This is a genomic window from Blastococcus aggregatus (assembly GCF_900221005.1).
Classification (GTDB): Bacteria; Actinomycetota; Actinomycetes; order Mycobacteriales; family Geodermatophilaceae; genus Blastococcus; species Blastococcus aggregatus.
The window spans coordinates 282,626-340,296 of sequence record NZ_OBQI01000004.1 but is presented as its reverse complement, the minus strand read 5'-3'; the positions used below and the strand labels follow the sequence as shown (position 1 = coordinate 340,296).

Annotated in this window: 36 protein-coding genes and 1 pseudogene (2 of these 37 running past the window's edge); 22 read left to right on the top strand and 15 right to left on the bottom strand. The window is 70.3% G+C overall.

Annotated elements, in window-relative coordinates:
* From CRP29_RS14900 to CRP29_RS14890, 3 genes are all read right to left on the bottom strand, one after another.
* Positions 1-365, bottom strand: the 5' portion of a protein-coding gene (locus CRP29_RS14900; RefSeq protein ID WP_097195843.1) for an antibiotic biosynthesis monooxygenase family protein. The gene continues 259 nt to the left of window position 1, outside the view; the window shows 365 of its 624 coding nt (coding positions 1-365); the start codon lies at positions 363-365; the stop codon falls past the left edge of the window.
* A gap of 174 nt (positions 366-539) precedes the next feature.
* Positions 540-1,373, bottom strand: a complete 834-nt coding sequence (locus tag CRP29_RS14895) for a hypothetical protein (protein WP_097195842.1) — start codon at positions 1,371-1,373, stop codon at positions 540-542.
* Positions 1,374-1,543: 170 nt separating this feature from the next.
* Positions 1,544-2,638 (bottom strand): hypothetical protein, encoded by a 1,095-nt coding sequence (locus CRP29_RS14890; protein ID WP_097195841.1) that lies wholly within the window; start codon positions 2,636-2,638, stop codon positions 1,544-1,546.
* 129 nt (positions 2,639-2,767) lie between these two features.
* On the opposite strand from CRP29_RS14890, the gene CRP29_RS14885 reads away from it, so the two are divergent.
* The 3 genes from CRP29_RS14885 to CRP29_RS14870 all read left to right on the top strand — a co-directional run bounded on the left by CRP29_RS14885 (position 2,768) and on the right by CRP29_RS14870 (position 5,692).
* Positions 2,768-3,409 carry an endonuclease/exonuclease/phosphatase family protein gene (locus CRP29_RS14885; RefSeq protein WP_097195840.1) on the top strand — a complete coding sequence of 214 codons (642 nt, stop codon included), beginning with the start codon at positions 2,768-2,770 and terminating at the stop codon, positions 3,407-3,409.
* A 193-nt stretch (positions 3,410-3,602) separates the two neighbouring features.
* Positions 3,603-4,133 (top strand): GIY-YIG nuclease family protein, encoded by a 531-nt coding sequence (locus CRP29_RS14875; RefSeq protein ID WP_141437145.1) that lies wholly within the window; start codon positions 3,603-3,605, stop codon positions 4,131-4,133.
* A 131-nt stretch (positions 4,134-4,264) separates the two neighbouring features.
* On the top strand, positions 4,265-5,692 hold the full coding sequence (locus tag CRP29_RS14870) for a hypothetical protein (protein WP_176522984.1): 1,428 nt from the start codon (positions 4,265-4,267) through the stop codon (positions 5,690-5,692).
* 127 nt (positions 5,693-5,819) lie between these two features.
* Here the strand turns inward: CRP29_RS14870 and CRP29_RS14865 are convergent, their stop codons facing one another.
* Both CRP29_RS14865 and CRP29_RS14860 read right to left on the bottom strand, forming a co-directional pair.
* Positions 5,820-7,583: a putative bifunctional diguanylate cyclase/phosphodiesterase gene (locus CRP29_RS14865; RefSeq protein WP_097195837.1), complete on the bottom strand. Its 1,764-nt coding sequence runs from the start codon at positions 7,581-7,583 to the stop codon at positions 5,820-5,822.
* A 94-nt stretch (positions 7,584-7,677) separates the two neighbouring features.
* Positions 7,678-12,192, bottom strand: a complete 4,515-nt coding sequence (locus CRP29_RS14860; RefSeq protein WP_097195836.1) for a cation-translocating P-type ATPase — start codon at positions 12,190-12,192, stop codon at positions 7,678-7,680.
* A gap of 234 nt (positions 12,193-12,426) precedes the next feature.
* On the opposite strand from CRP29_RS14860, the gene CRP29_RS14855 reads away from it, so the two are divergent.
* Positions 12,427-13,170, top strand: coding sequence for a hypothetical protein (locus CRP29_RS14855; RefSeq protein ID WP_097195835.1), 744 nt, complete (start codon positions 12,427-12,429; stop codon positions 13,168-13,170).
* Between the two features lie 85 nt (positions 13,171-13,255).
* The gene (locus CRP29_RS14850; RefSeq protein ID WP_097195834.1) at positions 13,256-14,293 is read left to right on the top strand and encodes a hypothetical protein; all 1,038 of its coding nucleotides are present in this window, start codon (positions 13,256-13,258) and stop codon (positions 14,291-14,293) included.
* Between the two features lie 51 nt (positions 14,294-14,344).
* On the opposite strand, the gene CRP29_RS14845 is transcribed toward CRP29_RS14850, so the two are convergent.
* The gene (locus tag CRP29_RS14845) at positions 14,345-15,586 is read right to left on the bottom strand and encodes an MFS transporter (RefSeq protein WP_097195833.1); all 1,242 of its coding nucleotides are present in this window, start codon (positions 15,584-15,586) and stop codon (positions 14,345-14,347) included.
* A gap of 449 nt (positions 15,587-16,035) precedes the next feature.
* Between CRP29_RS14845 and CRP29_RS14840 the strand changes: the two genes are divergently transcribed.
* The 3 genes from CRP29_RS14840 to CRP29_RS14830 all read left to right on the top strand — a co-directional run bounded on the left by CRP29_RS14840 (position 16,036) and on the right by CRP29_RS14830 (position 20,245).
* On the top strand, positions 16,036-16,947 hold the full coding sequence (locus CRP29_RS14840) for a DUF4190 domain-containing protein (protein ID WP_097195832.1): 912 nt from the start codon (positions 16,036-16,038) through the stop codon (positions 16,945-16,947).
* A 238-nt stretch (positions 16,948-17,185) separates the two neighbouring features.
* Positions 17,186-18,805 (top strand): DUF726 domain-containing protein, encoded by a 1,620-nt coding sequence (locus CRP29_RS14835; protein WP_141437143.1) that lies wholly within the window; start codon positions 17,186-17,188, stop codon positions 18,803-18,805.
* A gap of 693 nt (positions 18,806-19,498) precedes the next feature.
* Positions 19,499-20,245, top strand: coding sequence for an enoyl-CoA hydratase/isomerase family protein (locus CRP29_RS14830; protein ID WP_097195831.1), 747 nt, complete (start codon positions 19,499-19,501; stop codon positions 20,243-20,245).
* Here CRP29_RS14830 and CRP29_RS14825 read toward each other — a convergent pair.
* Both CRP29_RS14825 and CRP29_RS14820 read right to left on the bottom strand, forming a co-directional pair.
* Positions 20,239-20,691, bottom strand: coding sequence for an exonuclease/endonuclease/phosphatase family protein (locus CRP29_RS14825; RefSeq protein WP_097195830.1), 453 nt, complete (start codon positions 20,689-20,691; stop codon positions 20,239-20,241). The genes CRP29_RS14830 and CRP29_RS14825 overlap by 7 nt on opposite strands.
* A 372-nt stretch (positions 20,692-21,063) precedes the next feature.
* Entirely contained in the window at positions 21,064-22,521 is a 1,458-nt protein-coding gene (locus tag CRP29_RS14820; protein ID WP_176522983.1) for a DEAD/DEAH box helicase, read from the bottom strand.
* 510 nt (positions 22,522-23,031) lie between these two features.
* Between CRP29_RS14820 and CRP29_RS14815 the strand changes: the two genes are divergently transcribed.
* The 4 genes from CRP29_RS14815 to CRP29_RS14800 are packed head-to-tail and all read left to right on the top strand — an operon-like array spanning position 23,032 to position 39,193.
* Positions 23,032-25,953, top strand: coding sequence for an SNF2-related protein (locus CRP29_RS14815; protein WP_097195828.1), 2,922 nt, complete (start codon positions 23,032-23,034; stop codon positions 25,951-25,953).
* Complete coding sequence (locus tag CRP29_RS14810; protein ID WP_097195827.1) at positions 25,953-30,584, top strand: restriction endonuclease subunit M; 4,632 nt, start codon at positions 25,953-25,955, stop codon at positions 30,582-30,584. Before CRP29_RS14815 ends, CRP29_RS14810 begins: the two co-directional genes overlap by 1 nt.
* Positions 30,581-36,955 carry a DEAD/DEAH box helicase gene (locus tag CRP29_RS14805; RefSeq protein ID WP_097195826.1) on the top strand — a complete coding sequence of 2,125 codons (6,375 nt, stop codon included), beginning with the start codon at positions 30,581-30,583 and terminating at the stop codon, positions 36,953-36,955. Before CRP29_RS14810 ends, CRP29_RS14805 begins: the two co-directional genes overlap by 4 nt.
* A gap of 3 nt (positions 36,956-36,958) precedes the next feature.
* Positions 36,959-39,193: a 3'-5' exonuclease gene (locus CRP29_RS14800; protein ID WP_217991608.1), complete on the top strand. Its 2,235-nt coding sequence runs from the start codon at positions 36,959-36,961 to the stop codon at positions 39,191-39,193.
* 845 nt (positions 39,194-40,038) lie between these two features.
* Here CRP29_RS14800 and CRP29_RS14790 read toward each other — a convergent pair.
* The 3 genes and pseudogenes from CRP29_RS14790 to CRP29_RS23825 form a co-directional block, all read right to left on the bottom strand.
* The gene (locus CRP29_RS14790; protein ID WP_097195824.1) at positions 40,039-41,829 is read right to left on the bottom strand and encodes a GmrSD restriction endonuclease domain-containing protein; all 1,791 of its coding nucleotides are present in this window, start codon (positions 41,827-41,829) and stop codon (positions 40,039-40,041) included.
* Entirely contained in the window at positions 41,783-42,484 is a 702-nt protein-coding gene (locus CRP29_RS14785; protein ID WP_483861846.1) for an ADP-ribosylglycohydrolase family protein, read from the bottom strand. The genes CRP29_RS14790 and CRP29_RS14785 overlap by 47 nt, the downstream gene beginning before the upstream one ends.
* Positions 42,485-42,515: 31 nt before the next feature.
* Positions 42,516-42,893: pseudogene (locus CRP29_RS23825) on the bottom strand (ARPP-1 family domain-containing protein); the annotation flags it as partial.
* 135 nt (positions 42,894-43,028) lie between these two features.
* On the opposite strand from CRP29_RS23825, the gene CRP29_RS14775 reads away from it, so the two are divergent.
* The 6 genes from CRP29_RS14775 (at position 43,029) to CRP29_RS14750 (ending at position 49,094) form a co-directional block, all read left to right on the top strand.
* Complete coding sequence (locus CRP29_RS14775) at positions 43,029-44,126, top strand: NUDIX hydrolase (RefSeq protein WP_245852831.1); 1,098 nt, start codon at positions 43,029-43,031, stop codon at positions 44,124-44,126.
* A gap of 109 nt (positions 44,127-44,235) precedes the next feature.
* Positions 44,236-44,880 (top strand): hypothetical protein, encoded by a 645-nt coding sequence (locus CRP29_RS14770; RefSeq protein WP_097195822.1) that lies wholly within the window; start codon positions 44,236-44,238, stop codon positions 44,878-44,880.
* A 201-nt stretch (positions 44,881-45,081) separates the two neighbouring features.
* A complete protein-coding gene (locus tag CRP29_RS14765) occupies positions 45,082-46,734 on the top strand; it encodes a nuclease-related domain-containing DEAD/DEAH box helicase (protein ID WP_097195821.1) in 1,653 nt (550 codons plus the stop codon).
* On the top strand, positions 46,731-47,438 hold the full coding sequence (locus tag CRP29_RS14760; protein WP_097195820.1) for a helix-hairpin-helix domain-containing protein: 708 nt from the start codon (positions 46,731-46,733) through the stop codon (positions 47,436-47,438). Before CRP29_RS14765 ends, CRP29_RS14760 begins: the two co-directional genes overlap by 4 nt.
* The gene (locus CRP29_RS23050) at positions 47,438-47,971 is read left to right on the top strand and encodes a PASTA domain-containing protein (RefSeq protein WP_097195819.1); all 534 of its coding nucleotides are present in this window, start codon (positions 47,438-47,440) and stop codon (positions 47,969-47,971) included. The genes CRP29_RS14760 and CRP29_RS23050 overlap by 1 nt, the downstream gene beginning before the upstream one ends.
* A 133-nt stretch (positions 47,972-48,104) precedes the next feature.
* Positions 48,105-49,094 (top strand): GGDEF domain-containing protein, encoded by a 990-nt coding sequence (locus CRP29_RS14750; RefSeq protein ID WP_141437142.1) that lies wholly within the window; start codon positions 48,105-48,107, stop codon positions 49,092-49,094.
* Between the two features lie 6 nt (positions 49,095-49,100).
* Here CRP29_RS14750 and CRP29_RS14745 read toward each other — a convergent pair whose 3' ends face one another.
* A complete protein-coding gene (locus CRP29_RS14745; protein ID WP_097195817.1) occupies positions 49,101-51,806 on the bottom strand; it encodes an ATP-binding protein in 2,706 nt (901 codons plus the stop codon).
* Between the two features lie 55 nt (positions 51,807-51,861).
* On the bottom strand, positions 51,862-53,280 hold the full coding sequence (locus CRP29_RS14740) for an ADP-ribosylglycohydrolase family protein (RefSeq protein ID WP_097195816.1): 1,419 nt from the start codon (positions 53,278-53,280) through the stop codon (positions 51,862-51,864).
* 199 nt (positions 53,281-53,479) lie between these two features.
* Here CRP29_RS14740 and CRP29_RS22805 point away from each other — a divergent pair, with 199 nt between their 5' ends.
* Genes CRP29_RS22805 through CRP29_RS14730 form a run of 3 tightly spaced genes read left to right on the top strand, consistent with a single transcriptional unit; the run spans position 53,480 to position 54,630 of the window.
* Positions 53,480-53,650, top strand: coding sequence for a hypothetical protein (locus tag CRP29_RS22805; RefSeq protein WP_176522982.1), 171 nt, complete (start codon positions 53,480-53,482; stop codon positions 53,648-53,650).
* A 13-nt stretch (positions 53,651-53,663) separates the two neighbouring features.
* A complete protein-coding gene (locus CRP29_RS14735; RefSeq protein ID WP_097195815.1) occupies positions 53,664-54,014 on the top strand; it encodes a hypothetical protein in 351 nt (116 codons plus the stop codon).
* 49 nt (positions 54,015-54,063) lie between these two features.
* Positions 54,064-54,630, top strand: a complete 567-nt coding sequence (locus tag CRP29_RS14730; RefSeq protein ID WP_141437141.1) for a hypothetical protein — start codon at positions 54,064-54,066, stop codon at positions 54,628-54,630.
* A gap of 4 nt (positions 54,631-54,634) precedes the next feature.
* Here CRP29_RS14730 and CRP29_RS14725 read toward each other — a convergent pair whose 3' ends face one another.
* Positions 54,635-55,537: a hypothetical protein gene (locus CRP29_RS14725; RefSeq protein WP_097195813.1), complete on the bottom strand. Its 903-nt coding sequence runs from the start codon at positions 55,535-55,537 to the stop codon at positions 54,635-54,637.
* 115 nt (positions 55,538-55,652) lie between these two features.
* On the bottom strand, positions 55,653-56,681 hold the full coding sequence (locus CRP29_RS14720; protein ID WP_097195812.1) for an NAD(P)-dependent alcohol dehydrogenase: 1,029 nt from the start codon (positions 56,679-56,681) through the stop codon (positions 55,653-55,655).
* Positions 56,682-56,802: 121 nt separating this feature from the next.
* Between CRP29_RS14720 and CRP29_RS14715 the strand changes: the two genes are divergently transcribed.
* Positions 56,803-57,671 carry the 5' portion of a CocE/NonD family hydrolase gene (locus tag CRP29_RS14715; protein ID WP_097195811.1) on the top strand. It continues 814 nt past the right edge of the window, so only the first 869 of its 1,683 coding nucleotides appear in the window; its start codon is at positions 56,803-56,805; the stop codon falls past the right edge of the window.

The following is a 57,671-nucleotide window of genomic DNA, read 5'->3' as shown; positions in this document are numbered from 1 at the left end:
GTCTCCTCGGTCCGGGCCGGGTCGATGCGGCTCCAGAGGACGCGGGCGCAGGACTCGTCGCCCGCGGCGTGCAGCCGGTGCATGACGGCGATCTCCCACTCCTGTACCTCGGTGTCGCGGGCACCGAACCGCTCCGTGGCACGTTCCCGCATCTGCACCACCCGGTCGCGGCTGGCGGAGATCGCCTCCTCGGTCTCCCAGCCGGTCGTGACGATGCAGCGGCCGGAGTCGCGGTCGACGAGCATCGACAGGCCGGTGTAGCCGTCCAGTTCGGCGACGGCGGGCATGACGTTGTCGCGGACGTCGGCGACGCCCTCGTGCATGCGCTTCGGGTCGGCCATGACGGTCGTGGTTCGGGCGTACATGACGCCCCCTTCCTGGGGGACAGGAGCGGCGCCCCTGCGGCGTCGCCGCACCGGCCATGCTGCTCCGTTCCCGGGCGCCGTCAACGGTCGAAGGTCACCGGTCCCCGGACGCGCGCGAGCCCCGCACCACCGTCGGTGGTGCGGGGCTCGCGGGGAGATCAGGAGCGGGTCAGGTCAGGAGCGGGACAGCGCCGGGCGGGTCTTCGCCCAGGCGAGGAACGCGACGGCCTCGTGCAGGTCGGGGATGTCGTTGCCGACGAGCGAGCGCAGCAGGTCGTTGCTCCAGATCGCCACGCGCCCGATCGTCCAGGCGACCTTCTCAGCGGCCGGCAGGTCGAGGTCGAAGACCAGCTTGGCGATCTCCTTCTTGCCGTCGGTCGGCGCCGTGTACTTGAGCACCGGGAGGAACCGCTCCGGCTCGACGACGCAGAGCACCTTGGTGAGCAGGGGCTCCTTGTTGAACGAGGGCAGGCCGATCTTCTTGCCGTCGATCAGCTGGGTGAGCCGGTCCTCGATGCGCAGGGTCGCGGGGCCGTGCAGGAGGTACTCGATCGACTCGCGCACCTTCTGCGCCGCCGTCGCCTCGCCCTGGGTCTTCCACGCGCGGTTGAGGCCGGACATGTTGCCGGCGTTCGCGAGGGTGGGGGAGGTGGCGAAGTGCAGCAGCTGCTCGGGGGTCGCCTCGCCGAGGCCCTCGGCGGTGAAGAGCGCCTGGTAGCGCTCCCGGAAGGCGGCGACGTCGGGGTCGGTCTCCGGCCGGTCGAGCTGGAACTCGGCCTTGAGGAGTTCGACCCGCTCGCGGACGTCGGGCCGGACCGAGGCCGCGGTCGGGAAGGTGGAGTGCAGGGAGTCGATCGTCTGCACGGCCGGCCGGCCGGGGTCGCGGCGGGCCTCGCCGCGCAGCCACTCGTGACCGCAGTCGGCGCAGTGGATCAGCAGCGTGCTGTCCGGCTGAGCGGTGCCGGTGATGTCCTCGCTGTTGCACTTCGGACAGGCGATGAGAGCCAAGGGTTTCCGTTCGTTCGGTGGGTGACGAGTCCCGCGGGGGCCCTCAGCGCTCCTGGTTGGCGGGAGCGCATCGACCGTTCGGCGGGGCGTGGAGGCGTCTCGCCGGCGGTTGACTGACCCCAGTTTCGCACCTTTGGCCGGGACGCACCTCAGCCGTGCGCCGGAAACCCCTACTCCGGGTCGGCGTCGTCCTCCGCGAGCCTGCGCACGGCGGCCACGAATGCGGTCGCGGCTGAGTCGACGGCGGCCAGTGCGATGCGCGTGAGCTCGGGCCGCAGGCCGCGCTCGGCGTGCCCGTAGCGGATCAGATCGCGCAGCAGCTCCGGAGCCCGCTCCAGGGAGGGCGTCTCGGCGTCCAGGAACCAGAGCTCGGGGTCGAGCAGGCGCTGCACGTTGTGCGGGCTCCAGATCAGCGGATCGCCGCGGCCGTTGCCGCTGGCGGAGGCGAGGACGTCGTCCAGCAGGGGCCGGAGGTCGGCTGTGGACCACGCGGTGCCGACGGCGCTGCCCAGGAAGTCCTGGGCGATCCCGGCCAGTTCGTCGTCGGACAGCTCGGAGTCCGGGACCTCGCCGCCCGGGGGCAGCAGGCCCGCCAGCCACGCGATCAGCGCACGCTGCTCGGTCCAGTCCTCCTCGCGCCCGGCCCCGGGGAGGTCGCGCAGCGCGACCTCGATGCGCGCCCGGGCGTCGACGGTCGGGAGGTCGTGAGCGGCGGCGTCCGGGCCGGCGTTCTCGAGGATCTGCGGGACGACGGCGTCCAGTGGTTGCTCGACGAGGAACCCGTCGGTGGCGTAGCCGCCCAGCTCGTTGTCCACGCGGACGACGGCGGTCAGCGGGTGGCTGCCGGGCACGGTGGCGCTCACCAGCAGGTGGTCGACCTCGCCGTACACGCTGCTGATCTGGACCGCCCGGTCGCCCGGCTCGGTGCGGTCCAGGTCGGCGAGCCAGCGGGGGAGCACCTGGCCGGCGGCACCGATCTCGCGCCGCAGCCGGCTGCGCAGCTCGACGTCGCCGGTCAGGGTGGCGATGGCCAGCAGCGCTGCCGCGGTCTCGGGTCGGTCGAAGTCGTCGAGGCCGGCGACCAGTTCGGTCACGGGCGGGGCGACTTCGCCAACGGTGGCGCTGAGCAGCGTCCCGGCGATGGCGAGGAGCGGACCGGGTGTGGGGCTCTCGAGCGCGTCGGCCAGTGCCTCCAGGAGCTCGTCCTCGGGGGTCGGCGGCCGCTGACCGGCGCTGCGGCGCTGCTTCTTCCTGCTCTTCGCCATGATCGGGAAAGGCTAGTGCGCCCTCCCGGCAGCTCCGGAGCTCGCGCGGCGGCCCGACGTCAGCGGGGCTTCCCGCTGTTTGGTAGCGCTCCGTGTGAGTCTCGCTCTGTGCGCATCGGGACGTGGAACATGGCGGGTCGGCTCGCACCGGGCTGGCGAGACCTCTTGCTGGACGGGGACTGCGACGTCTGGCTGCTGACCGAGGTGAACCTGGACGTCGAGCTGCCCGGGTATGCCATGCACCGGGGCAGCGAGTTGATGGCGCCCCGGCGTCACTGGGCGGCCGTGCTCAGCCGGGTGCCGCTGACACCCCTGTCCGACCCGCACGTCGCGAGCGCTGCGGCGGTCGTCGACGGCGTGACGTACTGCTCGACGATCCTGCCGTGGCGCAGCAGCGGGGGAGAGCCGACCTGGCCGGGCGCGGAGCCACCACGGAACCTGCATGCGGGGCGGACCCGGCACGCCCTGGCGATGCTGCTGGCCGCGCTGCCTCGTCGGGAGCTCGTGTGGGGCGGCGACTGGAACCATGCGCTCTCCGGGCGCGAATACGCCGGGACGAAGGGCGGTCGAAAACACCTGCTCGGCGCAGTCGATGAGTTGGGACTCCAGGTGCCGACCGCGTCGCTGCCGCACCGGATCGAGGGACTGCTGAGCATCGACCACGTCGCCGTCCCGGGCTCGTGGGCCGTTGCTCGCACCGAGCGGCTCGACGCCTCAGGACTCAGCGACCACGACGGGTACGTCGTCGACGTCGAGAGGGGCGCGCTGTGAGCGCGGATGCCGGTCCGCTCCTGCCGCCTCCGACCCGACTGCTGACGGGAGACGAGCCGATCACAGGGACGTCGGCGTCCGTGCGGAACTTCTGGGCATGGGCGTTGTCGGACCTGCGCACCAACACGGTGCGGCCGGTGCTCTACGAGGGGCCGGCGGACGCGGTGCGCGCTGCGGCTACGTCGCAGGAGGCGTGACGGTGGTCGAGCTGCGCGTCGACCTCGTCACCGTCGACCGAGCCCGGGAGCTGGTGCCGGCCGAACCGGGCCTCTACGCCTGGTGGTCGCGCCCGGGTGCTCTGCCGGGCGTCGCCGGCCCACGCCACCCGGACGGCGAGCACGAACTCCTGTACGTCGGGCTCGCCAGGAGCGGTCCGTCCTCCGGGGCGACGTTGCGTAGCAGAGTGGTGGGCAACCACATCCGCGGAACGACGGGGCAGTCGACCCTGCGCCGGTCGCTCGCCTCGCTGCTGCACGAGGGGGAGGGCTGGCGCAGCACGTTCACCGACCGTCCGCTGCTCGTCCCCGACGACGAGTTGCGGCTCAACGCCTGGATGCAGGAGCACCTCGCTTTGAGCTGGGTGGTGCACGAACAGCCCTGGACGGTCGAGGCTGAGGTCATCGGGAAGCTGGCGCCGCCGCTGAACCAATCGGCAAATTCGTCGCACCCGTTGTACCAACACGTCCGTGAGGCACGACGACGCTGGCGCGAGGCAGCCCGCTAACAGCTTCCTGTGGGAGGCGAGTTGCGCAGTGGGGGCACAGGGGCCAGATACGGCCGAGATCCCAGCGAAAATGGCTCGACTCGATACCCTGCGCGATCACGGAGTGCGGCGAACGAAGGACTTGTGCGGTAATGGCTGAAGAGACTTGGCACGAGGCGCGACTCATCCCGACCTCGGGGATCAATGGCGCTGACGAGCAGGAGCGGCGCGCCACGTCCGCCCTTCTCGCCGTCGTAACTGCGGTGCGCGAGTTCGGCCGTGGCCTCACCCAGCCGTTGGGGGCGCCGGCGGGCACCATCCAGACCTTCATCGAAGTCCCTTTCATGCTGGGCGACAAGCGCTGCTATCCGGACGGGCTCATCCGGGTGAGTCGCGGCCAGCGGACGTGGACGGCTCTGGTTGAGGTCAAAACAGGCACCAATGAACTCGCGGCTGAACAGTTGGAGAACTACCTCGACATCGCCCGGGACAACGGGTTCGACGCGTTGATCACCATCAGCAACGAGATTCCGCCGTCCGCCGGCCAGCACCCTACGAAGGTCGACAAGCGCAAGCTGCGCAAGGTCGCCATGCATCACCTGCCATGGAGTCAGATTCTCGCTGAAGCGGTCGTCCAGAAGGAGCACCGCGGCGTGGCCGACCCCGACCAAGCCTGGATTCTGGGCGAGCTGATCCGTTACCTGGAGCACCCACGGTCCGGAGCCCTTGAGTTCGAGGACATGGGGCAGTCGTGGGTCGCAGTTCGCGATGCGGTGAGCGCGGGGACACTTCGTGCGGCGGACAAGGGTGTCGCGGATGTGGCTGCCCGATTCGACGCCCTCCTGCGCTACGCCTCATTGCGTCTCGGTCGCACGCTCGGGACCGAGGTCGTGCCCGTCGTGAGTCGCAGGGAATCAGCTGATCCGGGGCTGCGCACCGCGGCCCTGGTCGACGGGCTGGTCAGAGAAGGTCGGCTGAGCGGGGCAATCCGTATTCCTAATGCCGTCGCGCCGCTCACTATCGAGCTCGATCTGCGCGCCGGTCGCGTCGCGCTTCACGTCGACGTGGATGCGCCGCGCGAGGGTCGTTCGACCACTCGGGTCAACTGGCTCCTTCGGCAACTGAAGGCTGCGCCGGAGTCGGTTCGGGTCGAGGCATTCGCCATGCACACCCGCGGACCCGGTGCCGCCGACCTGCTGAAGGTCGTCCGCGAAGATCCCAACCTGCTCATCCAGGATCCGAAGAAGGAACTGCGCGCGTTCCGCATCGCTCTCACCAGCCCGCTGGGGTCCAAGCGGGGTCGAGGGCGCGGCGCGGCGATCGACTCTGTCCTCGACGCTATCGACACGTTCTACGGAGAGGTGCTGCAGCACTTGAAGGCGTGGACTGCCACTCCGCCAAAGATGCGGGAGGTGGCAGAGCTTCCGGAGCCGACACGTCCCGCACTGGCGAGCACGGCGCTGTCCTCCCAGGACGGTGCCGAGCCAGTCGATGACGCGGACGACGCGGACGACTCTCAGGGCGAGGCGGACGACCCCGAGGACGAGTCGGCAGCGGTGTCCGAAACGTCGCTCCCATGAGCTCGGGTCCGGCGAGTGCGCGGGAGATCGTTGTAGGGGCTGAAGACGCGGAAGTCGTTGTGCTGGAGCGCGCCTTCGCGCGGTGAGTGACAGCGATGGCGGGTCGGGCCGACTCGTGCTGCGTCGCTCAGCCGCGCAGGGCGGGGGTGCGCTCCTCGGAGCGGCGCTCGAACAGCGGGGCGACGTCCGCCAGGGGTGCGGGCCGGCCGTAGAGGTAGCCCTGGCCGAACCGGCAGCCGATGCTGCGGAGCAGGGCGTCCTGCTCCGCCGTCTCTACACCCTCGGCGACGACGTCCAGACCGAGGACGTGGGCCATGCCGACGATGCTGCGCAGCATCGTGGCCCGGCGCTCCGAGCTGGCGACGGTCGCGATGAAGGAGGAGTCGAGCTTCAGGATCGCCGAGGGCAGGGTGTCCAGGCGGCTGAGGGAGGAGTAGCCGGTACCGAAGTCGTCGATGGCGACGCCGAAGCCGAGGGCGCGCAGCTCGTGCAGCGCGGCGACCGCGGTGGAGGACTCCGCCTCCACGAGGCTCTCGGTCACCTCGAGGACGGTCTCCTGCGCGCGCCAGCCGGTCTCCGCGAGGACGGTCCGGATCCGCTGCGGGTAGGTGGGGTCGGACAGCTCGCGGCCGGAGACGTTGACCCCGAGCCGCATGCGGCGGCCGGTGGTGGCGTGCAGCTCGGCGAGCTGGCTGCAGGCGGAGCGGAACACCTGCTCGCCGAGGCGGGGCATCAGCCCGTGCTGCTCGGCGACGGCGATGAACTCGTCCGGCCGGATCGGGCCGCGCTCCGGGTGCGTCCAGCGGGCCAGCGCCTCGACGCCGACGACGGCGTCCGCGAGCAGGTCGACGATCGGCTGGAAGTGCACGGTGATGTCACCGGCGTCCAGGGCGGCGGTGAGGTCCGCGACCAGGTCCGAGGCGACGCGACCGGCGCCGAGCTCGCAGCGCCCGCGGCCGGCGGCCTTGGCCGTGTAGAGCGCCAGGTCGGCACGCCGCATCAGCTGCGCGGCGCTCTCGCCCTGCTCGTGCTCGGCGACGCCGCAGGACATCCCGATCTCCGGGTGCATGCCGCGGATCCGCGTGACGATCTCCAGCGCCGCCGGGCCGGGGGTTCCGGGCAGCAGGAGGGCGAACTCGTCGCCGCCGTGGCGGGCGAGCACCGCCGTCGCCGGGAGGGCGCGGCCCCACACCTTGGCGACCTGGCGCAGCACGCGGTCGCCGGCGTCGTGGCCCTGGCTGTCGTTGATGGCCTTGAAGTGGTCGAGGTCCAGCAGCGCCGCGGACATCGGCTCGCCGGTGCGGGCGACGGCGCGCATGAGCTCGTGCAGCGCCTGGTCGAAGCCGCGCCGGTTGGTCAGGCGGGTCAGCGGGTCCCGGTTGGCGCTGGAGGCGCGCAGCACGAGGCCGCGGGTGACGACGCTCAGGCCGATGACCATCGCGTCGAGCGACAGGGCGGTGGGCAGCGCGACGTCGCCCTGCGCCATGAGGCCGCCGGTGAGGCCGACCAGTGCGAAGGACGTGTGGACGACGGCGAGCGGCAGGCTGAAGAAGAAGCACGCGGCGATCGCGAGAAAGCTGGTCAGGGCGCCGATGGCCACGGCCGTCGGCGCATCGGCGGCGAGCACGATCCCGGCGACGACGACGATCGTCGCCTGCAGGACAGCGACGTGGAAGGCGGGCCGCGGCCACCGGGCGCCGAACCGGAAGACGACGGCGCCGGCGATCAGCGCGGACAGCGCGAGCGCGGCCACCGGCGCCCGGTCGGACCAGGTGTTGTCGGCGCCGACGACGGCCAGCAGGGTGGCGCTGCCGCCGAAGACGTACAGGGTGCCGAGCGCCTGCGTCATCACGCGCGCGGTCGCCACCTCGGGGACGCCGGACCACTTCATGGGAACTGCATCGTCTCAGTGGAGCGGCGGATTGAACGCGCCTCCCTCGTCGGGGGGAGGCCGCCCGGCCACGAGAACAGCGGGATCCGGCGCTTCAGGTGGTGGTGCGGCCGCGCGCCACCAGCCGGGGCACCACCTCGGCCCCCGCGGCGCCGACGAGCGCCGAGCCGAGGACCACGGCCCACGACAGCGGGTCGAGCGGCGTGCAGCCGAAGAACCGGCTCAACCCGGGGGTCTGCACGATCGCGACGAGGACGGCGAGCGAGCCGGCGACGGTTCCCAGCACCAGCGGGCTGCGCCGGCCCATCCACGCCGTCTGCGCCAGCTGGGTGGCGATCAGCGCGGCCAGACCCATCGTGCCCGCGCGGCCGGGGAACACCGGGGTGGCCTTGCCGATGGCCCACGCCCCCGTGGCGCCTGCTGCGGTCGCCGCACCGCGGACGACGACCATGCGCCGGACCGCATCGGTGAAGCCGCGGTGCGGGCCGGCGCGCAGCACGGCGGCCAGCGGGTGCCCGGCCAGCGGGCCGTCGTCCTCGTCGTCGGCGACGTGCCGCGGCGCGGCCACGGCGACGGCGAGCGCCGGGAACATGTCGGTGAGCAGGTTGACCAGCAGGAGCTGCCGGGTGCCCAGCGGCGAGCGGCCGCCGACGGCCGTGCCGAGCACGGTGAACGCCACCTCGCCCGCGTTGCCGCCGACCAGGATGGACACCGCGTCCCGGACCCGCGACCACATGGCCCGGCCTTCCGCGATCGCGTCGACCAGGCGGCTGAGGTCGAGGTCGGTGAGCACCAGGTCGGCCGCGGTGCGCGCGGCCGGTGACTCCGCGCCCTCGACCCCGACGCCGACGTCGGCCAGCCGGATCGCCGCGGCGTCGTTCACGCCGTCGCCGGTCATGGCCAGCGTCGCTCCGGCGCGGCGGAGCGCGGCCACCAGGGTGACCTTCTGCTCGGGGGAGAGCCGGGCGAACACGGCGGTCTCGGCGACCAGGCGCGCCCGCTCGGTGTCCGAGGCCCGGGCCAGCTGGGTGCCGGTGACCACGCGGTCGGCGTCGGGGATGCCGGCCTCGGCGGCGATCGCGGCGGCGGTCTCGGGGTGGTCACCCGTGGCCACGACCACCCGGACGCCGGCTGCTCGCAGCTGCTCGACGGCGCGCACCGACGACTCGCGCAGCGTGTCGGCCAGGCCGATCAGCCCGCGGTAGGCCAGCTCCCCGGCCGCCTCGTCCAGGTCGTCGGGCACGGCATCGACCGCGCGGTCGGCGACGGCCAGCACCCGTAGCCCGGTGCCGGCCAGCTCCCGCACCCGGTCGCGCACGTCCGGGGCGTCGGCACAGCGGCGGAGCACCACCTCCGGCGCGCCCTTGACCACCAGGTGCCCGTCGCGGACGGCGACGGAGAAGCCGCGGCCGGCGGCGAAGGCGAGGCTCGCGTCGGGGGCGCCGTCCCACGCGTCCCCGGCCGCCTCCAGGACGGCGCGGTCGGTCTCGTGCGCGCCGTCGCCCCCGTTGCCCATGCCGGCCGCCGCGAGCTTGAGCAGCTCGTCCTCGTCCGTCTCCCCGTCGGGGAGGCGCCGGGTGACCCGCAGCCGGTTCTCGGTGAGGGTGCCGGTCTTGTCGAAGCAGACGGTGTCCACCCGGCCGAGCGCCTCGAGCACGCGTGCGCTGCGCACCACCGCGCCGCGCCGGGACAGCCGGCGAGCCGCGGCCTGCTGGGCGACGGTGGCCACCAGGGGCAGGCCCTCCGGGACGGCGGCGACCGCTATCGCCACCCCGGAGGCCACCGACTCGCGCAGCGGCCGGCCCCACAGCACGCCGAGCAGGGCGACCACCCCGCCGCCGGCGAGGGTGAGCGGCAGGACGGAGCGGGTGAGCTCGCCCAGCCGCGCCTGCACGCCGACCGGTGGGGCGGCGCCTCCGGCGGCCCGTGCGGCGCGACCGGCCTGGGTCGCCGAGCCGACGGCGACCACGACGGCCCGGCCGCGACCGGCGACGACCGTGGTGCCGTCGAAGAGCATGCAGGCGCGGTCGGCGACCTCGGCGCCCGGCGTCGCGGGCAGCGACTTGGCGACCGACAGCGACTCGCCGGTGAGCCCGGACTCGTCGACCTCCAGGTTGTCGACCTCGAGCAGCCGGGCGTCCGCGGTGAGCACGTCGCCGGCCTCGACGAGGACGACGTCCCCGACCCGGACGGCGGACGCGGGCACCTCCTCGGAGCCGCGGTCGGTCTCGCGGCGCACGGGGCTGTCCTGCTCGAGCAGCAGGCTCTCCAGCACGGTCTCGGCGCGCAGTCGCTGCAGGCCGCTGACGAGTGCGTTGATGACCGTGACGCTGCCGACCAGGATCGCGTCGGTGGCATCGCCCAGGACGGCGGTCGCGGCCGCCCCGGTGGCGAGGACCGGGGTGAGCGGGTCGGCGAGCTCGGCGGTGACCGTGCGGGCGAACCGGGTGGGACCGTGCACGACCGGGTGGGCGCGGACGGTGCTGATGACCGCGTCCGTGCGGCTGGTGCGCTGCTCGCCCGCGGCGGGCAGGTCGGCCAGCCGGCGCAGGACGTCGTCGGGCTCCAGTGCGTGCCAGGGGGTGTGCACGGTGGGCGCCGGCACGGGGCGACGGACGGTCCGGGCGGCGGTCCAGGCGCCGGTCGTCATCGTCGTGGCGGTGGCCCACTTGCCCGGTGTCGTGGCGCGGCGCTGGCCGTACAGCGGGCTGCCCACCGCGGCGAGCAGCCCGCCGAGGACGTTGCCGGTGAGCGCGGCACCCGCCGCGCGGCGGCTGAACGTCCTCGCCGCACCGGCCGCGGCGACGATGCGGCAGGCGTCGGCGAGCCCGGACGACGTCACCAGGTCGGCGCCCCAGGCGGGGGCCCGGCCCTCGAGGACCGGCGCCACCGCGACGTCGGCGGCCAGCAGGGCGGGGCCGTCGACCGCGGAGACGAGCAGGACGCCGCGCCCGTCGTCCTGGAGGCGCCGGACCGTGTCGACGAGCGTCTGGTCGGTGGGGGAGACGTCGTCGGCCAGGCCGGCGATGTCGCCGGCGCCCACGTGCGGGGTCAGGACCAGCCGCAGGCCGGCGTCGGTCGCGGTGCTGAGCAGCGCCTCGGCGTACGGGTCGAGCTCGGGGGCGACGGTGACGGTGCCCATCCGCCGGCGGCCCTGGAGCAGCGAGCGGACCTCGCCGCCGGGAGCGACGGCGGTCCTTCGCGGGGGGCCCAGCCGGACGCCGTCCTCGCCGGCGCCGCCCAGGAGCTGGGTGGCCGCCGTCCAGACGCGGGCGTCGTCCCAGCCGTCGGCCTGCGCCGTGGCCTCGACGACGACCGGTGGGCCGGTGCACAGCGCGGCGCCGTCGACCACGAGGGTGTCGACGCGGTCGAGCCGGCGGTAGGCCGAGCCGTCGAGCGGGAGGACGTCGCGGCGGGCGAGCAGCAGCCCCAGCACCGCGGCGAACGACTCGCGGCCGAAGGTGGCGGCCCGCGGAGTGAGCGCCTTGAGGAGGTCGGCGGAGCGGCCGGGACGTCGGGTCAGCGCGAGCAGCCCGAGGGCGGCACCGAGCTCGGTGGGCTCGAGGCGGGCGCGGTAGGTCTCGACGGGGCCGCGCGGCAGCTCGCCGGGGCGCGGTCCGGGCGGCTGCTCGGGCTCGGTCGTTCCGTCGTCGGGTTCGGGGCGGCAGAGCTCGCGCTCGCGACGGCGCCAGACCTGGCGGCGGGCGCGGATCTCCAGGGCCCGCTCGATCGCGGCGGCGGCGTTGAGAGCCGGCACGGTGGGGCTCTGGGTCAGGGAGTGCAGCAGCGCCCCGGTGCCCTCGAAGGCGAGCTCGGTGCCGACCGGGCCGATGCGGTCGGAGACCGCCTCCTTGAGCCAGTGCTGGGTGTCCAGCAGGGCCATGAGCAGGGTGGCGTGCCGGGTGAGCGCGGGGATCGGCAGCAGCTTGCCGAGGGCCGCGACCCCGACGGCGGCGGTGTCGACGGCGGCGGCCGCGACGGCGGCCAGCAGCGGCTCGAGGTCGGCGGGGTGGTCGGGGCGCTGAGGGAAGACGCCGGTGCCGCCGCGGGCCTGCTCGACTTCGGTGACCACGCCGACGACGTCCTCGACGCCGACCCTCCGCGAGTCGACAGCCACCAGCACCCGGCCGAGGACGTCGTTGACCGTCGCCCACTGGACGCCCTCGAGCCGTTCGAGGTGACGGCGGAGTGACTGCTTCGCTCCGGGCGTCTCGTCGTCGGCGGACAGCTCGATCTGCAGGTGGTCGCGGTCGCGGTAGACCCGCCTCGTGTGGCGGGCGCTCGGCGGCTCGACCATGCCCTTCGCGGCGTCGACCAGGTCGTGCAGGTGCCCGCCGGGGATCGGGTCGGCGCCGGTGACCAGGGTGCCGACAGCCCTGGTGGTGTGGACCGCTGCGCCCCGTGCCAGGTGCAGCGAGCCGTGCACCCCGGCGCGGGCGGCGCTCTTCGTGAGGCTCGCCGTCTCCCCGAGCAGGCCGGCGCCGACGACCACCGGGACGGCGGCCGCGAGCACGGCGGTGCCGGCGGCCAGGCGCGCGACGTCGGTGGCCAGCTGCGCCGCCCCGCGCGCGGCGCTGCCGGCCGACGCGATCCGGCGGAGCAGGACCATGGCACCCCCGTTGTGACGACGGTCACTCCGAACAGTACGTCGTCGGCGCCGTCGCGGCAGGGCCGTCGGCGCCGTTGTGGACAGCCGGTTCGGCCGGTCGGGGTGACGGACGGTGAGGGCCGTTTCGGCTCCGCCACTCCATCGAGGGACACGATCCGGCTGGCGACGGCCCATGCCCAGGCGTTCACTCGTCGTAATGCGCTGATCACCGACGGTTGAGGAGGAGCGACGGCCATGCACATGACCTCTGCCCTCCGCCGACCGTGGGGATCGCCTGTCGTCCACCGCGCGCTGCTGCTGTCCGGCCTCGCCGCCGGGCTCTGGCTGGCCGGCTCGGCGACCTCCTCCGCCGCGGCTGACGTGCCTCCGCCGGCCGCTCCGGTGCAGGGCATCGCGGACCTGACCGGCGGCCTGCTGGCTCCGGTCACCACTGCGGTCGCGCCGGTCGTGGAACCCGTCGTCGACGCGGCTGTCGTGCCGATCGCACAGACGCTGGCGCCGGTGCTCTCGCCCGTGGTGGACCCGGTGGTGGCTCCGCTGCGGCCGGCGCTCGCGCCGGTGCTGCGGCCCGTCGCCGTCCTGGCGCCCGTGCCCGCCGAGCCGGCCGCGACCGTCGTCGACAGCCCGTCCGCCCTGGACGCTCTCGTGCTCGTTCCGATCGGCGGCTCCGCCGCCGTCTCCGTTCCCACGGCCGGTTCGGACACCCGTACTGGCGCCGTCGAGCAGATGACCGGCGCTTCCCTCGACGCTCCCGCCCCTGTCCCCGGCGGGCGCAACGTGCCGGTGCCCGGACCGGCTCTGCCGTCCGGCGCACCGGCACCGGCGATGGCCTCCGGGCCGTCGTCCCCTGACCAGCACGCGGCCGATCTGCCGCCTGCTGTAACCGGCGTCGACCTCGTGGCGCTCGGCGCCGCGGCCGACGGCGCACGAGACGCGGCAGCAGACCGCGCGCTCGATCCTTCCTTCGCTCCCGACTGAGGACGCCCTGGTCAGCCCTGCGCTGACCGCGGCCACACAGCCGGTCCGATCGGACCGGTCCCTCAGTCAGAGAAGGACACCCCTCATGAACGTGTGGATGAAGCGCGGGCTGCAGACGGCCCTGATCACCGGCGGTCTGCTGACCGCCGGCACGGGCCTCGCGTCCGCCGACGAGAACGCGGTCGCGGTGACCGTCCCGGTCACCGTCACCGACAACGCACTGGCGGTGCTGGGCACCGCCGGCACCACCCCGGCCGAGATCGACCTGCCGGCGCTCGACGGCACCCTGGGCGTCGACCTCGGCGGCCTGGCGATCACCGTGCCGATCAGCATCGGCGGCAACGCCGCCGACGCTGGCGGGGTCGACGCGGCCCAGCCCGCGGCTGCTCCGGCGGCCGGCGAGGGCTCCGGCTCGGCGGTGGACGTCGACGTGCCGGTGACCGTGACCGGCAACGCGATCGGCGTCCTGGGCGACGCCACCGCCAGTGGGTCGTCCGGTGCTCCGGCTTCTGCCGCTGCTGACGACGCGTCCCTGATCGACGCCGACGTGCCGGTGCTGGTGTGCGGCACCGCCGTCGGCGTCCTGGGCGACGCCGACGCGACCTGCGCCGCCCCTGCTACGGGTGGTGCTTCGGACGGCGCCGCTTCGGTCGTGGGCGTGGACGCACCGGTCACCGTCTGCGGCATCGCCGCGGGTGTTCTGGGCGACGCGAGCGCGACCTGCACCGCTCCGGCGTCCGGCTCGGGCGGTTCGACGGACGGCACGGACCCGGTCGTCGACGTCGATGCGCCGGTCAGCGTCTGCGGGATCGGCGTCGGCGTCCTCGGTGGGGCGAGCACCACGTGCTCCGCGGCACTCGTGCCGCTGACGCCTGCCGTGCCCGGCACGCCGGGAACCCCGGTGTCCGGTCAGCCGGGCGCCTTCTCCGGCGCGGTTCCGGCCATCACTCCGGTGTCGATGAGCGCTGAGGGCGGCGCCGGCACGAAGGGTGCCGGCACCGGCTCGACGCTCGCCTACACCGGCAGCCCGGTCGCCCCGGCGCTGCTCGGCGGGCTGCTGGCGCTCGCGCTGGGCCTCGGCCTGACCGTGCTCGGCCGCCGCCGGGCCGCCGCGATCGGCTGACCCGCTCAACGACGGGCCCGGCCACCTGAGGGTGGCCGGGCCATCGGCGCGTCAGGCGGCTAGGAGCTCGCGCTCCTCGACGTGCTGCGGCGCCGTCGTGTGCGCGAGGCCGGCGGCGACCACGAGGGCCGCCGCGAGGGCGGGGGCAACGAGCCCGGCGTTCGCGCCGGCCTGGTCGACGACCGCACCGGTGACCGCCGACGCCAGCGCCTGACCCACGACGATGGCGGAGCCGAGCATCGTCATGGTGGTCGCCGAGCGGCCGGTCGGGCTCAGCTGCGCGGCGAGACTGTAGAGCGTGACCAGCGTCGGACCGACGCCGAGCCCGAGGATCGCCAGGGCGATGACGAGGTCGGTCTCCGACCGTGCAAAGGCGAGAGCAATCGAGGCGGCGAGCAGCAGCGTGCCGAAGGTCAGCCAGCGCGCCCGCAGGGTGAACCGCTGGGGGAGTGCGGCTGACCCGAGCGCGAGCACGGCCGAGCCGATGCCCATGACGCCGTAGAACAGTCCGGCGCGGTCGCCGTCGCCGTCGGCGGCGAGGAAGCCGGTGAGCGAGGTGAGGGTCGCGCCGAAGAAGATGCCGACACCGAGGGTGCCGACGACGACGGTGACGAGCGGGAGTCGGGCCAGCTCGCGGACCGGGGCCTGTTGTTCCGCTGTCTTGTCGGCGCCCGGCTCGACCCGGCCGGTGGGGTGCAGGGCGAACGCGGTGACGAAGACGAAGGTGATGGCTGCGGCGCCGGTGATGGCCACCCAGGGGGCGATGGCGCTGGCGAGGAGCCCGACGACGAACGGGCCGATGATGAAGACCGTCTCGTCGGCGGCGGACTCGTAGGCCATGGTGCCGCTGAGCGTCTTCTCCTGCCTGTCCTTATCGATGTGGCGCCGGATGAGGGCGACCAGCCGGGTGCGGGACAGTGGCGCGACCTGCGGTGCGGTGGCGCCGATCAGGACCGACAGCGCGAGCACGGCGGCGTCCGCGGCGCTGCTGGCTACCACCAGGGGGAACGAGCCGAGCAGCGCGGCGTTGAGCAGCCCGACCGGGACCAGGACCCGTCGTTGGCCGAACCGGTCGACGGCCGCACCCAGCAGCGGGCCGGCGACGGCGGTGCCTATGCCGGCGGCGGCGGAGTTGAGCCCGCCGAGGGTGACCGAGCCGCGCTCGGCGACCACGAGGGTCAGCACGCCGACGACCATCATCGCGAAGGGCAGCCGCGCGATGAAGGCGAGCGGGAAGTACGTGGGACCGGCGTGCCGGAGAAGCGCGTGGTCGCGCGAGCCTGCGTAGGACATGACCTCTGTGCATCTGCGGATCAGGCGTGCCGCCTTGATCCGCCGGCGGAGCCGACAGCAGGTAGATGCACGGGACGTGCGGAACGCTCGAGAGTCTATCCACCGCAGACTCGACAGGGTGTTCACAGGCCGACTGCTGCGTGGGAAGCGCGCCGGTCAGCGGGGATGCAGCTGGACGCCCGCCGGACCGAATGCGGCTACTGAGCGTGCCGGTCGAGTCGGTGCGATGTGCTCGTTCTACCTGGGCTCCGGCCCCGCTCGGAGAGCCGCGAGGGGGGACTGGGCCGCCGCGTCGTTCAGCACCCGGTGACCCCTCGGTCCTCGTTCGGGCCGATCACCATGCGCCTCTTTGACCTCTCTGTCTTCTTCGGCTCAAGGCGGAACGCGTGCGGTTCGATACTTCCCGTGACGCCGGCGATCCGCTCGGCCCAGCAGCCGTAGGAGCGTGAATGTCCCACCCGCATCAGCCCGCCCAGGACCAGCAACACGGGTACGAGCCTCAGTTTGGCCAGCCGGCGGCGCAGCAGTACTACGGGCAGGGGCAGCCTCCGTACGGCCCGCCGCCCGGCCCCGACTACCAGTACGGCGGGCAGCAGCCCCCCGGTGCCCGCAAGGGCTCTGGTCTGGCCATCTCGGCACTCGTGCTGGCAATCATCGCGGTCCTGCTGTGCTGGGTGCCGATCGTGAACAACTTCGCTGCGGTCCTTGCCGTGGTCGGGCTCGCGCTGGGCATCCCGGCGCTTGTTTCGGCGCGCCGTGGCAAGCGAAGCGGCTCCGGCATGGCGATGGCCAGTGTCATTCTTTCCGTTCTCGCCTTCGCCGGGGTCCTCGCCACCCAGGCCTTCTATGGCTCCGTCATCGACGACGTGGCAGACGAGATCAGGGATTCCGCTTCGGGCCTGCCTTCGTCAGCGGATGCCGCCCAGGATGCTGAGGCGGATGAGGCAGCTGTCCTCTCACTCGGCCAGTCAGGGCAGCTGAGTGAGTACACGGTCACCGTCGACTCCGTCACGGCCAACGGCAACGAGATCGTCGCCGATGCGAACCAGTTCAACGACCCACCGACCGGGCAGTACGTCCTCGTAGATATGACAGTGACCTACAACGGGACGGACGACGGAGACCCCTGGCTCGACCTCACCACCGAGTTCGTGGGCAGTGACGCAAGGAAGTACGACGCAAGCAGCTGCTACGCGTCGATCTCCAACGAGGTCTCCGACGTGCCGACTCTCCTTGCCGGCGGCACCGCGTCCTTCCAGGTATGCATGGACGTCCCACCCACCGCCATCGACGGTGGCCAGGTGCAGGTGTCGGAGAGCTTCTCCTTCGACGACGTCTCGGCCACCTGGGCCATCCAGTAAGTCAGCTCTTGGGAGCGGCCCGTGTCCCGGCCGGGGACACGGGCCGCTCCGGTTCCCGCCGAGGGCATGAGCGGTGCTTCTGGTGGCATGGGTGGGGTGACGAGTGAGGTCCCATGCGGATGCGACTGCTGCACTCGGCTTTGACCGTGACTGATCGGTGGGTCACGAATCTCCGCCAAGCGACCACGACATCTGCTCGGTGGCTGGTGAAAGAGTTCCGTGAGCTGGAGGCTCCGACGTGCATGAATTGAACTACCTGCCCCGTAGCGGCGGCTTCGAGGTCCGACTGGATGTCGGGCACCACGAGCTCGTCGCCCGCGGGACGGGCCCCGACGACGCTCATCCGGAGGTGCTCGGCAGTACAGAGCTAGCGGACAACGTGGCGCTGGTGGCGCTGGTGCTCGGATACGCCGCAAACGAACTCGGCTTCCGGCGGTCACGATCCCCCGAGAAGAGAGCCGGTCATCGGGAGGCGGCCGACGTGGAGCGCAAGGACGCGCTCGCGCTTGCAGACTTCGTGGTGAGGCTGGGTGAGCGGACGGTCAGGGCGTGGTGCTCGGGCTGCTTCAGCGAGACGGCGCATCGCCATGTCCAAGGCTCGGATCGGCCCAAGAGAACGTACCTGTGCCAGGAGTGCGGCACACCGACGGTCGACTGCGGCGTACTTGGGTGCTCGCACCGCGCAGTCATCAGGCCGCGGGCCCGGATCAGGTTCGGGTACTGCGCCGAGCATCGCCACGCAATCCCCTCGTTCGAGAAGCTGCACGCGCCCATCCCGAGCCTCGGCGACTACGGCGACTTCCTGAAGCACGAGGTGCGCAACGCGGAACGCATCGCCAAAGTGACCGGCGGAACGATCGGAGCCGCGGCCGTCGTCGCGCCCCTCGCCTTCTTCGCAGCCCCGGCCATCGGAGCGGCCCTCGGGGGCTCGGTCTTCGGGGGGACGCTCACGGGCGCAGCCGCCACCAGCCACGGACTGGCCATGCTCGGTGGTGGCGCGGTGGCGGCCGGGGGCCTCGGCATGGCAGGAGGCACAGCCGTAGTCACCGCCACAGGGACAGCGCTGGGCGGAGCCCTCGGCGCCGCGACCGTGGCCGCGTACGCCGGAGACGACCGATCGTTCGCGATCGAGCTGGTGCGTCCCGGCTCGGGGACCCCCGTGGTGTTCGCCACGGGCTTCCTCACTGAGGGGCAGTCCGCCTGGTCTGATTGGCGACGCCTCATCGACACGCGCTACCCGGACGCTCCCGTCTACCAGGTGCACTGGGGCGCAAAGGAGTTGAAGGACCTCGCCGGCTTGCTGGTGACCAACGGTGGCAAGGCTGCTGTCCGCGCGGCCCTGCTCCAGGGCGCTCGACGTGGCAGCAAGGTCGCAGCGCTCCCGGGACTCGGGTGGGTGCTCGGAATTCATGGCGCTGCGACCAACCCGTGGACGGTTGCCAAGACACGGGCCGGCATGACCGGTGCCGCCCTGGCCGAGTTGATCGCCCGGACGCAAGAGGGGCCCTACGTGCTCATGGGCCACAGTCTCGGCGCGCGGGTCATGGTGACCACGGCGCTGACTCTCGCTACCCGCCCGGGGACGCCGCGGATCCAGACAATGCACCTGCTCGGCGCCGCCGTCGGACGAAGAGGCCACTGGCACGGCCTCGAGGCAGCCGTGCGAGACAGGGTCTGGAACTACTGGTCAACGAACGACCAGGTGCTGCGCTGGGTCTACAAACTCGCGGAGCTAGGCGAGGTCGCGGTGGGCGAGACCGGCTTCGGGTCAGCGCGACCGCGACTCAAGGACCGGAACGTCAGCGGACAGGTCACAGGGCACTCGGCGTACGTCTCGAAGGTCACGCTGCAGGCCTGACAACGAACATCGGCATCCCGGTGCCTCAGGCTCACGCGAGACTGCCCACATAGGACCTGATGGAGGCTCACATCCGCAGGGCTGTCGGGCGAGGCACTATCGCGGGGATGCCGGGTTCCTAGCGACCGGCGGACCCGGAGAATTGACTCAGTCCTTCCGCTTGCCGAGCTCGACCCGGTATCCCGGCACCAGTACTCGACGGGTGACAGACGAGGCCGACCCGACCGCCCGCATGCGCGCCTTCACCAAGGCGCGCGACGTGGGCCAGTTCCTCGACGTCAAGTCGCGCTGACCCTTGCCCTGGCGGGCCGGGTGAGGGAGGGCTGGTGCAGTCGCTCCACACGACTGCTGTGCGGGAAGTCGTGAACGAGCACTCGCGGGCGCGACTCGGGGAAGAACGTCGCCGACGTCCTGCTCTACTTCGTACGACTCGCCGACGTGGCCGGCGTCGACCGTGGCACTGAGGCGCTGTCAATGCTGGCGAGCAAGAAGACGCGCTCTCCCGCGGACGGACGCCGGGGTGTTGCTCCGGTTCCCGACCGACTCGCGCGCGCGCCCGCGGCGCTTCCGTTCCGTCCTCCTCCAAGGCGGAGGCGCAGCCGCGTCTGCGAGGGAGATGTGGCCGTGGTCTGATGCCTGTCAGGAAGGTGGACCCGGCGTCAGGGCCGGTCCGCTCAGCAGGAAGGTGGGCTCGTGGCCGGATCCGGTGAAGTGCTGCTCGAGGTGGACGGTGGCGTCGCGATCGTGACGCTCAACGCTCCGGACCGGCGCAACGCGCTGACGCCCGTAATGGCCGACGAGCTGATCGCGACCTTCGACGAGGTGGACGCCAAGCCGGAGGTCGGCGCGCTGGTGATCCGCGGTGTCGGCAAGTCGTTCTGCGCAGGCGGGGATGTCGCGACGCTCACCTCGGCCGGCAAGGACCCGGCGGCTTCCGACGCCTACGAGGGCATGGGCAAGATCTACGACTCCTTCTACCGGCTCGGGCAGGTGCGGGTGCCCACTGTGTCCGCGGTGCGCGGCTCGGCTGTCGGAGCCGGCATGAACATGCTGCTGGCGACCGACCTTCGCATCGTCGCGAAGGACGTGCGGCTGCTGGCCGGCTTCCTCAAGCGCGGCATGCACCCGGGCGGCGGCCACTTCGTGATCCTGTCGCGCCTGATCGGCCGAGAGGCAGCCGCGGCGATGGCTCTGTTCGGCGAGGAGATCAACGGCGACAAGGCCGTGGAGCTCGGCCTGGCGTGGGAGTCGCTGGAGGACGCCGCGGTCGAGGACCGGGCGATCGAACTGGCCCAGCGGGTGGCCGCTGACCCCGAGCTGGCACGAGTGGCGGTCGGCAACTTCCGCAAGGAGGTCGTCAACGGCGCTATCCCGTGGGACGTCGCCATGCAGTCCGAGCGTCCGGCGCAGATGTGGTCGATGCGCCGCTCTGCTCAGTAGCCGATGTGGACGTCGGCGACCACCGGAGCGTGGTCGCTGAGTCCAGAAGCTATCCACGTGTCGTGATCGCCAACATGGACCGCGGCGCCGTCCGCCCACTCAACTGGCAACCAGATGTGGTCGATATGGAACCCGCGGACCTCGCCGAGTCGGCTTTGGTAGTACGTCGGCTCGGTCGGCTCCTCGCCCCGTTCGAGTCCCCGCGCGGTCTGGTAGACGTCGCACAGCCCCATGTCTGTGAGCCGCTGCGCGACCTTGTCGTACCGGCGCTGACTGGTACTGATCGGTGAGTTGAAGTCTCCAGCGAGAAGAATCGGCCCTACGTCGGAAAGGTCTTGTATCCAATCAATGGCTTGGTCGATCTCTCCTTCGTAGCCCCCCGATCCTGGGAACGCGGCGGTGTGGATGCCAACTATCGTGAAGCAAGCGGGCCCACTAACGCGCACGGGCAGCGTCCAATCGGGAGCAGTGTCCGCGGCCTCATGGCGTGACAGCGTCCATCGCTCGCTCGCTGGCGACGACGACAAGCTCCCTCCAGCCGGCGCCTGGGATCGGCTTGCTCAATCCCCTCACCGACAGACCGTCTCGTGTCGTGGGCCACGCGGACGGCGACTTGGCTTCGCACAAGACGGCGATGTCGACGCCAAGTTCTAAGAGGGGTGGCAGCTTGGTATCGAGTTTTCCGCGGCAGTTCCAGGTGGCGATTTTCACCGCAGCATGAGATCAGAAGCATCCAACTTCGGACGGTCAACCCCTCCGGACGGGGAGAGGTGTCCTCAGGCGATCAGAACCGAACGCTCCTTCTCGCGGTGCCCCCTTCAGGCCCTGCCCTGTAGATGCCAAGCGAGCAGATCGGCGCCGGTTGCGCGCCGCGGGAAGTGTGTCGTCTCCTCCGCTACCTCCACGAGCTGGCTGAGGAAGGCTTCGTGGGCTCCCATCGCGGGATCCTCGGCAGTCCCTCGTACGTACATGACGATGAACGTGGCCGGGCGCCCGTCGACTTTGGGCCTGATGACGCGGCCCATACGTTGGATCATCTGTCTCTTGCTGCGGCTCGCTGCGAGGATGACCCCGACGTCCGCCTGCGGGACATCGATCCCCTCGTCGAGGACGCGAGGGGCTGCGAGCACGCGGACCTCGCCCTGCTTGAACTGATCCATGCGCTCGCGGCGCTCTGACGGCCGCAAGGAACTGGTGAAGCTCATCGCCGCGACTCCGCGCTGGCTAAGCAATAGAGCCGCCGCGTCGGCATTGTCCTTGGTTTCGCTGAAGACGAGCCCGCGATCAGCTGCCGCCAACACGGGAGCCAGTTCAGCAAGTGCCTCGTGCTTGCGCCGGCACTCGGCTAGAAGCTGCCGACGCTTGCTGAAGGCGTTGAGGTAGGCGCGGGCGTCCTTCGTTGGTCGGAAGGCGCCAAGGCCCCCCTCGCTCAGCATGACGACTGCAGCCATGAAGCTTCCAAATGGCTCGGGGGGGCACCCATGGGTAGCGATGAGTCGCCCGCGAAGAGTCCGGGCTGTCGCGTTGTACTCGCCATACAGCTCACGCTCCTGCGAATCGAAGTCGACACCAAGTAGCCCGACTCGAAAGCGAGCCAGGACTCCGTCGGCCAGGCCGCGCTCATATCCGCAGGTATAGACAACACCGCCGAAGTAGGGGTCGAGGTGTCGAGCGAGGCCCTCGTCATCGCGGGCATAGGTGGCAGTCAGGCCAAGTCGCGCGACGAACTCCGGTTCCAGCGCTCGAGCGAAAGTCTCGGCGCCGTAGCGGTGCACCTCATCGGCGATGAGCAGACCGGGCGTATCTGGTTGCAAGACCTGCCACCGACTCGCCGACTGGACGGTCGCGACGACGACCTCGTGGCGGGCCAGAGCGTCCTCGTTACCGTCCCCGAGACGGCCAATCCGGATGCTCGGCAGATTTCGTTGCAGCACCTCGTACCACTGATCGAGGAGCTCCCGACCGGGGACCAGCACCAGCACCTTTTCCCCAGCGTCGACGGCGGAGGCCGCGGCCAGGACACCGACGGTGGTTTTCCCCGTTCCAGTCACCGCCTCCACGACGCCACGCCGCTCGTGCGACGTCCACGCAGCGAGCGCCTCCGATTGCCATGCTCTCGGGGCATGCCCGGTATAGGAGCGAGGCGTCTCGGGGACCAGCTGGACGCCGGCCTTCGTCCGGGGGCGCATGCCCGGCTGACTCATCACGCGCCAACGAGGCGGTGTTCCGTCGTCTGAGACGAACAGGTCCCGCCGCCCATAGAGCAGGCTGTTCACATCTGTCGTGGTCAAGTCGTGGACGCCTTGCGTACGTAGGCCCGTCAGAAGCTGCCGCTTGTCCTGAGCTGGTCGGCCCAGCAGTAGGTGGCGGAGAGCGTCTGTGGCTACCTCACGCTGCATAGCGTCGCGTTCCCTCAGGCCACTCCGTGGGCGCAGATCTCCACCAGGTCACGCGTCCACTCTCAGGGAGGGAGTCGGGGAGAACTGAGACGCGTCCGGAGGACATGATCCGATCGAGTGAGGAGGTGCGCTGCCCCCTTCGGACGCTCGCTTCGCGCGCCTGCCCGCCGCGTCGGCCGGACGTGGGACACGCCTCGACAGCCCCAATGGCCTCACTGAGCTATGCACGTCGAGACACGGCGGCTTCACGGTGTCCCCGTGTGTAGGGTCCGATCGAGGGACTGAACCACTGGTTCCCGGAAGGGTCGAAGCCTCGGTTCGACGGCGGGAATCCTTCGAGGTGACTCGCCTTCCACGTCCCGAGAGCACTGTGTGGAACGGGGAGATATGACGGCGACGATGCCCAGCTCAGCCGAGGACTTCTTGGGCGCTCCCGGTTCGGTGGTCGAGGTCCGCGACGAGCAGTGGCTCATCACCGGCGTCGAACGGGACGGCGATGGCTGGCTGGTCGACGTTCAGGGCCTCACCGAGCTGGTCCGCGACACCACGGCCACGTTTGCAACGGTCCTCGACGAGGTCAAAGTCGTCGATCCGGCAGACGCGACCGTCGTGGCCGATGACTCGTCGGGCTACCGCCGCACTCGCCTCTGGCTCGAGGCGATGCTGCGAAAGTCGCCGGTGCCGCTCACCGACCCGAACTTGACGGTCGCGACTCAAGGGCTGGCGGACGCACTCGGCTATCAACAGGCCGCGGTCCGAAAGGCCCTCGACCCGGAGAACCTGCGCCCGCGAATCCTGCTCGCCGACGCGGTCGGACTGGGCAAGACGCTCGAGATCGCCATGATCCTCGCCGAGCTCGTTCGCCGGGGCCGCGGCGAACGCATCCTCGTGGTCACCCCGCGCCATGTCCTCGAACAGATGCAGTTCGAGCTGTGGACCCGATTCGCTCTGCCTTTTGTGCGCCTCGACTCGGTCGGCATCCAGCGCATCCGGCAGCAGCTCCCGGCCAACCGCAACCCCTTCATGTTCTACAAGCGAGTCATCATCTCGATCGACACGCTGAAGTCCGATCGCTACCTGGCTCACCTGCAGAAGCAGCGATGGGACGCCGTCGTCATCGACGAGTCGCACAACGTCACCAACTCCACGTCGCAGAACAACCGACTGGCAAAGCTCCTGGCGTCCCGTACCGACGCGCTCGTGCTGGCGTCCGCAACACCGCACAACGGCAAGGCCGCGTCCTTCGCCGAACTCGTCCGGATGCTCGACCCCAGTGCGGTACGCCCGGATGGCAGCCTCATCGAAGACGAGGTGAAGCGTCTGGTGATTCGCCGGCACCGGCACAGCCCCGACGTCGCCAGCGTCGTCGGCGGAGACTGGGCCGAGCGCAAAGAACCTCAGAACCTGCTGGTCTCGCCTTCCCCGGCGGAGAGCGACATCATCCAGGAGCTGGAGGACACCTGGCTGTACCCGGCGACCGGGTCGTCCCCCTACTCCGGTGCCAACGGCGGGCTGTTCCCCTGGACGCTGGCCAAGGCCTTCCTCTCCTCTCCGGCGGCCCTCCGCGAATCCGTGCGGGAGCGGATCCGTCGGCTGGAGCCGCCGCGGAAGGGGGGCCAGCCCGCTCGGCCTGCGCCCACCCCGGAACAGCGACGCGAAATCGAGGCGCTGCAGATCCTGGACGACCTGGCCGCCGCTGCAGGGACGAAGACGTCGGCCAAGTACGCCGCACTCGTGGACTATCTGCAGAAGATCGGCGTCGGCGCGAGGAAGCCGATGCGCGCCGTCGTCTTCGCCGAGCGCGTCGCCACGCTCCGATGGCTGCAAGAGTCGCTCTGCTCCGACCTTGGCCTGTCGAAGGAGCAGGTCGCCGTCCTGCACGGCGGTCTCAGCGACGTCGATCAGCAGGCGGTCGTCGAGTCGTTCAAGCAGGCGTCATCGCACATCCGGGTCCTCGTGACTGGTGACGTTGCGTCGGAGGGCGTCAATCTGCACGCGCAGTGCCACGAGCTCATCCATTTCGACATCCCCTGGTCGCTGATCCGGATCGAGCAGCGCAACGGACGCATCGACCGCTACGGGCAGAAGCAACAGCCGCAGATCACCACCTTGCTGCTGGACCCCGACAGCGGGAAGTTCGCCGGTGACGTACGGGTGCTCAAGAAGCTGGTGGAGAAGGAGTACGAGGCGCACAAGGCGCTCGGTGACTCCGCCTCGCTGATGGGCAAGTACGACGTCGAGGCCGAGGAGGACGCCATCCGCCGAGTGCTGGCGGAAGGGCGGGACCTGGACGACGAGGTGAAGACCGTTGAGGAGGTCAAAGCCTCCCCAGGCGTAGCCGGTCTCTTTGCTCGCCTCACCGCTGCGAAACCCACCGAGGCGGCAACCACGGCACCGACGGCCGGCGGATCCGTCGGAGTGTTCGCGACTGAGTTGGACTTCTTCCGTGAGGCGGTCGAGGAGTTCCTTCCCACCCCTGGCGCTGCGCCGCCCAACGGCGTCTCGTGGAAGGAACACCCGGAGTACTCCATCGTCGAGTTCGTGCCTCCGCCTGACCTGCGGCAGCGTCTGGAGGTGCTACCGCAGTCGTACTTGGCCGCCCGCCGGGTAGCTCAGAAGATGCGCCTCGCGAGCACTCCGCAGCGTGGCAAGGCGGAACTGACGCAGGCGCTCAGCGACGAGTCGAGCTCTCTCTGGCCGGAGGCGCATTACCTGGCGCCCCTGCACCCGGTCGTGGAGTGGGCCAGTGACCGGGCACTGGCCAGTCTCGGCCGCAACCAGGTGTTCGCCGTTCGCGGTGACGTCGAGGAGCTGACCGTGGTGCTGCACGGAAGTCTGACCAACGTCCGTGGCCAGGTGGTGGCGGCATCGTTCCTGCTCGCCACCTTCCCGAACCCGGCCAACCCCTCCTTCGCTCCGGTCACGCCGTTCGCGTCAGCGGCGGCCGCGCTCGCCGAGGCCGGCTTCACCGGGGTGACGGTCAATGCTGGCGGCCTGGTCGGTGCCGACCTGTTGACCCGCTACGTCGGTCCAGCGGTCCGAGCAGCCGATCGGCTCATGGGGGACGTCGTTCAGGCAGCTGAGTCAGCAACCCGGGACCGGGTGCAGCGATGGTCGGAGCGAACCAACAAGTGGGACGACGAGGCGGGCGTACTGGTGCAGCGATCGGAGCTGCGTGATCGGCGGCAACGCGTCGAGGAAGAACGTGAGATGGCGAAGAGCATGCTGCCTGAACGGCGACTGGTGCGCCCCCTCCTAGTGGTCGTCCCGCGCGAGGCCGACGTCCGCGCGATGGTCGGAGGGAACTGATGGCCGGCAGCGACGCCATTCTCATCGGCGAGGACTGGATCTCTGAGCACTTCTTCACCACCGACGCCACCTCGCAGTCGTTCCAGGCGCGGGTGGTCACGCGTCGGAAGGCGTGGGACGAGGCACAGGCCGAGGCCCGCCCCGCCGAGGACGGCGCGGAACGTGTAGCAGCGACCACGCGTGCTCGCTTCACCCAGGCACGCCGTTGGCTGCAGGACCAACTCGCCGGGCTCGGCGAACCTGCGGGGGACACCGACCTGGTCCCAGTACCGGACGGCGTTCTCCCCGACGTGTACGCGCGGCTGCTGGAGATGCTCGGCTACAGCGGCGTGGGTTTGCACACCGAACGCACCGGTCCGGTTCTGCGCGTTAGCGCGCCCGGAATGACAAACGGCGCTCCGCTGGTCATCGTGGAAGGGCAGGCCACCGGGAGCCTGGAGACGTTGCTGCACAAGGACGTCGACACCTTGCTGTCGCCGTACACGCTGGACGACGACAAGACCGAGTTCCGCTCCGTTGCTCGCACACTGTCGACCCTGTTCGTGTCGGATGACGCGCCCGCCTTCGCCCTGGTGCTGGCTGGACGGTTCGCGCTCGTCGCCGAACGCGCGAAGTGGGCGGAGGGCCGCTACCTGGCCGTTGATCTCCAGCTGGTGTGTGAGCGCAACGAAGACCGTCGCGGTGGGGAGGTCGACCGCGCGCTGGCCTGTATCAGCGCGGAGTCCCTGGCGCCGGACGCCGAGGGCGACATCTGGTGGAGCGCGGTCCTCGAAGAGTCCGTCAAGCACACAGTCGGGGTATCGAAGGACCTACGCGAGGGCGTCCGTCTGTCGATCGAGATCATCGCGAACGAGCTGGTCAGCCGCCGCGTCCGCCAGGGCCTACCGCCGCTCCCGGCCGACCAGGCGCAGCCGCTGGCCATCCAGTCCTTGCGGTTCCTCTACCGCATCCTTTTCCTGCTGTACGCCGAGGCGTCGCCGGAGCTGGGAGTGCTGCCGGTCGGCTCACCCGAGTACGAGCGTGGGTACAGCCTCGATCGCTTGCGCGAGCTCACCCTCGTCGAGCTGGCCAGCCCCAGCGCTCAGCACGGATCCCACCTCTACGACTCCCTGGCCGTGCTCTTCCGGTTGGTCGACCGCGACACCCAGACGATCGCCGCGGACGGCGAGCCGCCGGAGGGCCTGAACTTCCGCAGCCTGCGCGCCGACCTCTTCCGACCGGTGGCCACGGCCCACATCGACGACGTCGGGCTCGGGAACGCGGCGCTCCAGCAGGTCCTGCGTCACCTGCTGCTGAGCAAGGAGTCCAAGGGGAAGGATCGCGGCTTCATCTCCTACGCCGAGCTCGGCATTAACCAGCTCGGGGCCGTCTACGAGGGCCTGATGAGCTACACCGGCTTCTTCGCCGAGACGGACCTGTACGAAGTGGCTAAGAGCGGCGACGCCAGCAAGGGCTCATGGGTCGTGCCCGTGGACCGGGCTGACGACATCTCGCCTTCGGACTTTGTTCGGGACGAGGACCCGGTCACGGGCGAGGAGCGGCCGGTACTGCACAGCCAGGGAACGTTCGTCTTCCGCCTTGCTGGTCGGGAACGCCAACAGTCGGCTTCCTACTACACGCCCGAAGTCCTCACCCGCTTCGTGGTGTCGCAGGCCCTCGAAGAGCTGCTGGACCAGGACGGCGAAAAGACGCCGGCCGATCAGATCCTCCAACTAGCCGTGTGTGAGCCGGCCCTGGGGTCCGGCGCGTTCGCGATCGAGGCCGTCCGGCAGCTTGCCGAGCAGTACCTTCGCCGCCGCCAGGACGAGCTCGGACAGCGGATCGAGCCCGACGAGTACCCGCGAACGCTCCAGCAGGTGAAAGCGTTCATCGCGCTGCACAACGTCTACGGCGTGGACTTCAACGCGACGGCGGTGGAGCTCGCCGAGATTTCTCTGTGGCTCGACACCATGGTCGAGGGGCTGGAGGCCCCGTGGTTTGGGCTCCACCTGCGCCGCGGCAACTCCTTGATCGGCGCCCGCCGTGCGACGTTCAGGCGGGATCAGGTGACGAAGAAGACCTGGCTCACCGACGTGCCCGTCGACGCCCCGCTGACCACGTTGGCCCAGGACATCGAGAATGACGCGCTCGGGACGGCGGTCACCGGCCGGGTCCACCATTTCCTCCTGCCCTCCGTGGGGTGGGGCGCAACGGCGGACGCGGACGAAGCCAAGGCACTGGCCCCGGAGGGCATGGCCCGGCTAAAGGCCTGGCGCAAAAGCCTGCAGGTGAAGCCGACTGCCAAACAGGTCGACGCCTTGGTCGATCTTGCTCACCGTGTCGAAGCCTTGTGGCAGATCGCCTATCGACGCCTCCAAATTGCTGAACATGAGATCCGGCGTTCCATCCCGGTCTGGGGTGCCGAGGCACTACCGGAGGGCGGGGCGGTCCAGCGCGCGGAGATCGAAGACGCGCTCGCCGACGCATCCGGGGCCTACCGCCGCCTGCGCCGCGTCATGGACGCGTGGTGCGCGCTGTGGTTCTGGCCGCTCACTGGCACCTTGACGACCCGGGAGGTCGACGGGAGGCCGCAGCGGATCGATCCGCCGACCTTGGACCAGTGGATCGATGCGCTGCAGATGCTGCTCGGCCGACACGCCGGCAAGGGGCGCACCGCGGCCGGTCAGCAGACAATTGCCGGAGGGACGACGTGGGCCGAGCTCGGCGACTTCGAGGTCAACGATCTCGCCTTCGCGAGCGCCTATTCGGTGCCCGCGGTCTTGACGAAGCACCCATGGCTCGTGGTGTGCGAGCAGGTGGCGGCGCAGCAGGGATTCTTTCACTGGGAGCTCGACTTCTCACCCGTCTTCGCCCGAGGCGGTTTTGCACTTCTCGCTGGGAACCCCCCGTGGGTGCAGCCGGAGTTCAGCCTGAAGGCGGCGTTGACGGAACAAGATCCGCGTTACACTTTTAGCAGATCTCAGATGGCAATGAGCGGCTCGGACTGGGCTGAATCGGCATCTGAGAGGCAGCGCATTGCCGTCCTAATCGAGGCGGGCAACGTAGAGTCGCTGACTCAGTACTTGCGGGGCAGGGCTATGTACCCCTACCAGGGGAAGGCCACCGCGGACTTGTATAAGTCCTTTCTCGGGATGGGCTGGAGGTTGCTCAGCCTTACGGGCGTTGCGGCGTTTGTTCACTCAACTTCCGTATTTCAGGAAGAAAGGGCGGACCTGCTTCGTGGAGAGACTTACAGGAGGCTCAGGCAGCTCTGGCACTTCACCAACGAGCGAAAACTGTTCGAGATTGGCAACAGAGTCTCTTTTGTTGTCTCTGTATCAGGCTCGGCGACCGATCGTCCTTCCTTCGTGAATGCGTGCTATCTGCTTGAGCCGCATACAGTCGTCAACTCTAGGCGCCACGACGGGTCGGGGAGTATGCCGAACATCAAGGATGACCTCGGGGCATGGGACGTCCGGCCCCACAGTTCTCGGATAAGGCACATCACTTCGACTCACTTCGACGCTTGGGCGCTTGGGGAGTCTGGCCCCTCGGTCGCTATGACGGGGCCGTTCATGTTCGCCGTCAACTCTGGCGTGGACAAGGTTCTGGAGAAGGTGTCCAAAGCCCCAACGATTGGTGACCGTCTCGACTTCTATCACTGGTATGGAATCGGCGAAACGTCCGGTGTGCGTGAAGGTCTGATCGTTCCCGAATGGAACGTGGTCCACGACCCATCCGCAGTCGTATTGCAGGGCCCTCATTTGAGCGTGCAGAATCCTGTTTTTCAGGAGCGGGGCCCCGAGATGCGTAGTCATCGGGACTGGAACGAGGTGAATCCAGAAGCGCTACCTGAAGCTCCCGAGTGGTCTACGGGATATCAGCTTAAGGATAAAGCCCGGGTGCAGGCGGGGTTGCCGTATTGGGGTAACTTTCGAGCCGATAATCTGTTCCGCGTAGCCTGGCGCCGACGCGTTGGGGCGGCCGGCATTCGAACGATGCAGCCGGCGATTATTCCGCCCGGCGTAAAGCACATCGAAACCGTAGTCAGTGTCGGTCACCCGGAGTGGACGACGGAAGACATCGCCACGCTCTGTGGAGCGCTAGGAAGCGTCTGCGTCGATTTCCAGTTGCGAGTTGCGCAAAAGGCAGACATTCGCACTGGCCTTTTTGCTCGTTTGAGACTCCCAAACATGTCGGTGTTCACTCAGGATATTGCGCTTCGCGTTCTCCGCCTGAACTGCCTAAATTCGTCGTACGCCGAATTGTGGAGCAGCTGGGCGGGTGACGTGAACGCCTCACCGTGGACCGCGTCGCCGCCTCAGTCGATCAGGACCTCCGACGCAGTGTTGGAAGCGGCTGCCAACTCCAGTTGGAGCACCGGAACGCCTCTGAGGACCGACTGGGCTCGGCGTCAGGCGTTGCTAGAGCTTGACGCTCTGGTGGCGCTGAATTTTGATATCTCCTGTGAGGAACTGATCGAGGTGTACCGCGCCCAATTCGGGGTCCTGCGCGGCGCCGAGCGAGGCTTAGGAGCTGACGAGTACGGGCGTTCGGTCGCGGCTGGCAAGCGGGTGCCGGAATATGACCGTGAGACGGACATGCGCCGGGCCTACGGCCATTTCGAGCAGGTGCTTAGGGAACGCTCGTGAGTGAACTGCTGCCCACGGTGCAGGCCGAGGAGATCCGAGACAGCCTTCTCGACTACCTGACGACGACGTTCGCGCTTACGGATGAGGACGCTCGGACCGCTCTCACGGACTTCCTTCAGGACCCGGATACGGGGCTGTTCAAGGGTCCATACGTGCGGCTTCGCCTGCCGTTCCGGCCAGCGGAGCCCGGCTGGCGGTCGTCGCTCGACTGGTACGAGGGGTTCCCGCCGTACGGGCATCAGGCCGCTGCGTTCGCCCGGCTGACGAGTGCTGACCTTAGGCCGGAGAAGCTGCGACCGCTGCCGACGCTCGTCACCACCGGCACCGGGTCGGGCAAGACGGAGGCATTCCTCGTCCCGATCCTCGACCACGTCTTGCGAGCCAAGAAAACCGGTATCACTGGCACCAAAGCGATCGTGCTGTACCCGATGAACGCTCTCGCCAACGACCAGGCCAAGCGGCTCACCCAGTTGCTCTCCGAGCATGACGCTCTCGCCGGTGTGACAGCAGCCCTTTACACCGGACAGGAGGGGCCCAGCCGTACCCGTGTGACCGCGGACGGCCTGATCACCGATCGGGCCGTCATCCGCAGTGACCCGCCGGACATCCTCCTTACCAACTACAAGATGCTCGACCAGCTGCTCCTGCGACACGACGACGCGGGGCTGTGGGCCAAGAGCGCCCGCAGCCTTCAGTACCTGGTGTTGGACGAGTTCCACACTTATGACGGTGCTCAGGGAACTGACGTCTCGATGCTTCTCCGGCGGCTCGGGCTCGCGCTGAAGAGCCACTGGTCGGTGGGTGATCCCGCCTTCACGCCCGAGGACTGGCAACGACCGCTGGGTCGCATCACACCCGTCGCGACGTCGGCGACCCTGGGTGACAAGGGCGATCCAGAGGCCATGCTTCGGTTCGCTCAGACGGTGTTCGGCGAGGAGTTCCCGTCGGACAGCGTTATCACTGAGACGCGGCTGGAACCGTCGGAATGGATTGACGTCGCGCCGAGCCGGGTGGGCGAGCTGGGGTTCGTGCCGGTGCCTCTCGATGACGTCGTCGTGGCAGACATCATCCGAGCGGTCGAGGCCCTCGGGGACGAGGCCGACGGCCGACGTATCAGCGAAACTGTGCTGAGCGGCCTTTTCACCGTAGAGGGCAGCGGTACCGGGGAGCTGCGCCCCGACTTGGCCGACATCACCGAAGACACGCTGCTCGACCTGCTTAAGGGGCACCCGGTCACCCCACTGGTGCTGGACGGGACCGCCGACGCGGTGTCCGCGGCACACCTCGCGGATGCGCTGGCCGCGGATGCGGGCTCAACCGAGCAGCCGGCCGGGGCGCGATGGCTGAGCTTCGTCGTCGCCCTGCTGGCCGCGTTCAGCCACGTCAGGTCGGTCGTCGGCCGCGAAGCCGTGTCCGTCGACTTGCACCTGTGGGTCCGCGAGCTGACGCGCATCGACCGGACAGCCAGCGGGACGCCGCGCTACCACTGGAGCGACGACGGCGACCTCGAATCCGTCCACGCCGGCGAAGCAACTGCCGCCGACCAGGGCCCACCTCTGCCCGCGCTGTTCTGCCGGCACTGCGGCCGCTCCGGCTGGGGGGTGATGCTCGCGCCGACGGGCACGGACCTCGACACCAACGACGAGACGATCCGCGCCCGCCGGTTCCGACGGGACGACCGGTTCCGGCCGCTAATCCACGCCCCGACCGAGGGGGACCGCACTGCGGCCCGGGATGTCGCCCCGGTCGAGGGCCTGATGTGGTTCGCCGTCCGGGAACGCCGACTGCTCGCCGCGCTGCCCGACGATGAACGGGAGATCCGTAGCGGCGGTGTCCTGCCGGTCCTCACACACCAGGGTGTCGACGCGGGCGAGTTGTCGCTCGATGACACCTGTCCCGCCTGTCAGCACAAGGACGGCATCCGCTTCCTCGGATCGGCCATCGCGACCCTGTTGTCGGTGACGCTGTCCACCCTGTTCGGAGCCGAGGGGCTGGACGAGGCGGAGAAGAAGGCTCTGGTCTTCACCGATAGCGTGCAGGACGCCGCGCACCGAGCCGGCTTTGTGCAGAGCCGCTCGTTCAGCCTCACCCTGCGCGCCGTGCTCCGCGAAGCAGTGGGCGAGCAACCGATCAGCCTGGATGGCCTTGTCGAGCAGGTCATCCTCAACGCCGGGGACAACCCGCACCGCCGCTACCGCGTCGTACCGCCCGAGGTGGTCGACCGGGAGGAGTTTGCTCCCTTCTGGCAGAAGCCCCGGCTGCGCGATGTTCCGGCCGGAGTTCGCACCCGGGTGAAGCGCCGGCTCCTCCTGGACGCATCCCTCGAGTTCGGTCTCCAGTCCCGCACCGGTCGGACGCTCGAACGCACGGGTAGCGCCGCTGCCGAGGTAGCCGTCGCACCGGCCGTGCTGGTGCGGGTAGCCGAGCAGGCCATCGAGGAGGCCGGTGGGCTCCCCACGCTGAACGGGCTGGAGCCCGACGACGAAGTCAAGACCGCATGGGTGCGTGGCGTTCTCGAACGTATGCGCGAGCGGGGCGCCATCGAGCACGAGTGGTTCAACCGCTACCAGCAGGACGACGGCAATCGCTATTCGGTGTGGGGCGGCCGCCCCCGGTCGGACGGGATGCCTGCGTTCCCCGCCGGGCGTCCCGCCCCTGGATATCCCCGGATCGGCGGCGACAAGCTCAAGAAGCAGACTGACCTCGACTCCGTCACCAGCTCGCAGAGCTGGTACGCACTGTGGACGGCGAAGAACTTGGGGCTTGCGCCCGGCGATGGCGCCAAGCTCGCTCGCCTGCTGCTGCAGCGTCTCGCGCAACTCAACGTCATCGGCGTGGTGACCAGCAAGACTGCCGCGCAGATCTACGAGCTTCGGCAATCCTCGATCCTGGTGGGACCGGTCGACCTTCCGGACCTGCAGGCCGGCGCTCACCACCTGCTCTGCGACGTCTGTCAGACGCTCGTGCCTGGTAGCAGGACCGTCGTCCAGCAGCTGTCCGGGGCACCGTGCATGGTCGCCCGCTGCGCCGGGCGGCTGCGGCCCGAGGGGCGTGAGGACAACTTCTACCGGCGGATGTACGCCTCGACCGACGTCCGCCGCGTGGTGGCCCGTGAGCACACCAGTCTGCTCGAGGACAAGGACCGTCTGCGTTACGAGGAACAGTTCAAGAGTCAGCAGGCCAACCCGGATGCGCCCAACGTCCTGGTCGCCACGCCCACCTTGGAAATGGGCATCGACATCGGTGACCTGTCGGCGGTCATGCTTGCGTCCCTCCCGCGCACCGTTGCCTCCTACTTGCAGCGCGTGGGTCGCGCCGGCCGACTGACCGGCAACGCCATGAACCTGGCGTTCGTCACCGGGCGGGGTGACCAGCTCCCGCGACTGGGCGATCCGCTGTCGGTCATCAATGGTCAGGTGCGGCCGCCGGCGACATACCTGGACGCAGAGGAGATCCTCCGCCGCCAGTACGTCGCCTCGGTCGCCGACTGCCTGGCCCGCGACCCGCAGGCGCCGCATCCCCGCACGGCTCAAGACGCCATCGGAAGCACGGTTGACGGCTCGTACCTGCACGCGTTGATTACCGAGGCCGAGACGCGTGCCGACAGCTTGCTCACGGCATTTCTCGACGGGTTCGCCAGCCTCGGCGAGACGGCGCGAGCAGCGCTGCGCCGCTGGGCGACGCCCGTCGAGGGAACGCCGGGCACGAGCCAGCTTGCCGGCCGCCTGCACCGCGAGGCGCAGCGATGGACCTACACGGTGGAGACGCTTGAGTTCCGCCGCGCGGCGATCACCACCGCTCTCCCGGACCTGCAGAAGATCGCGGAGGGGCCGGCCGCTACCGATGAGGACAAGCGGGCGTTCCGGACGGCACGCGCCTCCCTCCGGTTGACCCAGAAGCAGCTCGCGGATCTCCGAGGCGACTACTGGATCGGCGTCTTGGAGGAGTACGGCGTCCTGCCGAACTACACCCTCCTCGACGACAGCGTCACCCTCGACGTCACGCTGAGCTGGGTCGACCCGGACACCGGCGAATACCAGACCGACCCCTACTCATATCACCGTGGTGGCAGCCAGGCGCTGCGCGAATTCGCCCCGGGAGCGACCTTCTACGCCGGCGGCCACCGGCTGTTCATCGACGCCATCGACCTCGGGCAAGACGGAGAGGCGGTCCGCACGTGGGCCTTCTGCCCGGCTTGTGGTTTCGCCGCTGATATCGCCGATAGCGGGAAGGTGAACACCTGTCCGCGCTGCGGTAACGCTGAAATCGCGGACACAAAGCAGCGGCTCGACGTCGTCGAACTCAACCGGGTCTACTCGGCCATGCGTCGGGACGACGCCGCAATCACCGACGATCGGGACGAACGAACCAGGGAGGTCTTCTCCCTGGTGACCGCTGCAGATGTCGATCCGGAGCACGTCACCCGGCAGTGGTTCGTCGAGGACTGTGGATTCGGCGCGAAGCACCTGCGCGACCACACGATCCGCTGGGTCAACATCGGCAAGGCCACGGGTCAGGGATCGTCTCGGATCCTCGCCAACACGGAGCATCCCGCGCCGCTCTTCCGCATCTGCAAGTCGTGCGGTCAGCTGGACACCTCCACCGGCGCCAACCGCCCCAGCGAGCATCGCCCGTGGTGTCCGTACCGCAAGGCCACCAACGAGAACACTCGCAACATCGCCTTGAGTCGCACGCTGCGGACTGAAGGACTGGTCATCCGGCTGCCGCGGTCGGTCACGCTCGGCGACAGCTTCGCCGTCCCGAGCCTCTCCGCGGCCATCCTGCTCGGCCTACGGGAGCGCATCGGCGGGGCGCCGGACCACATTCAGGTCGCCGCCATCGTCGACCCGACCCTGTCCGACGGCACGGAGAACCACGACGCGCTGCTCCTGCACGATGTCGTCCCCGGCGGCACGGGCTACCTGGCTGAGCTCGCCGATCCCGAGACCGTCTGGTCCATCCTCTACCGGGCATGGACGGCGCTGCGGGACTGCGAGTGCCAAGGCGAGCAGCGCCTGGCCTGCCACCGCTGCCTGCTGCCTTTCGCGGCTCCGCATCAAGTCAAGTCGGTGTCGCGGGCGGCGGGGGAGCGACACCTGCGCGACATCCTCAGCAGCGGCACTGGCGACGAGCCGACGTCGGACATGAGCTGGACCTGCACAGTCACCGAGCCGAAGGGCTTCGACCCAGAGTCCAACCTCGAGCAGCGATTCCGCGCGGTGCTCGGCGCCCGGCTCAAGGCAGCCGGCGCGACGGTGAAGGACCAGCCCACGAGCACCGGCAACCGCTCGACCATCACCATGGGTGGCAGCGGGCGGGTGTGGACTCTGGAACCGCAACAGATGGTCCTGGGCTCCAAGCCCGACTTCATCCTCCGCTGTAACCAGACGGGTATTCCGGAGGCGGCGGTCTTCACCGACGGCTGGCGCTTCCATGCGAGTCCCGCCATCAACCGCCTTGCCGACGATGCCGCGAAGCGTGCGACCCTGCGCGACAGCGGCCGAATCGTCCTGGGCATCACCTGGCAGGACCTGGAGGACGCCGAGGCCGGGACCGTCTCGCCGCCGTCCTGGTTCTCGGCGGACCAGACCGGGCCGATCATCGAAGCGGCCGGCGGCGAGCTGACGTCGGCATCACTCGGCCTTATCGCTGGGGGACCACTCGACTTCATCGTCGGTTGGATCCAAGATCCCCAGCCGGCAGCCGTGGAGCGCCTCGCGAACTGGCTGCCGTATTTCCTTCTGTCCGCCGCGGCCTCTCACGCCGTGGGCGTCGATGGGCCGGCTGATACCGCGATGCGGACACTGGACGGCGGACCGGTGACAGCTGACGAAGGCGTGTTCGGTTGGGCCTGGACGAGCGACACGGTGGCCCTCGCCGCCCGGGTGGCCGACCCGGCCAACGGCTCGGCTGAGGTCGCCGTGGTCCTCGACGACCGGACTGACCGTCTAGGTGACAGTCACCGTTCGGCCTGGCATGACTGGCTGCGGCTAAGCAACCTGCTCAACCTCCGTACGGCAGCCACAGTCATCAGCACGCGGACGCGGATCACCTCCTCGACGGAGACGTCATCCTCGGCGGCATTGCCTGCGGCGACATTGCCCGCGCAGTGGCAGGAGCTCTATGAGAACGGCACTGCCCTCGAGCGAGAGTTGCTTGTCGCCTTGGCCGAAGCCGACGTCGCGGTGCCTCGCCAGGGCGAGGAGACACCCGAGGGGATCGTCCTATCGCTGTCCTGGCCTGACCAGCGCGTCGTCGTAGACATCAATTTCAGCGACGAGGACCGAGCTGATCTCCACGGAGCTCAATGGCAGGTCGTCGCGCCCGAGGTAGACGCCGTTCGTGCAGCACTCACCGTGGAAGGGTCGTAGTCCGTGCCACAGATCATCATGGGGCCCAGTCAGACCGGGGCCCTCGACTCGTCGGTCAAGAAGCAGGCCTACGCCTTCCTCGAGAAGCTGTCCGACAACGACGCGCTGCCCGGGCTGCACATCGAGCCCATCAACAACGCCATCGACGACCGGGTCCGCACCGGTCGGGTCAACGACTTCTACCGGGCCGTGCTCTTCAAGGTGCAGGGCCATGGCGCCGAAGCCCACTACGTCTACCTCGGCGTCCTCGCCCATGACGACGCCATCGCCTTCGCCAAGAAGGCGCGGCTGACCGTCAACCCGGTCAACGGCATCGCCGAATTGATCATCGCTGGTGAGGATCAACTCGCCGACGCAGCTGTGTCGCCCTCCGCGGTCGAACCGCCGGTAGTCACCACGATGACGCCAGCTCCCGAGCCCGTTGGGCCCGCACCCTTGCTGCCGACGTTCGGCATCGACGAGGACGCGTTGGTCAAGCACCTCGGGATCGACGAGAAGTTGGCCCTGGCGGCGCTTGCGGCCGTCTCCGAGGACCAGATTTTGGCGCTCGCCGACAAGGCCGTTCAATGGCAGGGACTCGCCCTGATCGACTTGGCCAGCGGCACGAGCGTCGACGACGTGAAGACGACACTCAGCATCGACGAGCAGGCGACTGCGCTGGTCGCCGACGATGGTGAGGACGAGCGGCTGCTCAAGGCGCTCCAGCACCCTGCGGCACAGATGCAGTTCGCTTTCATCGAGGACGACGAGGAGCTGCGCCGGGCCATCGAGGACACCGACTTCGCGGCGTGGCGCGTGTTCCTTCACCCTGAGCAGCGCAGATACGCGACCGCCTTGTACAACGGCCCCTTCCGCCTGTCCGGCGGTGCTGGCACAGGCAAGACCGTGGTCCTTCTGCACCGGGCCAGGTACTTGGCGCGTCAGAACCCGCAGGCGCGCGTCGTGCTAACCACGTTTACGAAGAACCTGGCCGATGCAATGAAGGCAGACCTGCGCCGGCTCGACCCCACATTGCCGCTTGCCGGCCGTCTGGGAGAGCCCGGCGTCTTCGTCTCCGGCATCGACGCCGCGATCAGCGCTGTCCTTCGGGGCGGCGGGGCGGAACTGGCGCTGGACATCGAGCCGGTGCTGGGGTCCCGTTCGTGGGAGATCGGGACTCGCACTCCCGACTCGGTGTGGCGCGATGCAGCCGCCGGTTCCGAGCTTCCACCCGACCTGAAGAGCAAGGCCTTCCTGAGCTCGGAGTACGCCATGGTGGTGCTGCCGGCCAAGATCACCACCCGAGATGAGTACCTCACCGCTCGGCGGCCTGGACGCGGGGTAGCACTAGATCGCAAGAAGCGCCTGGCCGTCTGGTCCGTCATCGAGGCGTATCGATCCCGGGCGAGCATCGAGGGGAGTATCGACTTCGCCGAGGCCGGCGCCATCGCGGCGACGTCGCTGGAACGAAGGGCGTCAGCCGGGGAACGTCGTCCGGTTGACCACGTGCTCGTCGACGAGGGGCAAGACCTGAACCCCAGCCACTGGCAGTTCCTCCGCGCGCTTGTGGAGCCGGGCGAAAACGACATGTTCATGGCGGAGGATTCCCAGCAGCGGATTTACGGACAACGAGTCGTGCTCGGCCGCTACGGCATCCGCGTCGTCGGTCGCTCTCAGCGGTTGAAGCTGAACTACCGGACCACCGCTCAAACGCTGCACTACGCCGTCGGGGTGCTCGAGGGCGAGCACTTCGTCGACCTGGAGGACGCCCAAGCGGAGTCCGGGCACTATCGCTCGGCGCGCAGTGGTCCGCCGCCGCGCGTCATGGAGTGCAGCAACCTCACCCAAGAGCTGCAGTCCGCGGCGGACGTCGTGGGGGATTGGCTGGGAAGCGGCGTGGTGCCGGAGACCATCGGCATCCTCGTTCGCGACGCCAAGCAAGCAGGCCAGATCAGTCGGGGACTGGACGAACGCGGGATCACCGCGAGGGTTCTTGATCAGGGCACGCAGCGCGACGGGCACCCGCTAGTGATGACCATGCATCGGGCAAAGGGCATGGAGTTCTCGCGCGTGCTCATCTTCGGAGTGAACGACGGCCTCGTGCCGGCTCAGTACCTGCTCAAGGACTTGACCGAGGCTGACCGTGCGGATGCACTCACGCGCGAGCGCTCGCTCCTGTACGTGGCAGCAACTCGCGCCCGGGACGAGTTGGTTGTGACCACCAGCGGCGGCAAGAGCTCCTTCCTGCCAGACAGCTGAACTGGGTCCCGGCCATGGTCGACCTCCGCCGACCGGACCTGCACCAGCAGCCCCAACTGCACCGCCCGGCAGGGCCGCTTCCCCGGGGTGATTGCGCTTTGAGGCGTCTGCGGCTTGAGTCACACCGAGACCCTGCAGTCCAGACGCAACGGGGAGCAACTGGCCGGTCAAATGAACGCCGAAGGCGTGCCGCTGAGTCTAGCGTGGCCGTTGCACAAAGTCGCCGTGCATCTCGACGGAGGCGCGCTGCTGTACGAGGACGGGTAGACGGTCCTACCGGCTGAGGGGGACCACGAGGCAGTCGCCGCTCGGGTGCTGGCGATCGTCTCAGACAGCGTGGGTAAGCAACGCCAGCGATTCAGCGAACAGCCAGGCGGAACTCATGCAGGTCCATCCGCCCAATGATTGACGAAGCGGAGTACTAAGTGGCACTCGTAAGGTCTCTCGAGTGGATCGCCCAGGGCGGTCGCGTTCATCCCAGCGAAGTCGACTGTGAGGTGCGGGCCGTGGCGGATCAAGGGGCGACGTACTTGCAGATCAGCTCATTCGGCTCGGACCAACGGCAACGTGAGAAGAAGGTCAGCCAGACGCTGCAGTTCGATCGCGAATCTGCCTTGGCGCTCGCTGCTCACATCGATCGGGTCTTCGGACGGCCGTCTGCGTAATCTGCGGATCAGGCGTCAACCAGCGGCGAGGGCGCATCGGGCGGCGGTGCGCTTCCGACAACCATCGGCTAATCCCGCCCTCTCGCGTGCAAGGCGGTGGTCATGGTGGCGATGAGGAAGAGTTGCGAAACGCAGAAATCATCGACGTGTCGGACTCCTGTCACGCTGGGCCGATCAACATCACAGCTGATCAAAATATCGGCGTATAACCCCAGCCATGAGACGACGGCGCCGGTCGAGGAATTCCCGATAAGAGCTCGCGGTCAGCGTTACCAACTCGTCAGGTACGGCGTTCTCACGCAAGTTCCTGTGCAGGTCCTCGGTCTCGATGATCTCCCCCAGCGTCAGGCGTCCGCTTTCGATCTGTTCGAGGATTTCCGCCATGTAGGTGGCCGGCGGCTTGTTTGAAATGCTGATGTTGATCGACGTCTCGGTGAGTGCGAAGTTCGCCACTTGGTTGTAGTCGCCGCGGTCCGGGAATCCATTCTTCTGTAGATAGTCCTTCGGAACGATGTGGTGAATGTCCCCCGACTGCTGGTGCATCGACGCAACGGTGATTGAGCGGGACAGAAATCCTCGAACTCCCGTGGCCACCTGTGCAGCCAGGAAGGTCTGAAAGAAGGGGCTGGAAGTGCTCGTCGTCTCCAGCGCGGCAGGTAGGGCAACCTCCCAGAAACCATCCGTGAGTTCTGACTCCTCAATCTGCTTCAGGTAGGCCGTAGCCCCGACCGTGCCGATGCGTCGAATGTCTTGTTCCCAGGTCGATTCGAAGCTCCCCGAGTGTCGGGCGGTGAGCATCGACATGACGAACCAACGACGGACGACACGTTTGCGCTCACCCTCGCTCATGGAGTCATCGGCTCGAAGGCGTAGGTACAGGGCGTATGCGAAGTTGAGCGCGTTCTTGGAACCGATCATCCCTGGTGCGATGTAACCCGCGGACTTGATGATCATTAAGAAGTTTTCAAAGTGGTACTTCTTGACGATCTGAAGCAGTGCTTCCTCGAGTCGGTCGTACGCAGCCGGAATGCGACTCTCGTCGACCTTGCGCGTCTCTGGGTCGCGACCGGAGAGCTCGCTCACGATGGATGACGCCTTCCCTCGGCTGAAGCCGAGGAGGCCAGAGACGCGGATGACGTCCCCGTAGGCGGGGTCGTAAAGATCTTCCGCGTCGTCCTTCAGCCAAGTGATGGGGGCCAAGTATTTGGAGCTCGCAAAGTCCTTATCGTTTTCTGCAATATCGGCATATGCATGCGGTGCCACCGCGAGATGGCAAAAGTAGTCGATCAACTTGCGGAGGTTGCGACCCCGCTTGCCGTAGGTAGCAATCTTGGACATGGCGAAGTCGGCGCTCGAGAGGGGGACGCCCTTCGAGTTGATGCGGATGAAGATTTCGGAAACTGTCTCAACGTCTAGGTCGTCGTTGAGGGCGATGATTCCGATCTGGGCGTTCTTTATCTGCTCGAGGTGTCCAATGTTCGCCTCTACCGATGCCTTATCGACACCCGGGTTATTACCGAAGTAGTCGCTGTAAAAGCCGTACGTCGAAGCGGCGTTGAATAGTGCGCTGATATCAGAGATCCACTCACTGTTCTTGTCGATCACGGGCGTCAGCGTGGCGAACTCTTCGGTGACCGGGTTGAACGCGATCTTGATACGCACAGGCTTGTAGCGCTTGTCGACGACCTTCAGCCCAGCGACGGCTGCACGCAGGGCGGTGATTCGCTGCTGGCCGTCGATGAGGATCTGCTGATGGGCGGCGACTTCCCCGCCCTTGAGGTGAGCGCCGACGGACTGCCAGGTGATGAGATAGCCAACCGGGTAGCCCTTGTATAGCGAGTCCATAAGGTCGCGGACCTTCACGCTGTCCCAGACGAACGGCCTTTGAAGCTCGGGAATCGCGATGTGATCACGCCGGACATCTTCAAGCAGTTGTGTGACGGCAGACTGGGTCACCCGGTACTTCGCCATGCCCGCTGTCTACCACCGTCCCGGCGCGATGCCAGTTGAGCGGCGGCAGGGTCGAGTGCAGACCTGCGAGCAGATCGACGAACGTGGTCACCGCAGCCACGTCTGTACCTACGCGCAGAAAGCCGCCTGCGATTGTCTTTACGCTGCAGGCCGCCCAGATGCCCGGCAGAACCTCCGCCGACCCGATTCGCGGGATGACGCCGGGGTCGAGACTCGGCTTCGCCGCGCCGTCCAGCGCGGCGGCGAGCTGCTGCAGGTCGGCCAGCCGCCACAGCTTGTCGGCGAACCCCCGGCACCCGGCCGCCCAAATCGCTGAGCCCGGCGTCGGCCACGCCTCGCTGTTGGACTGGTCGCCTGATAGGCGTCCAGAGTCAGCCAGCACTGTCGCCCACCGCGCGCCACGCTGGTCGGTCACCAGCGCCAGAGTCGGGATCGCCGCCAGAGGGTCGCCGCCGTCGAGTGTCGCCCGGCTCAGCTCGGCGAGGATCGCGCAGCCTCCACCGGACGACGGGTCGCCGTGGGTGAGTGCGGAGATCCCCCGTGCGGCGTCCATCGGCGCGTCGGTGCCGGAGCCGGAGAACCAGATCGCCGACGGCGTCGCGCGCATCAGCGAGCCGTTGCCCGCCGCGTGCACCGGACCGGGCGAGGTGCTCAGCCGTAGCGACGTCCCGAGGCCGCCCGGGCCGTGGCGGGCACACGCCCGCGCCAGCCCTGTGTGGCGGCGTAGCCACCCATCGGCCCTCCTCGACGCACACCACGCGCTCGACAGACGGCGTGCCCGGCGCCAGCAGCGTCGTCGCCGTCAGCGCCCGGGTCTGCCAACCGCCCTCGAGCAGCTTGCCGGCGAGCAGTAGCACGGGGCGCTGCCCGCGGTTGGTCAGCACGAGCTGGTCGACGGTGGGCGAGCCGGCTCGTTCGGCGACATGCACGGGTGCGGAGGCGCCGGTGACGTAGCCGCGAGGGGTCGAGGGTGCATCGGTCCAGACCGGGAAGACGGTCAGCGGGCCACGAACCGTGCCTTGGCCGACGTGCAGCCGGGGGAGTGCGTCATGCCGCCACCTCACTTCGAAGCACTTTTGCGTGTAAGCAGACTAAAGCGCAAACATGCCGATAGTGTCAACGGGGTGAGCGATCAGAGCGCGCAGCGTCATCGTCGAGACAGCTCGAGCCGAACGCTGGCGGACTACCCCCGACCCTCCGTGGCGGTCGACACAGCCGTCCTGGTGGTGGACCCAGGCGCGGAGTCCCTGGGTGTTCTCCAGCACGAGCGCCCCCATGGCGGCGCGAATGCCGGGGAGTGGGCGCTCCCGGGAACCTTCCTGCACGAGGGTGAGACGTTGGCCGACGCGGTGCTCCGCTCGCTCGCGGAGAAGGTCGGCCTCCGCGGAACACGTCCCCAGCAGCTGCACGTCTTCGACGATCCCGACCGGGACGACCGGGGCTGGGTCCTGTCCGTGGCGCACGTCGTCCTGGTGCTCGCGGACGATGTCGACCCGGTCCTGGCGAACCGTCCGGACGTCCGGGTCGTGCCTGTGGAGAACGCCGCTGGGCAGCCCTTCGGCCATGACGAGATCGTGCGACTCGCCGTCGACCGGGTGCAGCAGGACTACGCGCTGCGGCCGGATCCCGCGCATCTGCTCGGGGACCAGTTCACGCTCAAGGCACTGCAGGCCCTGCACGACGCCGTCGCGCCTCAGCCCGGGCCGGGGGAGGCGCGGCCGTCCATCGATACCTTCCGGCGGTACATGGTCGGCCGGGGACTGATCCAGCCCACGGGGGAGTCGGCCCGCAAGGAGCCGGGTTCGAGCGTCATGGGCAAGCCGGCCGAGCTCTACCGCCGCTCCGCGGACGTCCGGGACCTGACCGAGGTCCTCGGCGTACGGCCGGTGCGCAAGGACCGCAGCCGGGCCGATCGAGGCGCGGACGCCTCGGGGCCGGCCGGGTCGTTCCGAGGGTTGTCTGGCCACAAGGTTAATCCGCACATCCAGCGCCTGGTGGACGACGTCGGCACGCGCGTGCCCCTCACGCTCTCGGGCATGCCGCACTACGTGGCCGTTCGCCCGGCCGGGGAGGAGCGGGTCGCTGCCTACGCCAGGCCGCAGACCCTGTCCATCGGCCTCGACCCCGACGACGCGGAGTCGGTCGGGGCGGAGTTCCGGAGCTTCCGGCTCGAGCGGACGTCTGCCGCCACGCACCACGTGCACGTGCCGATGCTCGCCCTGGCCGAGCCGGTCGAACGGCGTGCGGCCATGGCCGCGCTGGAGCGGGCGCTCGCTCGAGTGGCCGGCTCCTCCTGACGGAGCCGGATCGGCCGACGGTCCGGCTTCCGCTGACCAGTTCTGTCGGTGGCACCTGCCACTCTCCCCGCTCGGCCGTCGCACGACGGCCGCGAGGACGAGGAGTGGCATGGGCGAATCGGTCGGTGTGCAGGCGGGACGCGTGTGCCCACGATGCGGGCGGGAGGACTCCGTCCCGCTGATCTACGGGATGCCAAACCCCGACGACTTCAAGGAGGCGGAGCGGGGGACGGTCGTGCTCGGCGGCTGTCTGATGCCGGAGGAGCCCGCGGCGTTCGCCTGCCGCACCTGCGAGCTCCAGTGGGGGAGCGAGTCCGATCCGACCGCCGGGGAGGCGGAGCTGGCCGCGCTCCTGGACGTAGGGCACTCCGAGGTCGTCCGCGCGCTGGGTGCCGGCTGGCGGCGCGAGAGCGGGACGGTGACGCACGACGGCGTGGCGTGGTTCGTCAGCGGCGAGCCGGCGCAGGTCGCCATCGGTGTCCAGGGTCCGTGGTTCGTCCTGGCCCGCCCGATCTCCTCGTGGGGCGAGCAGCGCCCCGGCCCGCTGATGAGCGACGGGCCGAGGTTCACCCGGGACGACGTCCTGCACCTGCCGGGCGTCGTGGCGGACGCCTCCGAACGCATCGCCTCCAGCCGGCGCCGGTCCTTCCGGTGGTGCCGTACCTGCCGCCGCGTGTCTGCGCCCGAGTCGTTCATCGGCTCTGCCGGCGCCTGTCGCCAGTGCGCGGAATTCGCCTCGAGCAGGGAGGGGTGAGCCTGACCGAGATCCCGATCGTCATGCGGGCCCTGGGACCACTGGGGTGGTTGCGTGTCCGCTCCGTGCCGGAACCCGGCCGGCGCCCCCGGGCTGTGGCAAGGTCCGCTGGAGCGCCCCGGCCAGGGGCCTGCCGATCCAGCGCACGTGCAGAGGAGCCGTCGTGAGCGTCGCCGACAGCCGAACCAACTGGGCGCCCACGTGACGGCACGCGTCCTCCCCGCGGAACCGACCTACGAGTCGCCAGCGGAACGGCTGTTCGCCGAGACGCTCCGTGATCAGCTGCCCGACGAAGCTGTCCTCGTGGTCGGACAGCGGTTCAGCAACCGCAAAGAGGACCGCGAAGCAGACGTCATCGTCGCGTGGCCGGGGTTCGGCATCGCCGTCATCGAGGTGAAGGGCGGCAGCGTCTCCCTGCGCGACGGCGAGTGGCGCCAGCACGGTGGTGGCATCGACAAGCGGATCCGCCCGGTCGAGCAGGCCAAGGTGTGCAAGTACCTGCTGCGCGAGTACCTCAGGAAGGACCGCCGCTGGAGCGCCGGTGACCCCCGGATGGTCCACCTCGTGGCGCTGCCGACCACGACGCTGCCGGACGACTTCGCGGCTCCGGATGCTCCGCGCTGGATGGTGCTCGACCGGACCGACCTGCCTCTGGCCGCTGGTCGTATCGCAGCCGCGCTACGAGGGCTCGAGCGCGACGTCCCCGCTCCGACCGCGGACGAGGTGGATCTCGTCGTCGAGTGCCTGATGGGCGTCGGGATCCCTCAGCAGGACCTGGTCGCCGGCCTGCACGAGCGCGAGGCCGAGTGCGACCTGCTCACCCGGGACCAGGCGCGCGTCCTCGACATGCTCGAGGGCAATTCCCGTGTCGAGATCCGCGGTGGCGCCGGATCGGGCAAGACGTGGCTCGCGCTGGAGAAGGCCCGCCGGCTGACTTTGGAGGGGCAGCGGGTCGCCGTCATGTGCTACTCCCGCGGCCTTGCCGAGTTCCTCAAGCGCCGGGTCGCCACCTGGCCGGCCAAGCACCAGCCCGCGTACGTCGGCACGTTCCACTACCTCGGCATCGGATGGGGTGTCCCCGCCGGATCGGACGACGACAGCGCGTACTGGGAGGAGTTCCTGCCGGGCCAGATGGTCTCGCTGGCCGGGCAGCTGCCAGAGGAGGAGCGCTTCGACGCCATCGTGATCGACGAGGCGCAGGACTTCGCCGAGAGCTGGTGGCCGGCCGTGGTCGCCGCGCTCCGCTCCCCGGACGACGGTTGCCTGTACGTCTTCGCGGACGAGGGGCAGCGGGTGTTCGCCCGGCAGGGTCGGCCGACGGTGGCGCTCACTCCGATCAACCTCACCGAGAACCTGCGCAACACCAAGCAGATCGCCGGCACCTTCGGCAGCCTGACGACGTCGCAGATGAAGAACCGCGGCGGCAACGGTGTCCCGGTGCGGTTTGTCCAGTGCGCCACCGACGATGCACTCGATGCCGCCGACGACGCGATCGAGGGGCTGCTCGACGACGGCTACCCGTACGACGCTCTCGCGCTGCTGACGACCTACCGGCGGCACCCGGAGCAGGCGGCCCGCCAGAAGGAAGGTCCGGACGCGTACTGGTCGTCCTTCTGGGGCGGCGAGGACGTCTTCTACGGGCACGTCCTCGGCTTCAAGGGCCTCGAGCGCCCGGCCGTCGTCCTGACGGTCAACGGCTTCCGCGACGAGGCGCGCGCCCGGGAGATGTTGTACGTCGGGCTGTCCCGTGCCCGCGACCTGCTCGTCGTCTGCGGCGACCTGGAGCTCATCCGCCGCGTCGGCGGCGAGGCCGTCGCACACCGCCTGAGCGGCGCATCGAAGGGAAACGCATGACCCCGCCCCACCTCCCGGCCCGAGCGGCGTCCGCCCTGACCGCGGGTGAGCGCTTCCGGGCCGGCGGTTGGTACTTCGTCCTCGCTATCGCCTCGGCCGGCATCCTCGCCGCCGTGCCGTTCTGGCATGCCGCGAGCCGGCTGGCTCGGCGCGATGTCCGCACCCTGGCGCTGACGTACACGGCCGCCGGCGTCTACCTCGTCATCCTGTTCTCGATCATGCCGCCCCAGCAGGCCGACGGGACCTCCGGCAATCCGACGCTGAGCACCATCGGCGGGCTGAGCGCGCTGTTCGTCATGGTGATCGCCTGCATCCAGCTGCGCTCGCTCCGCCGGGCGGTCTACGGAGGGGGAGGAGTCGTGCCGGTGCACGCCGACCCGGTCGTCGCCCGCGCGCTGGGCGCCCGAGCCCGGCGCCAGGAGACCCGGCAGCTCATCGCCCGCGAGCCCGGCCTGCAGCGGGAGCTCGGCATCGGCCGCCCCGACCTCGGTCGAGGCTACGACGACGGCGGGCTGATCGACGTGAACACCGCACAGGCCGAGGTGATCGCCCGCGTCGCGGACATCGCCCCGCGCGAAGCCGAGGCCATCGTCGCGGGGCGCACCGCCCGCGGCGGCTCCTGGTACGACATGGCCGAGCTGATCGACAACGTGCCGCTCACCCCCTCCGCACGTGAGCAGCTGCAGGAACGGGCGGTCTTCTGATGGCAGACCTGCCCGGCGGCCCGCAGTCCTCAACGATCTCCCCGCCCTGGTGGGGCGTCGTCGGCGGCCTTGCCGTGATCGGTCTCGGCGGTGCGCTGATCGGCGGCATCGGCGGGGCCTCCGGGACGTCGGCAGTCGCGTCGTCGTCCTCGGCGATTTCGCCCTCGTCCGAGGCGCCGTCGACGGCGCCGTCGACCACGCCGAGCAGGGCGACGCCGACCTCGACTGTTCCCTCGACGCCCGCCGCTGCCCCGACACTGACCACCGTTCCGCCGACGACCGCGAGCCCGAGCGCCGTCGACTTCGTCATGCCGGACCTCGTCGGTACGGACCTGCAGTCCGCGCAGGACGCCGTCCAGGAGCTCGGCGTCTTCTACAGCGTGTCCCACGACCTGCTGGGCAGCCGGAACCAGGTCAACGACTCGAACTGGATCGTCTGCGACCAGAACGTCGCGCCGGGGGAGCGGGTCACCGGCGACGTCGAAGGACAGCTCGACTTCGGCGTCGTGAAGCGTGAGGAGTCCTGCCCCTGAGCCGGTCCATCGGCCCGGCAACGACGCGGTGCCCTGGCTGGGCGACGCGGAATCAAGAGAGCCTCACCCCGGCGGGGGAGCCGTCCCGGAGATCGGCATCAAGGGGACAGCGCGAACAGCCGACATCTCTGACGTGAGCCGGTTCCGAGTGCCCGAGGTGGCGACGACGCGCGTGATGGCGGAGACCATCACGACGCTCTTCGGCTTCGGTGGCCTGGCCGGCCTCAGCCTGGTGCTGGGCGCGGAATCCGACGAGAACCGCGGCATCCTGCTCACCATCTGCATCGGCGCCCTGCTGGCGGCGCTGGTCTTCGGCATCTGGGGCAGCCACTGGCCGCGCCAGGCCTTCCACCTGCCGGTGGTGACAGCAACAGCACTGATCGCCGTCGCCGTCGTCTTCTGTCCCGACCCGGTCACCGCGCTCGGTGCGGCGACGCTCATCGCGTTCGTGGTCCTCGACGCCCATCTCTTCTTCGCCAGCCCGCAGGCGTTCGCGCACCTGGTGTTCGCTCTGGGCAGCGTCGACGCCGCCCTCCTCTCCAACGACGTCCGGATCGGCACCGTCATCGGCCTGGACCTCATGCTCATCGGCCTCGGTCAGGTCGCCCACACCCTGGTCATGCGGGCCTCCGACGCCAGCCGCGACCCGCTCACCCGCCTGAGGAACCGACGCGGCTTCGACAACGCCCTGGCCGAGTGCATGGAGGCCGCCCGCACCGGCGAGCCCCTGGCGGCAGCCCTGCTCGACCTCGACCACTTCAAGGCCATCAACGACACCGCCGGTCACGAGGCCGGCGACCGCATGCTCTGCCGCGTCGCCGACGCCTGGAAGGCCGAGCTGCCCTACGGCGCCGTCCTGGCGCGCCACGGTGGCGACGAGTTCTCCCTCATCCTCCCGCGCATGACCGGCGACGAGGCCCTCGCGCTGGTCCGCCGGGTCTGCGCGATGCACCCCGACATCCCGCTCTCCTGCGGAGTCGCCGCCCACCACCCCGGCGAGACCGCCTCCCAGCTCATGCGCCGCGCCGACCGCGCCCTCTACGAGGCCAAGGCCGCCGGCCGCGGCCGGGTCGAGCTCGACGGCGCCACGCCCCTCGAGACCGCGACGCCGCACGCGCGCTGAGCCGCCTCAGTCCAGGCGTTCTGCGACACCCGCCGCCTGCACCGCGGGCACGGCACTGGCCAGGTCGATGAGCACGGCGCACGCGCCGGGCAGGTCCAGCGCGGCGCCCTCGGTGTGCGCGGCGGCGTACTGGCCCGGCGACAGCGCGGCACGGGTCGCGGCGACGTAGGCCTGCCCGTCCACCGGGTCCATCTGCATCGGGTCGTAGCCCACCCGGCGGCTGAGCGTCTCGATCGCACCCAGGATCACTGCGCCCGAGCGGGGTGATCCGGCCGCGGTGGCCGCGCCCGCGCCGGTGAGCAGGACGGCGAGGACGCCGGTGGCGTCGTCGTCGGCCAGCGCCGCGCTCACGCCCATGGCCGCCGCGCGCACCGCCTCCGGGCCGCGGCCGAGCGCGAGCAGCACCTTGGCGCGCACGAACAGCGCCGATCCGACCGCCCAGCTGTGCCCGATCTCGACCGCGATCGCCTCCGCTTCGTCGAGGTGGCGGAGGGCGGCGTCGGCGTCCCCGGCCATCCGGGCGAACTGGCCCCGGGTCATGGCGATCTCGGCGCGCACCCAGGCGACACCGCTGCGCTCCGCGGCGGCCACCGCCCGCCGCGCCTCCACCTCGAAGTCGGCCACGGCCTCGGTCTCGCCGAGCAGCGCGCGGACGAATGCCCGGAGCACTATCGCCAGCGCGACGGTGTCGCCGGCCTCCTCGGGGGCCAGGGTCACGACTTCCTCCACCCGCGCGCGGATCGAGACGACGTCCCCGGCGAGGTAGGCCAGCAGCGCGTCCCCGAGCAGCGCCCGCACCCGCACGGCGGCCCGCGCTGCCGGTGCGGCCGCTAGCGCATCGGCCAGCCAGCGACGCCCCTCGGCGACCTGGCCGCGCCGGTACCACCACCAGCTGACCGCCGCGGCGATGCGCAGCGCCGCCTCGCCCTGGTCGGTGGCGAGGGCGTGCGCGAAGGCGGCGCGCACGTTCAGCCGTTCGGCGTCCAGCCGCCGCCAGCCGACCGCCCCCTCGCGGCCGCGGAGGGTGGGCTCGATCCGCTCGGCGAGCTCGGCGAGGAAGGCCAGCTGACGGTCGCGCAGCCTGCGTCGTGCGGCGTCGTCCAGCAGCGTGTCGGCGTACTGACGCAGCGTCTCGAGCATCCGGTAGCGGCCGGCGCCGTGGTCGATCTGGAGCAGCGACTTGTCGGCCAGCGCCCGCAGCGGCGCCAGCGTGCTCGCGCCGTCGCCCAGTTCGGGCCCGGCGACGGCGTCCACGGCGTCGGTGGCGAAGCCGCCGGAGAACACCGACACCGCCGTGAACAGAGCCAGCTCGTTCGCCGGCAGCCGGTCGACGCTCCAGCGGATGGTCGCGGCCAGCGTCTGCTGCCGCGCCGGCACACCACGCACCCCCTGGCTGAGCACGGCGAAGCGGTCCCCGAGGCGGGTGACCAGCTCGGTCAGAGGCATCGTGGTGAGCGCGGCCGCGGCCAGTTCCAGAGCCAGTGGCAGGCCGTCGAGCTCCGCGCAGAGCTGCCGCACCAGGGCGAGGTCACCGGGGGACGGCTCCACCGAGGGCACCGCGAGCCGAGCCCGGTCGAGGAACAGCCGGACGGCGTCGCTGTCGTCGCCGTCGGTCTCGAGCGGCTCGCACGGCAGCACCGACTCCCCGGGCACGCCCAGCGGCTGGCGGGAGGTGGCGAGCACGGTCAGATCCGGGCAGCGCGCGAGCAGCGTGGCCGCGAGCAGGGCGGCGGCGTCGAGCAGGTGCTCGCAGTTGTCGAGCAGCAGGAGCAGCTGCCGGTCGCGGAGCGCGTCGGCCAGCGCGGAAACAGGATCGCCGACCGACAGCTGGATGCCCAGCGCCGTGGCCACCTGTGCCGGCAGCAGCGCCGCCGCGCTGGTGCCGGCGAGCTCCACCAGGACGGCCGGCGTGCCTCTCGCCTCATGCCTCCGCGCGGCCTCCAGCGCCAGCCGCGTCTTGCCGCTGCCGCCCGGGCCGACGACGGTGACCAGCCGCTGCGCAGCGATCCGGGCGCCCAGCACGTCCAGCTCGCGGACCCGTCCGACGAACGAGGTCAGCGGGATGGGCAGCACGGCGGCCACGTTGCCGAGGCCGCGCAGCGGCGGGAAGTCGGCTCGCAGATCGGGGTGGTGCAGCTGGGCCAGCTGGACCGGGGCGGGGAAGCCGCGCAGCCGGAACGAGCCCAGGACGGCGAGCTCCGCGTTCTGCGGCAGCCGGCCACCCGCGGCGTCGACGGCGGCCTCGGACACCAGCACCTGGCCCCCGTGCGCGCCGGCGCAGATGCGGGCCACCTGGTGCACCGCCAGCGCCACGTACCCGTTGCCCATCGGGGTCGCCTCCCCGGTGTGCACCCCGATCCGCGCCAGCACCCGCACCCGACCGGTCCACTTCGGGCCCGCGAGCCCCTGCTGGGCCTCCAGGCACGCGGCGAGGGCGTCACCTGCGTCGGCGAAGGCGGCCAGCAGCGAGTCGCCGTCGGTCTCCACCACGATCCCGAGGTTCCGCCGGCAGGCGCGGGTCAGCAGCGCCCGGTACTGCTCCAGCAGCGCGGGATAGCCGTCGCCGAGCTCGTGGAACAGCCGCGTGGAGCCCTCGATGTCGGCCATGACGAAGGTGACCAGGCCAGCAGGCAGCCCACGGGGAGAGCGGGGCAGCCGGCCTACCGACGGGGATGTCGCAGCGCCGTCCACCCCGGGGTCCGCGGGCGCCATGGCGGGACCGTACTCCCGCTGGCGGACCGGCGGGAGTGCTCCGGAGGTGCGGCGGCTACGGCCGATCCGCGCCGGGGGACTGCACGGCCAGGCGGTCCAGCGCGGCGGTGAAACTCGCGTTCCACAACCCCAGGTGCGGCCAGCGCGCGGCCACGTGCGCCGTCGCCTCGTCCGCCGCCATCCCCTCGGTGCGCATCAGCCAGGCCCGCAGCACCAGACCCGTCCGCGACGCGCCGCCGTGGCAGTGCACCAGCAGCCGGTGCCCCTCGGCGCGCAGTGCCGCCATGTCCTCCAGGACGTCGGCGAGCACGACGTCGAGGTCGCTGTTGTGCTCGTTGTCGGCGACGTAGGCCATCCGCTGCAGCTCGTGCTCGAACGGCTCGCCCAGCCGGCACAGCGAGATGACGGCGAAGTCCTGCTCGCTGTACCGGGCGCCGTCGAGGTTCGCCGCCCAGATGCCCGGCAGCACCTCCGCCGGCCCGATCCGCGGGATGACGCCGGGGTCGTAGCTCTGCTGCGCCGCGCCGTCGAGGGCCGCGGCGAGCTGCTGCAGGTCGGCGAGCCGCCACAGCTTCTCCCCGTGGCCGGGCACCCGGCCGTGCAGCGCCGAGGCCCACCGGCTCGGGATGCCGCCCATGCCGAACACCGCGCCGGCCAGGCCGCCGGCGACGCAGGCCACCGTGTCGGTGTCCCCGCCGAGGTCGACCACCAGCCGCAGCACCTCGGCGAAGTCGCGGCCGGTGCGCAGCGCCCACATCGCCTGGCCCAGCGTCGGCCACACCGCGCCGTTGGACTCGGTCGCGTCGGCCGGGGTCCAGGCCGGATCGAGCACCGTCGCCCACCGGTCCCGGTGCTCCTCGGCCACCAGCGCCAGGGCCGGCTCGACGGCGTCCAGCGGGTCGCCGCCCTCCAGCGCCACCCGCATCAGCTCGTGCAGGATCGCCGCGCCCTCGCCGGCCGACGGGTCGCCGTGGGTCAGCGCGGAGATCCGCCGGGCGCCGTCCATGGTGGCCTCGGTGCCGGCGCGGGAGAACCAGATCGCCGCGGGCGTCGTCCGCATCAGGCCGCCGTTGCCGGCCGCGTGACCGGACCGGGCGAAGTGCTCCGCCGCGGCGACGTCCCACGGACGGCCGGAGGAGAGGACGGCGCGGGTCTGGTTGCCGATGTCCGGCGGGTTCGCGTCCGCCCACCTTGTGAACCGGGCGAACACGTCCGCGAGGTCCGGTCCCGCGTTGTCCACCAGCGACGTCGCCACGAGCAGCGCCATCTGGGTGTCGTCGGTGAACTCGCCCGGCGCCCACCCCAGCGACCCGCCGCCGCACATCTCGGTCCTCGCCCCGCGCGCCGGCACCGGGAAGCGGGCGGTGAGCTGCCCGGGTGGGCCGAACTCGAACGGCGCACCGAGCGCGTCGCCGACGGCCGAGCCGACGAGAGCGCCGGCGACCCGGTGCGAGCGGTGCATGGACTGCGTCACGAGAACTCCCCGAGGTGATCCGACCGGCCACAGCATCCCCTGCCGTGCGGCTGCACCGTGCGAGGCGGTCCGGCGGGGGAGCGGGTCCGACGTCCCAGCCGTCCCGCTCGTCACCGCTCACCTGGGCGTTCTCCGCAGCCTGCGCGAGGACGGGCCGATCGTCCCTACCCTGGACCGGACTCCACGGAAGGACAGCGTTGTGGCCAAGCACCTGCTCGACGAGACCGCCGAGTTCGCGTTGCCCCGGAACGGGCGGCACGCCTCTCCGGACACCGGCGAGCTCGACATCACCCAGCGGATCGAGACCGTGATCGAGGGGCGCCCCGCGCGCCCGTCGGCGAGCCGGGACGAGGACGACCAGGCCCGCTGAGACCGACGCTTCGATGGACGCCGTCCTGGCCCGGTACCTGGACGACCGGGCCTGGCCGGCCGCGCGGGCGCGGCGCATGGTCGACGGGCTCCGGCTGCTCCGTGAGCTGGCCCGCGCCGGCGAGCGGCCGGTGACCTACGGGGAGTTCGCCGAGCAGCTACAGCCGGGGCTGGCCCCGCTCGCCTCGGCCCGCGTGCTCGACGACATCGGCGCTTTCTGCGCCGCCGCGGGATGGCCCAACGTCACCTGCTTCGTCGTCTCGGCGCGGACGGGAGAGCCCTCACCCGGCTGCCGGCACATCGGCGCCGAGGAGGCGGCCGCCGCCCGCGAACGGGCGTGGGAGGGGTACCGCGGCGACGGGTAGGCGCGCCGAATCGCGGTGGCGAACAGGGAACTGCCTAGTGTTCGTCGCCGTGGCGAACTCATTCCGCGACCCGTTCACGCTCTACGAGCTGGACATCCGCTCCCTGACGCTGAACCTGGCCACGGGGCCCAGCCTCGATGTGACCGCCACCCTGAGCAACGGCCGGGCCAGCTACATCCTGTTCCAGCACCTCGTCGCCAACCTCTCCGGTCTCGGTGAGTTCAGCGAGGGCGGGGACTCCGACCTGGTCGACGAGGCGGGGCGGGGGTACGAGGTCAAGTCCTACCGGGATCCCGAGCTGTGGTCCCGGCCCACGTGGGATCTGTTCCACACGAGCGCGTCGAGCACGTTCGGGCCGAACAACCACGGACCCCGGATCAAACAGCTGCTCCGCGAGGACGCCTACGACGAGGCGCTCGAGATCTGCATGCGCTCGGGCTACGACAAGAACGCCTTCTACGTCTACACGAACACCGGGGGATTCGTGCCCGAGATCCCGTTCCGCTACTTCATCATCCCGACGCAGACCGTGCTGGACACCCTGTCCCGCACCGACCCCCGGCAGATCTCCCGCCGCTCCCTGCTCGCGCTGCTCACCGACACGGTCCGGATCTGAGCTCTCAGAACAGTCCGCCGGGAACGGCGCCGGGGGAGACCAGGCAGGGGTCGCCGAAGATGAACTCGTTGAGCAGGTAGTTGATCTCCTGGATCGACAGCGCTTCGGTGTAGGCGACGTTGGTCGAGAACCGGCTGAAGTCGACCCGGAGCAGGGCCTCCAGCGCGTCCTCGTGCTGGAGCTGCAGGTACATCTGCGTGGTGATCTTCCGCCGGGGGAAGTCGGTCTTCACCGTGCCGCAGCCGTAGCCGAAGATCGTCAGGGCGACGTCGGCCTCGGCCGGCGTGCACTTCCGGACGACGCCCCGGTCCTCGACCTTGATCAGCGGGCGCAGCGTCTCCGCCCGCCGCCAGAGCTGGACGCAGGTGCGCAGGTTGTTCTTCGCGTACGCGTCCTCGCCCTTGACGTCGACGTAGTTGATCGACAGGTCGGTGTCGCTGACCAGGGAGAAGCGCCGGTCCAGCCGGTTCAGCACGCTCCACTTCCGCCAGGACCGCGGCACGATGAACGCGATGTGGTCGCTGTACTCGGCGCACCGGTTGAAGAAGGGGATCGACAGCGCGTTGTTCCGCCCGAACGGCGGGTTGCTCACCGCGACCGCGCCGGTCAGGTCGAGCCGCTGGGCGAGGAAATCACCGAGCACCACCTGCGGGTGGTGCGGCTCGATGTCGAAGCTGACGACGTTCTCCACGCCCGCCATCTCCGCCGCGTCGATGAAGGCGCCGGTGCCCCCGGCCGGCTCCAGCCACGGCCGCGACGTCGCGTCCGGCACGTGCCGCAGCACGGTGGCGACGACGTCCCGGGCGATCTGCGGCGGCGTGTAGAACTGCTCCTTGCCCGTGACCCGGGTGTTGCCCAGCGGACGCGCCTCGACCTCGCCGAGCAGGTCCAGCGGGGCGGGACTCATGGAACGGGCAACCTCTTCGCGCCGGCTGGGCGGCCACGGGTGCGTGCCGCCGTCGTGCTGCCAGCCAGGGTAGGGAGCGGCACCGACAGAACCGCGGCGGACGCGCGAACCGCGCTCAGGGCACGACGACGGCGCGGCCGCGCAGCGTGCCCTCGTGCAGCCGGCGGTAGGCCTCCGGCGCCTCGTCGAGGGTGAAGCGCTCGGTCTCGACGTGGATCGCACCGCTGCGGGCGAGTCCGAGCACGTCGATGAGCTCCGAGCGGGTGCCCCAGTACGGAGCGCGCACCGTCGCACCCATCGGCGTCGAGAAGAACCCGGTGGGCAGCACCGCGCCGCCGATGCCGACGATCTGGATGACGCCGTCCATGGCGACCGACGCACGGGCGATCTCCAGCGTCGACGCGTTCCCGACGAAGTCGAAGACGGCCTGCGCCCCGACCCCGCCGGTCAGCTGCCGGATGGCCGCGACGGCCGAGTCGTCGGAGTGCAGCGCACGGTGCGCGCCGACCTCACGGGCCAGCTTGAGCTTCTCCTCGCTGACGTCCAGCGCGATCACGGTCGCGCCGCTGATCGCCCGCAGGATCTGGATGCCGATGTGTCCGAGCCCACCGGCGCCGATCACCACGGCGGTGCTCCCGGCCGGCAGCGCACCCAGGCTGGAGACGATCGCGTGGTACGGCGTCAGCCCGGCGTCGGTGAGCGAGACGGCACCCACCGGGTCGAGGTCGCCGAGCGGCACCAGATGCCGGACGTCGTCGACGATCAGGTACTCGGCCAGCGCACCGGGCGCACCCAGCCCCGGCGGCTTGATGCCCAGCTCGGCGGCCCGCGCGCAGTAGTTCTCCGCGCCCCGGGCGCACGCGTGGCAGACCCCGCAGCCCCAGGCGCCGTAGACGGCCACCGACTCGCCCGGCACCACGCCGGTCACCCCCGAGCCCAGCGCGTCGACGACGCCGGCGCCCTCGTGCCCGAGCGTCATCGGCAGCTCGTAGGCGCCCTCGGGCAGGCTCATCACGAAGGAGTCGGAGTGGCACAGGCCCGCGGCGGTGACCTTCAGCCGCACCTGGCCCGGGCCCGGCTCCGGGGTCGGGATCTCGACGACCTCGGGCTCGCTGCCGACGGTCCGGTACTGCACTGCGCGCATGGGGGCTCCTCGGGAGGTCGACTGGCTCCCGACCCTAGGGCCCGACGCCGGCGGGCAGACCGTCGGAACCCGCGGCTAGGGTCCGATGTCGCCCTCCCCGCCGCCTTGACCAGGAGGCTTCGTGCCCCGGCCCGATCCCACCCAGCCGCAGCCGCTCCCGCGGCCGGCCCGCCTCGCCGCCGCCGCGCTGGGCCGCCGGTGGAAGCTGCCGGCGCCGCTCGCACCGGTGCAGGTCATGCGCGACGTCGACATCCCCATGCGCGACGGCACCACGCTGCGGGCCGACGTCTACCTGCCGACCAGCACCGGCCCGCACCCGACGGTGCTGCTGCGCTCCCCGTACGGCCGCCGCGCCGGATTCGCCCTCACCATGGCCGTGCCGTACGCCGAGCGCGGCTACGCCGTCGTGCTGCAGAGCGTGCGCGGGACGTTCGGCTCGGGTGGTGAGTTCATCCCGGTCGTCAACGAGGAGCACGACGGGCAGGACACCGTCGCCTGGCTGCGCGACCAGCCCTGGTTCGACGGCCGGCTCGGCACCCTCGGGCCCAGCTACCTGGGGTACACGCAGTGGGCGCTGGCGCTCGACCCGCCGCCCGAGCTCCAGGCGATGGTGCTGCACATCGGCCCGCACGACCTCGCCCAGGCCGGGCTGATCGACGGCGCCTTCCAGCTCACCAACGTCGCGATCTGGACCGACCTCATCGCCCACCAGGAGCAGGTCGGCTTCCTGCGCGGCATCGTCCGGCTGACGACGGCGGAGCGGCGGCTGGCCCCGCACCTCGGGCAGCTCCCGTTGCAGGGCCTGGCCGAGCGCTTCGGCGGGACGCCCGCGCCCTGGTTCGACGAGTGGCTGGACCACCCCGACCTGGCGGACCCGTACTGGGACCGGTACCGCGCCACCCCGGCCGTGCACTCCTCGACCGTCCCCACGCTGCTCATCGGCGGCTGGCAGGACTGGTTCGTCGAGCAGACGCTGTACCAGTACGCCGC

What these genes read in the sequence shown, in the direction of transcription:
- CRP29_RS14890 (WP_097195841.1), bottom strand. Translation starts at nt 2,638, where the DNA reads ATGGCGAAGAGCAGGAAGAAGCAGCGCCGCAGCGCCGGTCAGCGGCCG.
- CRP29_RS14885 (WP_097195840.1), top strand. Translation starts at nt 2,768, where the DNA reads ATGGCGGGTCGGCTCGCACCGGGCTGGCGAGACCTCTTGCTGGACGGG.
- CRP29_RS14870 (WP_176522984.1), top strand. Translation starts at nt 4,265, where the DNA reads ATGGCTGAAGAGACTTGGCACGAGGCGCGACTCATCCCGACCTCGGGG.
- CRP29_RS14865 (WP_097195837.1), bottom strand. Translation starts at nt 7,583, where the DNA reads ATGAAGTGGTCCGGCGTCCCCGAGGTGGCGACCGCGCGCGTGATGACG.
- CRP29_RS14860 (WP_097195836.1), bottom strand. Translation starts at nt 12,192, where the DNA reads ATGGTCCTGCTCCGCCGGATCGCGTCGGCCGGCAGCGCCGCGCGCGGG.
- CRP29_RS14855 (WP_097195835.1), top strand. Translation starts at nt 12,427, where the DNA reads ATGCACATGACCTCTGCCCTCCGCCGACCGTGGGGATCGCCTGTCGTC.
- CRP29_RS14850 (WP_097195834.1), top strand. Translation starts at nt 13,256, where the DNA reads ATGAACGTGTGGATGAAGCGCGGGCTGCAGACGGCCCTGATCACCGGC.
- CRP29_RS14845 (WP_097195833.1), bottom strand. Translation starts at nt 15,586, where the DNA reads ATGTCCTACGCAGGCTCGCGCGACCACGCGCTTCTCCGGCACGCCGGT.
- CRP29_RS14840 (WP_097195832.1), top strand. Translation starts at nt 16,036, where the DNA reads ATGTCCCACCCGCATCAGCCCGCCCAGGACCAGCAACACGGGTACGAG.
- CRP29_RS14815 (WP_097195828.1), top strand. Translation starts at nt 23,032, where the DNA reads ATGACGGCGACGATGCCCAGCTCAGCCGAGGACTTCTTGGGCGCTCCC.
- CRP29_RS14810 (WP_097195827.1), top strand. Translation starts at nt 25,953, where the DNA reads ATGGCCGGCAGCGACGCCATTCTCATCGGCGAGGACTGGATCTCTGAG.
- CRP29_RS14790 (WP_097195824.1), bottom strand. Translation starts at nt 41,829, where the DNA reads ATGGCGAAGTACCGGGTGACCCAGTCTGCCGTCACACAACTGCTTGAA.
- CRP29_RS14770 (WP_097195822.1), top strand. Translation starts at nt 44,236, where the DNA reads ATGGGCGAATCGGTCGGTGTGCAGGCGGGACGCGTGTGCCCACGATGC.
- CRP29_RS14760 (WP_097195820.1), top strand. Translation starts at nt 46,731, where the DNA reads ATGACCCCGCCCCACCTCCCGGCCCGAGCGGCGTCCGCCCTGACCGCG.
- CRP29_RS23050 (WP_097195819.1), top strand. Translation starts at nt 47,438, where the DNA reads ATGGCAGACCTGCCCGGCGGCCCGCAGTCCTCAACGATCTCCCCGCCC.
- CRP29_RS14745 (WP_097195817.1), bottom strand. Translation starts at nt 51,806, where the DNA reads ATGGCGCCCGCGGACCCCGGGGTGGACGGCGCTGCGACATCCCCGTCG.
- CRP29_RS14735 (WP_097195815.1), top strand. Translation starts at nt 53,664, where the DNA reads ATGGACGCCGTCCTGGCCCGGTACCTGGACGACCGGGCCTGGCCGGCC.
- CRP29_RS14725 (WP_097195813.1), bottom strand. Translation starts at nt 55,537, where the DNA reads ATGAGTCCCGCCCCGCTGGACCTGCTCGGCGAGGTCGAGGCGCGTCCG.
- CRP29_RS14720 (WP_097195812.1), bottom strand. Translation starts at nt 56,681, where the DNA reads ATGCGCGCAGTGCAGTACCGGACCGTCGGCAGCGAGCCCGAGGTCGTC.